Source organism: Anoxybacillus kestanbolensis (genome assembly GCF_001996285.1).
In the GTDB taxonomy this organism is placed as follows: Bacteria; Bacillota; Bacilli; order Bacillales; family Anoxybacillaceae; genus Anoxybacillus; species Anoxybacillus kestanbolensis_A.
Map to the genome: position 1 here is coordinate 4,167 of NZ_MQAD01000002.1, position 57,671 is coordinate 61,837.

The window sequence follows — 57,671 nt, forward strand, 5'->3', positions numbered from 1 at the left end:
GCTGCGGTCGAGTCAAGGAGTCTTTATCGCTTTCTGAACGGACATTCCGCTGTGAATGTGGATTCGAGAGCGACAGGGACGTCAATGCGGCCATCAATATCAAACATGAGGGCATGAAACGATTGGCGATCGTCTAATTTGTCCTCGAACCGTGGGGCACACGGGGATCGCTCGGTCAACTTCCCATCATGAGATGGGATTACCCGAGAAGCCCCACCTCTAAGCGAAGCGTAGGTGGTGGGAGTATGTCACAGCTCATTCTGTTTTTAATGCGCTGACATGGTGGACGTTCCAAAAACGCGACGTCACGGCTTAAACGATAAAAAGAAAAAGGCTGCCCAATTCGCTTGTTATGCGGTTACTGGCTGCCTTTTTATTGAAAAAATAATCGCTTCGCTTCGAGAGAAAAATCCGTAAATAGGAAAGATGTAATCGTGTCATTTTCTCCAAATGCTTCTCTTTTTTTAAAAAAACCATCCTCTAATCCAAATACTTCAACTGTTCTATACAAAGGATCAACAATCCAATACTCTTGCACATGAAACTGTTCGTATAGCTTAAATTTTTCGTTTCGATCTTTTAACGCTGTAGACGGAGAAAGAACCTCGACGATAAGTGTTGGTGCGCCTAAACAGCCGTTTGGTGTTAAATTGTTTCGATTGCAAATGACGGAAATATCGGGGTGTACGACATGTTTTGCATACGTGTAGTCGTCGCTTTCGGAAAGTCGAACATCAAACGGAGCTATCGCAACGTAGCAATTTTTATTTTGAAAATGCGAACGAAACGCAAACGATAGTTCCATGACAGCAAATTGATGCTCCCATGTTGGAGAAGGGCTCATGTTGTAAGCCTTTCCGTTAATGAGCTCCCAACGCCCGTCCCATTGAATATAATCGGCATACGTATACAGTTTGGATGATTCTGGCTTCATCGCGTATCCCTCACTTTTTTCACCATTATATCACACCTCACTTCATCATTGACCATTCCGTGTTTTATCGTTATATTATTAAATAGTTAAACAATTGAACTATTTCGATAGGAGGCATTGACCGATGGAGCGAAGCATACAACAATTTATTGAGCGCTATTTATCCGTTTCATTTCTTGTTCATAAACGAGGGGCTGCGTTGATGAAATGTGAATTGGACGATATTACGCACGATCAATATTATGTATTGCGCTACATACATAAGCGTGGGATGTGTACGTCAACGGAATTGGCGGACGTGTTTGCGGTAAATAAAAGTGCGATTACGGCGATGACAAACCGTCTTGTTGAAAAAGGAATGATTGCACGTGGCAAAGATGAAGATGATCGTCGTATTATTGCTCTTTCGCTCACAGAAAAAGGTGAACAATGGCTCGTTGAAACAGAACGAAAAGTATATGAACTTGTTGAAACAATTATGACAAAGCTTTCACATGAAGAAATTGAACAGTTTATTCAAACGTATGAGAAGCTAGCAATGATTTTACAAGAAATGGAGGAGAAAAAATGAAAACGATTATTCGCGGAAAATGGGTCGTTTTACTCGCGTGGGTTGTCGCCGCTGTCGTGCTCGTTATGACTGCTCCGAATATGGCACAACTTGTGCGTGAAAAAGGGCAAATTACCGTCCCAGACGGCTATTCGTCTTCGCTTGCTAGCGAGTTATTAAAAGAAGTACAAAAGCAAGAAAATAAGGAAGGGGAAATGAGCACCGTCCTCGTCTTCCATCGCAAAGAAAGATTGCAAGAAAAGGATTGGAACGAAATTGAGAAGGCTATTGAACAACTGCAAGCGAAAAAAGAATCGCTCGGTTTAATACAAATTGTTTCGCCACTTGATGACAGCTCACTCAAAGAAAAGCTCGTTTCAAAAGATGAAACAACGGCACTTATTTCGCTTCAATTAGAACGAAACAAACGCACCGCAAAAGAAATAAGCACAGCGCTTTATGATGTGATCGAGAATATTGATGTGCCGCACTATTACACAGGTAGTTGGATGATCGATGAAGATGTCATTCAAAGTTCACAAGAAGGGTTGAAAAAAACGGAAGGTATTACCGTCATTTTTATTTTAGTCGTTTTATTTCTTGTGTTCCGTTCGCTCGTTGCTCCGTTTGTACCGTTGTTAACGGTCGGATTGACGTATATCGTGTCGCAAGGGATTGTTGCTTTTCTTGTTGATCGTGTTGATTTTCCACTTTCTACGTTTACACAAACGTTTTTAGTTGCCGTTTTATTCGGAATTGGCACAGACTATTGCATTTTACTGCTTAGCCGTTTTAAAGAAGAACTAGCGAAGCGAGAAGATCGAACTGAAGCGATTATCGCGACATATCAAACTGCAGGAAAAACGGTTATTTTTAGCGGATTAGCGGTCATGATCGGATTTGCATCGATTGGATTATCGACATTTAAATTGTATCAATCCGCCTCCGCCGTTGCGGTTGGTGTCGTTGTGTTACTTGTTGCGCTCGTGACGCTTGTGCCGTTTTTTATGGCTACACTTGGTGAAAAGCTGTTTTGGCCGATGAAAGGTGCGCTTGAACATAAACCGAGTAAATTATGGGATGTGGCAGGGCGTTTTTCTTTCGCTCGTCCGCTATGGGCGCTTGCGATTGTCGCGGTCATTACATTGCCGATTTTATTGACGTATGACGGAAAACTTTCGTTTAACTCGATGGCGGAAATTGGCGATCGTTATCCTTCCGTCAAAGCGTTTAACATCATTTCTTCTCACTTTAGTGAAGGAGAAGCAATGCCGACGAAAATCGTCATGAAAAATGACGAAGCGATGGATGACGAGCAATATTACTATTTAATAGAAAAAATTAGTCGCGAAGTAGCAAACATTGATGGTGTGAACGCTGTTCGCTCGGTGACGCGTCCGCTCGGAGAGCCGATTGATCAATTGTTTGTGACAAAGCAAGCGGAACAGTTAAAAGATGGACTTGGAAAAGGAGCGGACGGTATCGGGCAAATTCGTTCTGGGTTAAGCGAAGCGAGCAACGAAATGGCAAAGTCCGCTCCAAAGTTAGCTCAGGCGACAGGTGGTATTCACGAGCTCGTCAACGGAACGTCAAAATTGAAAACGGGAATGACTGATTTACAACAAGCATTGAAGCAATTGGAAGAAGGAGTACGAAGCGGAGCGATTGGTGCGGCTGATCTTGAAAAAGGGTTACAGACGATACAAACGAATATGAAAAAGCTACATGATGGCGCGAACGAATTGCGAAAAGGATATGAACAAGCAACTGTTGGACTACGTCAGTTGGGCGAGCAATACGAACAAATCGAAGGGGGATTGCGCACTATTTCCCAACAGCTGCCGCTTCTTTCTCAGTCGCTCAATCGCATAGAAGAACGTCATACGAGTTTGCGCGAAGATGCGGAGTATGCACAGGTGAAGCAAGCGATTGAACAAATGAGTACGGAAATGAACACATTGTCTGGGGCTCTTGTTCAAGTGAACGACGCGTTACAAAATGTTCAATATGGTTTGCAACAAGCAAATGAATCATTTGCGACAGTAACAAACGGACAACAAGCGCTTATTACGGGAATGGATCAACTGATCGATGGACTTGGAAAACTTCGTCACGGATTAGAGCAAGCAGCGGATGGTCAAGGGCAAATTGTTCAACGATTGCCAGAAGTGACAAATGGGCTAGCGAAAGTAAACGACGGACAACAGCAATTGCTTACAGGTTTTTCGCAGCTTAATGATCAAATGGATCAACTTATTTCAGGATTAAATCAAAGTGTGGATGGATTGCGACAAGTGGAAAATGGATTACAGTCCGCAAAACAGTACGTTTCTGACTTAGCGAATGCGCCAGATGAAGAAATGGCAGGGTGGTATATGCCGCCACAATTGTTGATGAGTGAGGAATTTGCACAAGCGAAGGAAGCATATATGTCGAAAGACGGGAAAGTCGTGACGTTTGATGTTGTTTTCTCATCCAATCCGTACGAAACGAAAACGATGGAAAAGATCGCAGAAGTGAAAGATGCGATTGCTCGGGCGGTAAACGGTACGAAACTTGAGCATGCGAAAGTAGGCGTTGGCGGCGTGACAAGTATATATTCGGATTTAAATGACATTTCTGCTGCTGACTATGCACGCACGTCTGTATTTATGCTTGCAGGAATTGCGATCATTTTAATCGTTCTTCTTCGTTCGTTCATCATGCCGGCGTACTTAATGTTATCGCTTATTTTAACGTATTATACGTCGATGGCATTCACTGAACTTGTGTTTGTGAATATGTTCGGATATGAAGGCGTGAACTGGGCTGTTCCATTTTTTGCGTTCGTTATTTTAATGGCGCTTGGCATTGACTATAGCATTTTCCTTATGGATCGCTTTAATGAATATCGCGACAAAACCGTTCAAGAAGCGATGCTTGAAGCGATGCGTCATATGGGAACAGTCATCATTTCCGCAGCCATCATTTTAGGTGGAACGTTTGCGGCAATGTATCCATCAGGGGTATTATCCTTACTGCAAATTGCGACGATTATTTTGACAGGTCTTTTCTTATATGCGCTAATCGTTTTGCCGTTATTTATTCCGGTGATGGCGAAAACGTTTGGACGTGCAAACTGGTGGCCATTTATGAAATAAGAGCGGGTGTCGATGCCCGCTCTTTTGTGATATAATGTAAAAAAATAGTTGTTGGAGTGAAACGAAGTGAGAAAAATGAATATGTCTGAACTAAACGAGTGGATTTTTTCACGCAAAGGAAATGTGGAACGGGATATATTAAAATATGGAAGAGAGCAACATGTACGTTTACGTCCACGTGACAAAGAGGAAATGCGTGTATTAGATGAATTATGCATCAAAAGATGGAAAAAAGCTGAACAAGAAGGAAAAATTCGATATTTGAATGAACGAGTGTGGTATTATGAATTCGATTAAAGAAGCGAGAGAAAAACTTCAGTCGCTTCAAACGAAAACATCGTTTGAGAAAATGGTTCAAGTGACAGCCATTTTAACGAAGTTGTTGGAGCCACATCGTATACGTCCCATTATTGTTGGTGGGCTTGCGGTTGAAATATATACGCGTGGCGATTATACGACTGTAGATATCGATTTAATTGTTAGTGATCGTGAAAAAGCGGGACAATTGCTCACTAAACTGGGTTTCACTCCGTCAGGAAGACATTGGTATCACGATGAATTGTTTGTTAGTGTGGAAATTCCAAACGATGTACTAGAAGATGCTGATGATGATAAAGTAATTGAGTTGAAGTTAGAAGATGGGTTGCATGTATATGTCATCGGAATTGAAGACATTATATTAGATCGCCTGCGCGCATGTGTCCATTGGAAATCGAAATCCGATTGCGAATGGGCAAAAAGAATGGTTCTTCTTCATAAAGAGCGGCTGGATTGGGCATATATGAAACAAGTAGCGAAAAAAGACGGAACGAGAGAACAACTGGAGCAATGGTTTTAGATGAGAGCGGGTGTTGATGCCCGCTCTTCTTTTCGTATATCTTTTCATGTATCTACAAATCATGTTAAGATAAAAGGTAGAATTTTGCCGAAACGGGAGATCGGATGAATGGGGGAAATAATTTGGCGGAGCAGAGAAAAACGCGTATTACGGTAGATATATACGGACAACAATATTCGATCGTCGGAACGGAAAGCTCCAGTCATATTCGGCTTGTTGCTTCCATTGTCGATGACAAAATGCGTGAAATTAGTGCCAAAAATCCGACGCTTGATACGAGTAAACTCGCTGTATTAACGGCAGTCAATATCGTTCATGAATATATTAAACTAAAAGATGAATACGAACGCCTTTTGCGAAAAATGAATAAAGAAAAGGATGATGACAGCGATGATTGATTTGCTTATTTGTTTCATCCTTCTCATGGGACTGATGATTGGATTGAAACGAGGATTTATTTTGCAATTTATTCATATGACCGGTTTTTTGATCGCGTTTATTGTTGCATATAACTATTATGATCAACTAGCACCAAGACTAAAATTATGGGTGCCATATCCGAGTTTTGGCGATGGGGAAACGATAAAATTGCTCATTGAAAGCACAAATTTAGATGAAGCGTACTATCGTGCGATTGCGTTTGCTGTTTTATTTTTCGCTGCGAAAATTGTGATGCAAGTGATCGGCTCAATGCTAGACTTCGTCGCACAGTTACCCATTTTAAAAAGCGTAAACCGTTGGGCAGGTGGAGCGCTTGGTTTTATAGAAGTGTATTTGCTTTTATTTTTACTTTTATATGTGAGTGCACTTGTTCCTATGTCTATCATTCAACAGCCACTTCACGACTCATTCATCGCTAGTTTGATTGTTAAACACACACCCGTTTTATCAAATTTTGTAAAACATATGCTCGTGCAATATATGGCGTAAAAACTTCTCCGTCCGAGAGAAGTTTTTTCGTCGAAAGGAAGGGAATGGGATGGAAAAAAATAAAAAAGAGGCGATTCGCCTGCTTGAAACGATCGCTTTATATATGGAAATCAAAGGGGAAAATCCGTTTAAAGTATCCGCTTTTCGTAAAGCAGCTTCAGCGTTAGAGCGAGATGAACGTGCCTTAACAGATATTGATGATTTTACGTCCATTGCAGGAATCGGAAAAGGAACAGCTGCCGTTTTGCGACAATGGTTGCAGACGGGAACGAGCGATGTATTGGAACAGCTAAAACAAGAAATTCCTAAAGGATTGTTTCCACTTTTAAAATTGCCCGGACTTGGAGGGAAAAAAATCGCAAAACTGTATCATGAACTAGGTGTAACTGATGTGGAAACATTAAAAGAAGCGTGCTTAGCTCAACGTGTAAGACAATTAAGTGGCTTTGGTGCAAAGACAGAAGAAAACATTTTAACTGCGCTTGCCAATATGAATGCGCGCCCTGAACGGTTGCCAATTGCGTTTATGTTAGAAGTCGCTTTAGACATTGAACGGCAACTTGCAAATATAGATGATATCGTACGGTTTTCGCGAGCAGGCAGTTTGCGTCGGGTGTGCGAGACAGTAAAAGATTTGGATTTCATTATCGCAACAAACAATCCTTTGTATGTTCGGGAGCAGTTGTTGCAACTTGAACATATTTATGACGTTGTCGCAAACGGAGAAACGAAAGTATCATTGCAATTGCAATACGATTATGTTGTCAATGTCGATTTTCGTCTCGTTTCCCCTGAACATTTTGCCACAACGCTCCATCATTTTACCGGTTCAAAAGAACATAACGTGCGCATGCGTCAGCTCGCAAAAGAACGCGGTGAAAAAATTAGTGAATACGGTGTAGAAAACATTCAGACAGGCGAAGTGAAAACGTTCGCGACAGAAGAGCAATTTTTTGCTCATTTTCATTTGCCGTTCATCCCGCCAGAAATGCGTGAAAGTGGAATAGAAGTCGATGCATATGACGGCACGCCGCTCCTTTCTTTATCTGATATACGCGGCGATTTACATATGCATACGACGTGGAGCGACGGGGCGTTTTCAATTGAGCAAATGGTAGAAGCATGTCGCCAGAAAGGGTATCGGTATATTGCGATTACCGATCATTCACAGTTTTTAAAAGTAGCCAATGGACTAACGGTTGAACGGTTAAAACGGCAGCAAGAAGAAATTGCCCGCCTAAACGAAAAATACGACGATTTTTTTATTTTATCTGGCATTGAGATGGATATTTTACCAGATGGAACGTTAGATTTTCCAGATGATGTATTACAAACGGTCGATTTTGTCATTGCGTCGATTCATTCTGCTTTTTCACAACCAGAAGAAGCGATTATGAAACGTCTAAAAGAAGCACTTATGAATCCATACGTTCATATGATCGCTCATCCGACAGGAAGATTAATTGGGGAGCGAAGCGGATACGCTGTAAATATAGACGAATTGTTGCAGCTTGCGAAAGAAACAAATACGGTGCTAGAGCTAAATGCCAACCCACATCGTCTCGATTTAACGTACACTTATTTACAAAAAGCACAGCAGCTTGGTGTGAAAATAGCGATTAATACAGACGCACACAACGTTCGTATGCTTGATGATATGGAGCTTGGAGTGGCGTTTGCTCGAAAAGGTTGGATTCGAAAAGAAACGGTCATCAATACATGGGATATCGAACAACTTATCTCTTTTTTGCGAAAATAAACAGCTGGAGGGTTACTTAGTGCACGCAAAAACATTACACATTCTTGAGTTTGATAAAGTGAAAGCACAGCTTGCGGAATATGTATCTTCCTCGTTAGGAAAAGAAAAAGTCGTAGCGCTTATGCCATCATCACATGTAGAAGAAGTGGTGCGCTGGCAAGAAGAAACGGACGAAGCAGCAACGGTTCTTCGCTTACGTGGTCACGTCCCACTTGGTGGTATATTTGACGTACGGATGCAAACGAAACGTGCAAGCATCGGAGGAACGCTCAGTCCACATGAACTGCTTGATATCGCAAGTACGATGCGAGCAGCAAGACAACTGAAAAAATTTTTAGAAGCGACAGAGGCAGATCTTCCGCACATGATCGCATATGCGGCGCAAATCGTTCCTTTGCCTGAACTTGAACAACGTATATATCATTGTATTGATGAAAGCGGAGATGTGCTTGATGGAGCGAGCGATCGGCTTCGTTCGCTCCGCCATCAGCTGCGCACGATTGAAGGACGAGTGCGCGATAAGTTAGAGAGTATTATTCGTTCATCATCAGCGCAAAAAACATTGTCAGATGCAATCATTACGATTCGTAACGATCGGTACGTCATCCCAGTGAAACAGGAATATCGCCATACGTATGGTGGCATTGTACACGATCAGTCTTCATCTGGGGCTACGTTATTTATCGAGCCACAATCGGTAGTGGAATTGAACAACGAACTGCAGCAATTGCGTGTGAAAGAAAAACAAGAAATTGAACGTATTTTAAGCGAATTATCTGCCTCCGTGGGTGAGCAGGCGACAACAATTATTGAGAACGTCGAGTTGCTTGCTCAGCTTGACTTTTTGTTTGCAAAGGCGAAATACGCAAAAGCGATCAAAGCAACAAAACCAGCTATCAATGAACGTGGATATATCCGTCTCATACAAGCACGTCATCCGCTTATTCCATCGGACGAAGTCGTTCCAAACGATATTGAACTAGGGAGCAACTATACGACGATGGTAATTACGGGGCCGAATACAGGGGGAAAAACAGTCACGTTAAAGACAATCGGCTTGTTCACCGTTATGGCGCAAGCAGGATTGCAAGTACCGGCGTTAGATGGATCACAATTAGCTGTATTTCGCGCGGTGTATGCTGACATTGGCGATGAACAGTCAATTGAACAAAGTTTAAGTACGTTCTCGTCTCATATGGTAAATATTGTTGACATTTTAAAACAAGTGGACGAGCATAGCCTTGTTTTATTTGATGAGCTTGGAGCAGGAACGGATCCACAAGAAGGTGCAGCATTAGCTATTGCTATTTTAGATGAAGTGCATAACCGCGGGGCGCGGGTGGTCGCGACGACGCATTATCCTGAATTAAAAGCATATGGCTATAACCGACAAGGTGTCATGAATGCAAGTGTCGAATTTGACATCGAAACGTTAAGTCCAACGTATAAACTATTGATCGGTATTCCGGGGCGAAGCAATGCGCTTGATATTTCTCGTCGCCTCGGCTTAGACGAACATATTATTGCACGTGCTCGTACGTATATTAGTGCTGAAAGCAATGAAGTCGAAAATATGATTGCTTCATTAGAACAAAGTAAAAAGCGCGCGGAAGAAGAATGGGAGCAAGCCGAAAAACTTCGCGAAGAAGCAGAGCAGCTACGAAATGAATTACAACAGCAGTGGAACGAATTAAGTGAACAGCGCGAGCGGTTGTTAGAAAAAGCAAAAGAGGAAGCAGAACTCATTGTTAAAAAAGCGATGAAAACTGCCGAAGAAGTGATTCAAAACCTTCGTGAAATGCAAAAACAACAGGCTGCTGCTATGAAAGAACATGAGCTGATTGCCGCGCGGAAAAAGTTAGAAGAAGCGATTCCGCAAATCGATACAAAAAAGAAAAAACAAGCGCAAAAAGCAAAGCAATCCTTACACCCAGGCGATGAAGTGAAAGTCATTCATCTCAATCAAAAAGGGCAGTTGATTGAGAAAGTATCCGATAAAGAGTGGCTTGTGCAAATTGGGATTTTAAAAATGAAAGTGGATGAAGAAAATTTGCAGTATGTAAGCAGCCCAGCACCGATTGAAACAAAGCCAATTGCGACCGTAAAAGGACGCGACTATCACGTTCCACTAGAATTAGATTTGCGTGGTGAGCGATATGAAGATGCGTTGCTTCGCGTCGAAAAATATATTGACGATGCGGTGTTGGCAGGATATCCGCGCGTGTCTATCATTCATGGAAAAGGAACAGGGGCACTTCGAAAAGGCGTGCAACAATATTTACAAAATCATCGCTCGGTAAAAAGCATTCGATTTGGTGAGGCGGCTGAAGGGGGAACAGGCGTCACCATTGTCGAATTATAATAACGGGAGGAACTATGAACGCGTTCTGGGAAAATGAAACGATTCATATTGCTGCTAATTTTAGTGTCGTCATTTTATGTTTAGTTTTATTTTTAGCTATTTTTGAACTTGTGACAAAATACAAAAACTGGGAAGAGATTGAAAAAGGAAACATGGCGGTAGCGATGGCGACAGGAGGGAAAATATTTGGGATTGCGAATATTTTCCGATACTCGATCGATCATCACGATTCACTGTTAACGATGATCGGTTGGGGCGTTTATGGATTTGTTTTGTTGTTAATCGGTTATTTTATTTATGAATTTTTAACGCCAAAGTTCAACATTGACGACGAAATTGCCAACGATAATCGCGCGGTAGGATTTATTTCTATGGTCATTTCTATCGGCTTGTCGTTTGTCATCGGAGCAAGTATAAGGTGAGAGGAGAAACAGATGGAAACGTTAGCGAAAGTATTGCTCGTATTGTGCGGTGTATTTTTGCTTATTGGTGTCATATATCTCACGTTTTTTGCATAAAAGGGTGTCAGCAGGCACCTTTTTTATTTTTTAATACAAAAATTTCAGAAAATATTATAAAATATAAATAATCTTATCGAAAAGGGGGAAACGAAATGGAGAAGCCATGGCTAGCGTTATATCCTCAGCAAGTTCCTCATTCAATTGATTATCCGCGCAAGCCGTTGCAACAATTTTTGCAAGAAGCAGCGGAGCAGTTTCCGCACAAAACTGCGATTCATTTTTTAGGAAAGGAGCTGACATATAAGGAAGTATATGAGCAAGCGCTGAAGTTAGCATCGTATTTACAACAGCTTGGTTTAGAAAAAGGCGATCGCGTATCGATTATGTTGCCGAATTGTCCACAAGCGGTCATTAGCTACTACGCTGTTTTATTTGCAGGTGGTATTGTCGTACAAACAAACCCATTGTATACTGAACGAGAGTTAGAATATCAGTTAAATGATAGCGGTGCGAAAGTCATTATCGGCCTTGATTTACTTTATCCAAGAATTACAAAAGTGAAAGCGCATACAAAAATTGAACATGTGATCATTACAAGTATAAAAGATTATTTACCGTTTCCGAAAAATGTGTTATATCCATTTGTACAAAAGAAACAAACAGGGATGATTGTACGCGTCAAACATGAGGGAGATTGCCACTTATTCACAAAAGCCTTATCGCTTGCGAGTGGGAAAGTGAAAGAGACGGATGTGGATCCGATAGAAGACGTTGCGCTTCTTCAATATACAGGCGGAACAACTGGATTTCCGAAAGCCGCAATGTTGACACATCATAATTTAACAGCCAATACGCTCATGTGCACGAAATGGATGTATAAATGTGAACGCGGGAATGAATCGATTCTTGGTGTACTTCCGTTTTTCCATGTATACGGGATGACGGCTGTCATGAACTTATCCATTATGGAAGGATATAAAATGATTTTATTGCCGAAGTTTGATGTCGAAACGACGTTAAAAACAATTGAAAAACAACGACCAACGCTATTTCCAGGCGCTCCAACGATTTATATTGCGCTGCTCAACCACCCGAATTTGAAAAAATATGATTTATCGTCAATTAAAATATGTATTAGCGGTTCAGCTCCGCTTCCAGTTGAAGTGCAAGAACAATTTGAAACAGTAACAGGTGGGAAGATTATTGAAGGTTACGGCTTAACCGAAGCATCCCCTGTGACGCATTCCAACTTTATTTGGGACGGAAAACGAATCAAAGGAAGTATCGGTGTGCCTTGGCCAGACACAGAGGCGATGATCGTCTCGTTAGAAACGGGAGAGAAAGCAAACATAAATGAAATTGGTGAAATCGTTGTACGTGGTCCACAAGTAATGAAAGGATATTGGAACCGACCAGAAGAAACAGCAGCGACACTTCGTGACGGTTGGTTGTATACGGGCGATTTAGGGTATATGAATGAAGAAGGTTATTTCTTTGTCGTCGACCGAAAAAAAGATATGATTATCGCAAGCGGTTATAACGTATATCCACGCGAAGTAGAAGAAGTGTTGTATGAGCATCCGAAAGTGCAAGAAGCAGTCGTCATTGGTGTACCAGATGCTTATCGTGGTGAGACGGTGAAAGCGTTTATTGTGCTTAAAGAAGGAGAACAGTGTACAGAAGAAGAACTTGACCAATTTATGAGAAGTAAATTAGCTGCTTATAAAGTGCCGCGCATTTATGAATTTAGAAAAGAATTGCCAAAAACAGCAGTTGGTAAAATATTGCGCCGTGCGCTTGTGGAAGAAGAAAAAGAAAAACAAAAATGAGCGGCGATTGTTTTTTTCTTGACACGCTTTTGGCCTCTCTTTAAAATAAAAATATGAATGATTATTCATTCATATTTTTGAAAGGGAGAATGCAAAGTTGAAACGCGACAAACCGAAGTTTAAACAAATTATTGATGCAGCTGTGATTGTCATTGCTGAAAACGGCTACCATCAAGCGCAAGTATCGAAAATTGCGAAACAAGCCGGTGTAGCGGATGGGACGATCTATTTGTATTTTAAAAATAAAGAGGATATTTTAATTTCATTGTTTCAAGAAAAAATGGGCTACTTCATCGAAAAAATTGAAGAAGAAATAGAAGGAATTTCGAGTCCGTCGGAGAAGTTATTTTTGTTGATTCAAAAACATTTTCAAATGTTAGCGGCGGATCCGCATTTAGCGATCGTGACCCAATTGGAACTTCGCCAATCGAATAAATCGTTACGTCTGAAAATTAATGAAATTTTGAAAGGATACTTAAAAGTTGTCGATCGCATTGTGCAAGAAGGAATTGACAAAGGGGAATTTCGTTCAGATTTAGATGTGCGTCTCACTCGTCAAATGATTTTTGGAACGATTGACGAAATGGTGACAACATGGGTCATGAATGAGCAAAAATATGATCTCGTTGCATTAGCGAAACCGGTTCATCAATTGTTAACGAAAGGTTGTTGTGTGTAAACACGACAACCTTCCGATATACACGAAGGAGGGGGAACATGTTTTCCGTTCAACAAGAGGGGTATGTGGCGATTTTAGCACTTCACCGTCCACCAGCAAACGCTTTAGCATCTTCTGTTTTGAAAGAGCTTTCAGAACGACTTGATGCATTAAAAGAAGACGAACAAGTACGTGTCATCGTTCTTCACGGAGAAGGAAGATTTTTCTCAGCTGGTGCCGATATTAAAGAGTTTACAGCGATTGAGGCGAGCGAACAAGCAGCGGAGCTTGCTCGAGCTGGACAACAAGTGATGGAGAAAATTGAACAGTTTCCGAAACCGATTATTGCTGCGATTCACGGTGCTGCACTTGGCGGAGGGCTCGAGTTAGCTATGAGTTGCCATCTGCGCATCGTAGCGGAAAACGCCAAACTTGGCTTACCAGAATTGCAGCTCGGCATCATTCCGGGATTTGCAGGAACACAACGCTTATTGCGTCATGTCGGTATGGCAAAAGCGCTAGAAATGATGTGGACAAGCGAACCGATCACAGGTACAGAAGCTGTTCAATGGGGACTAGCAAACAAAGCCGTCCCAGAAGAACAATTGCTTGATACAGCGAAGCAACTTGCACAAAAAATTGCTCAAAAGAGCCCGATTTCTGTTCAAGCGGTATTGAAACTAGTTAATGAAGCTCGCACAAAAACGTTCCATGAATGTGTTGAAAAAGAGGCTCAACTGTTTGGACAAGTCTTTGTAACGGAAGATGCGAAAGAGGGCATTTCGGCATTTATCGAAAAACGGACACCACAGTTTCAAGGAAAATAAAAGGGGGAGAGAAGCATGAACATTTTCGTATTAATGAAGCGTACATTTGATACGGAAGAAAAAATTGTCATTCAAAACGGAAAAGTAAGCGAAGAAGGAGCCGAATTCATCATCAACCCATACGATGAATATGCGATTGAAGAAGCGATTCAAGTGCGCGATCAGCACGGTGGCGAAGTGACAGTTGTTACAATTGGGAACGAAGATGCAGAAAAAGAGCTTCGTACAGCGCTTGCCATGGGAGCAGATAAAGCCGTGCTCATTAACATTGAAGACGATGTAGAAAATCGTGACCAATATACAACGGCAAAAGTGCTTGCGGAATATTTAAAAGATAAAGAAGCTGATTTAATTTTAGCTGGAAATGTAGCGATTGACGGCGGGTCTGGACAAGTTGGGCCACGCGTTGCTGAATTGCTAGGTATTCCTTATGTCACGACAATTACGAAGTTAGAAATTGACGGAACAAACGTGAAAGTTGTGCGCGATGTTGAAGGTGACGAGGAAGTTATTGAAACATCTTTACCATTATTAGTAACAGCACAACAAGGGTTAAATGAGCCGCGTTATCCGTCATTGCCGGGCATTATGAAAGCGAAAAAGAAACCGTTAGAAGAACTAGAGCTTGATGATTTAGATTTGGAGGAAGAGGACGTAGAAGCGAAAACGAAAACGATTGAAATCTTTTTACCACCGAAAAAAGAAGCGGGAAAAATTTTGCAAGGAGATATTGCCGATCAAGTAAAAGAACTCGTTTCACTTCTTCATACAGAAGCAAAAGTCATTTAATAGGGGGATGGGGAGCATGGCAAGAAAAGTATTAACATTAGCAGAAGTGCGTGACGGTGCGTTGCGTAACGTATCATTTGAAGCAATTTCCGCTGCAAAAACGATCGCTGAAGGCGGAGAAGTTGTCGCTGTCGTTGTCGGAGCGAGCGTTCGCTCATTAGCTCCTGAGCTGATTGCTTACGGTGCGGATCGAGTGATTGTTGTTGAACACGAAAAATTGGCGACGTATACGCCAGACGGTTATGCCCAAGCATTGCAAGCTGTTGTTGAGCAAGAGAAACCAGAAGGAATCGTCTTTGGGCATACAGCGCTTGGAAAAGACTTATCGCCAAAACTTGCTGCGAAATGGCAGTCTGGTCTTGTGTCTGATGTTGTCGCTGTTGAAGCAACAGGTGGAAATATCGTCTTTACAAGACCGATTTATTCTGGTAAAGCGTTTGAAAAGAAAATCGTGACAGACGGTCTTATGTTTGTGACTGTTCGTCCGAACAATATCGCTCCACTTGAAAAAGATGAAAGTCGCACAGGTGCGGTTGTCGATGCGCAAGTAGACATTAAAGACTTACGCACAATCGTTCGTGATATTGTGAGAAAAACAGCGGAAGGCGTCGATTTATCTGAAGCGAAAGTGATCGTTGCCGGCGGTCGCGGCGTGAAAAGTGCGGAAGGATTTGAGCCGTTGAAAGAATTAGCGAACGTGCTTGGCGGTGCGGTTGGAGCATCGCGTGGGGCATGCGATGCAGGATATTGCGATTATTCGCTTCAAATTGGACAGACAGGAAAAGTTGTTACGCCAGATTTATACATTGCGTGCGGTATTTCAGGGGCGATTCAACATTTAGCAGGCATGTCTAACTCAAAAGTAATCGTGGCGATTAATAAAGACCCTGAAGCGAATATTTTTAAAGTGGCGGATTATGGGATTGTTGGTGACTTGTTTGAAGTCGTTCCACTTTTAATCGAAGAATTTAAAAAATTAAAAGTACATTCATAAGGCAGAGCATGATGCTTTGCCTTTTCTTTTCAGCATATTTTTTTGCGACAAGGAAATAGTAGAAGCGAAGCAAAAGATTGGCGCAATGAATACGTTCAATGGTATACTATGTGCATGGAACGGAAATATTTAAGGAGGAATGAAACATGGCTATTGTAAATGCAACAGATCAAACATTTGTTAACGAAGTAAAAGATGGTGTTGTGCTCGTTGATTTCTGGGCACCTTGGTGCGGACCTTGCAAAATGATTGCACCTGTATTGGAAGAAGTAGATCGCGAGCTTGACGGCAAAGTGAAAGTAGTAAAAGTCAATGTAGATGATAACCCAGAAACAGCTGGAAAATACGGTGTGATGAGCATCCCAACACTATTCGTGTTCAAAAATGGAGAAGTAGTCGACAAGACTGTTGGCTTCCAACCAAAAGAAGCGCTTGTTGGTCTTTTAAGCAAACATTTATAATCGACATGCCTCGGAGACATCCGAGGTATTTTTTTTGAAATTTTATATTGACACTGAAAATCGTTCTCTACTATAATGATAACGGTTAATGATAATCGTTATCAAAAAAGGGGGATACATACGAAATGAAAAAACGTCAATTAAAAGCTGTGTTTGCCATGTTTTTATTAGCAGGTGGCGTGCTGGCTGGTTGCGGAAATGCGGAGAAAACAGAAACGACAGAGAAGAAGGAAGAAACAAAAGTAGAAGAAAAACAGGAAGAGCAACAACCTGCTGAAACCGAACAAGCGGAAGAACAAGTAAATGTTCAAACGTTCATTGATGCTTATAAAGCAATCAAAGCGGAAACCGAGAAAGCAAAAGAAGGACAGCCAGTTGACTGGAATCTTGTAGAAAAAACATATGTCGAGCAGTTGCAAAAACCAATTAACGAACTAGATGGTACATTTGCGCAAACGATTGAAGCCGCGATTCAAGGTGGAAAAAGCGGAGAGTTAAACGTTCATCCAGCACGTCAAATTGTTGATAAAGTAACGCAATCGTATTTTTATCAATTGCAAAAGAAACTGCAAAAAGATGTTGTAGCAGCACTTGAAGCTGGCGATCAACAACAAGCGACAACATTGTTTGACCAAATTAAGTTGCTAGCAGCGGAAATTTTCGTTCCAACGGCAATGAAACGGGATGAGTATTATCAATTAACAGGAGAATCTAGCCTCGAGCAAAGCATTAACGCTGGTTTAGCAGCGCAAGAAGAAGCATTAAAAGCAAATAACGTAGATGATTTTAAAGTGTACATCCAATTGACAGATAAATCTATTTATCGTAGTTACTATTTAGCGTCTAAATCATATGCTGAAAAAATTGAAGCTGGTGTGAAAGAAGGTAAGGCAGAAGATGAACTCAAAGGTCAACAAGCTGAAGCATGGGGCTTTTTACAAGCGATCAAAGGCTCTTTAGCTGAAGGAGATGAAGCGGCGACAACTCGCTTAGATGAAATTTTATCATTAAATAACGATTATAAAAACATTAAAGCAGAAGAAGTGGGTGCATTATTCGCCAAAGCGTTGTTTGGTAAAATGAAAGGCTATCATGAAAAAGCACCGGCGCAGTTAGATGAGAATAACGTTGTTGAAGCGAAAGTAAAAGCGTTAGAAGGAAACATGTTCTTAAAGGCAATTGAATTAGATGTGAAAGCAAAATTGGGCGAGCAAAAAGCTGCAGACGTGTTTGCTACGGCAGAAAAATGGTATAACGCTATTGCAGAAAACAAAAAAGATGAAGCTGCTCAACATAGTAAAGCTGTGCTTGATGCTGTAAGTACGATTGTTCAATAAATAGAAGAGCCGCGCATAACACGCGGCTTTTTTGTTGTGATACAATAGTAAGGCGACGAACGATGAAGGAGTTACACAAATGGCAAAAGTATGTATTACAGGTGGAGCAGGTTTTATCGGCAGTCATTTAGGGAGAAAATTGCTTGAACTTGAGCATGAGCTTATCGTGATCGACAATTTTCATCCATATTATTCAACGTGTCGGAAACAACGTCAGCTTCAACAAATAGAGAATGTTGGCTTTTTTCATTTTTACAATGTAGACATTTTACAATTGGATTTGTTGAAACAAATTTTCTTCCATCATCGACCAGATATTGTATTCCATTTAGCCGCGCTACCAGGCGTGCAGCCATCGTTATCGGAGCCATTAGCATATATTGATTACGATGTGAAAGCAACCGTCAATGTATTACAAGCGGCAGGAGAAGCGGAAGTTCAACATGTGTTATTTGCTTCTTCTTCTTCCGTATACGGCAATCGAGCGTTTCAGCCATTAAAAGAAGAAATGGCAACCGGTCAAGTCATTTCTCCGTATGCAGCGGCGAAATATAGTGCCGAATCGTTTTGCCACGCATATGCGCACATATATGGCTATACGATGACAATTTTTCGATATTTTACAGTATATGGGCCGTGGGGACGTCCGGATATGGCGATTAGTAAATTTATTCGCAAATTGTTACGTGATGAACCGGTTACCGTTTACGGTGATCATACAGCACGCGATTATACGTACATTGATGACATTGTTGCTGGAATGATTCAAGCAATAGAACGAAAAGGCGAAAGTGATGTTTTTAACCTAGGGGCTGGTCAACCTGTGACGATGAAGCAATTGCTTGCGGAGTTGCGCAATCATTTTCCGCATATGCGCGTTCATTACGAACCGCCTCGCCTTGGCGATGTTGTCGCTACATGGGCTGATATTACAAAAGCGAAAGAAAAAATCGGGTACGAGCCGCGCGTATCGTTGCGGGAAGGATTGGCAAAGACGATTGAATGGGCGAAGCAATATGAAAAATAAACAAATAAAGATTTTGATGCGACTCATTAGCCTCATATGTATTGTAGCGTTTATATGGATGACGATTCACCACTTTGATGCCCAACTGTTGTTTGATCTGATGCACAAGCTTGTTTCACAACCGTGGCATACGGGTTATATGGTTGTCATGTATAGTTTTGCTTTTGTGTTACGTGCTATGGCGTGGAAATGGTATTTGCCGCAAGCCCGTTTTCAAACGTGCATCGATGGGTTATTTGCTAGTTTATTCATAAATCATATATTTCCAATTAAAATCGGCGATGTCGCTCGCGTTGGCATATGTGCAAAACAAAATCGCATTCCATTTTCGATTGTTGCCGAGTCGGTCATTGTATTGCGCCTTTTAGATTTGATCGTGTTATTTTTCTTTGCTTTTTTAGGAGCAATTGTTTATATGCATATGATTATTCGTTCCGCCATGATTTCCCCCCTCATTTTTGGTGGTATTGTTTTTTTGTTTTTCCTCCTTCGACGCATCGATTTGTCATGGTTACAAAAACATAAACAGCACTGGAACATGATATGGAAAAGCCATCGTTTTGTGTTGATTGTTGTTGCTATTGTTTTTAGTTGGATATGTGAAGCGGTCGTTTTGTTTGAAATGGCGAAAATGGTCGCTTTTCCTCTGTCGTTTTCCGAAGCGTTGTGGGTAAATAGTATGGCGGTTGGTGGACAAGTATTTCAAATGACGCCAGGAGGACTAGCGACATATGAGGCAGTTATGGCGTTCGCGTTAACTCGCATTCATTCATATTGGGAACAAGCATATGCTCTTGCATTGGCGACTCATTTATTTAAATTTTTATTTTCTTATGTCGTTGGGCTATACGTATGGTGGCGCATCCCGACGCTATGGACATTCGTTCGAAAGGAGGACGTAGCATGAAAAAAGCATCGAAGTTTGAAAAAGTAGCGGCAAGGTGTTGGAACTTATTAAATGAAGGAAAGCCGTTTACTCCGATTTTTGTTATGGGAACGATGGTTCTTTTTCATTTGTTTGATGGTATCACTTTTGAAGAAGGAAAGCAGTTATGGAATAGCTTACTGTTTACTATCCCGCTTTTTGTATTGTACTACGTATATGACTATCCGTTATTTTTACGTAACTATTTATGGGTTCCGTACGTTGTGTTCCTAATGATTTGGTCGTTTGTTCCGACAGGTTTACTTTTGCTTGCTGTTAGTCTTTATTTCTTTTTCACCGTTTTCTTTTGGGGAACACTATACTATCATTTACGTATTGGAACAACGTGGTTGAATTTTACTCGTTTTTGGAAACTTGTATTGAAAAATAGTGATTCAACAAGTGGGAATGCACAGGAACAATTGCCAAAAGTATTGCTTCTTCTTTCTGTATGGGAATATGGAGTACAACATGACATACATGTTCCGTCATTTATTGCTTTTTACGCCTTTGTTTTTGTATGGTCGTTTATTTTGCACCGTTATTTATTTGATTGGAAACCGAAAGTGATTGACCGTTATACGGACAACGTGCCTCCAAATGATCAACCGTTGAGCGATCGCGTCATTGTGCTCGTTGTTGATGGAATGAGGAAAGATCGTTTCGAGCAAGCGAACGCCCCATTTTTAAAGTCGCTTCGTGCGAATGGGACGGACTTTACGCAAATGGAAACGGTATATCCTGCACGTACGGTCGTCTGTTTTACATCGATGCTTACAGGAACATACCCATTTGAACACGGCATTCGTTCAAATATGGTATGGAAACTAGGTATTCGTGTCGAAAGTATTTTTGATTCGCTCCGAAAAGTAGGAAAAAAAGGAAAAGTGCTCGGCATCGCTCATCTTGTCGATTCCCTAGGAAATGATGTCGAAACGGTTACAGCTGTCATGCATAACGATGTCGCAGATCGTAACATTATGGAGCGTGCGAAACAAATCATGACCGAACAAGATTTACATTTATTTGTCGTTCAATTTATTGGAACGGACCAAACGGGTCATAGCCGCGGTGTACATTATGATGAGTATGTACAAAAAATTGAAGAAGTTGATCAATTGATCAAACAATTTTTCGAATGGTTGCATGAACAAGGGAAAGCAGAAAATACGACATTTATCGTTTGTGCGGACCATGGACAAGCAGACGGAATTGGGGGACATGGTCATTTAGATGAGGGGGAGCGATACGTTCCATTTTTCATGTACGGTCCAATGATTGAAAAAGGGAAACGCATTGACGAAAAACATAGTCTCGTTTCTCTTGCTCCAACGATTGCTTATTTGCTAGGGGCACCATATCCGAGCCATAGTCGTGGCCCTGTATTAGTTGAAGCGCTAAAGAAAGAGGGAAAATGATGAAAGTCGTTATATTTTTGCCTGCACATAATGAAGAAGAAGCGATTGGTGAGGTGATCCGCCGTATTCCAAGACAAATGCAACCGAATATAGAAGTGTCTGTCCTTGTTGTCGACGATGGATCAACGGATCGAACCGTTGATGTAGCAAAACAAGCAGGAGCCGATTTTGTTTATCGACACGAACGAAATCGCGGATTAGGGGCTGCTGTACGTACCGGCTTACAACAATGTGTCGAACTCGGTGCAGACATCGGTGTCATGATTGATGCCGATAATGAATATCCACCCGAACAAATTCCTGATCTCATTATGCCTATTTTACGTGGCGAAGCAGATTATACGATGGGATCCCGTTTTTTAGGGACGATTCACGGAATGAAGTGGCATCGCCGCATTGGAAATTATATATTCACGTTTATTCAATCGCTGTTATTAAAAACATGGATTTACGACGGTCAATCAGGCATGCGAGCTTTTTCGCGACAAGCGATGGAAGAAGCAGAAATTATTCATGACTACAACTATGCACAAGTATTGACGTTAAACCTAGTGCGGAAAGGATTTCGGTTAAAAGAAGTACCGATTGTATATCAAGTAAGAACGACAGGGCAATCGTTTATTAAATTTACAGCTTATCTTAAGCATGTCATCCCGGCTATTGTGAAAGAAATGTGCCGTTCGACGAAGCGAAAACAAATACGTTCTGTTCAGCAACGCTAGAGAGTGATTCTCTAGCATTTTTTCTTGACAATAATTATGATAATTATTATCATTATCATCGAAGGAGGAGATCGGAGTGAAACACTTTTTATTTTTTTGTTTGTCGATGATATTAATTTTCACTTCAGCCCCTATTTCTTCGTTCGCTTATTCATACGGTGATCCGAACGAAGAAGCAGTTGCTGAAGCTTATAAAGAAATGGTGGCAAAAGCACAAGAAAAAAAATTCGATGAAGTAAAGGCGATTTATGAAACGGTACAAAAAGAAATTGATATGCATATGGGGCCAGAACCTTCTGCCATTATTTTGGAGGCAATTGAAAATAAAGATGTAGATACGATCGTTTCAGCGATGCAAAAAGTGCTTGTGTTAAACGTTGCCCGCCGTTTAGAAAATGTAGAGAAAAACTTCGATAACTATGATACGAGCAAACGTTTGTTAGCAAAAGCATTTGCTACATATAAAGCACTTTCTCCAATCGTGCAACAAAAAGATGCGGAGCTTGATGAACAATTAAAACAACAGTTTGACATTGCTCTTCAATCGCTCGGAAATCCAGGATTGTTCGGAGTAGGAAAAAAAGAGTCAAACATCAATCAATTTAAGGAAAGCAAGAAAGTCATTTTGCAAGCATTGCAAGATCAATTTGAATTAGAAAATATTGAAACGGGTCATTTTACTGAAGAAGATTTAGAGCGACTAGCTGCTGCAAAAAAGAAAGAATGGACGGATTTGTCTGATGTGAAAAACTGGATACCGATTATTGCTATCGTTATGGTCATTGTGGCGGTTGTTGTGTATGCCGTAAGAAAACGGAAGTAAAGAAAGGGGCGTTTAGTTTGGAAGTTCAAGCACTGCTCATTACGTTTCGTGAAGCATTAGAAGCGCTGTTAATTGTTGGGATTATTACATCGTATTTAAAGCGCATTGATCAATCGCGCTATGTGAAATATGTTTGGCTCGGTGCAGGGTTAGCCGTGTTTGCAAGTGCGATTGTCGCCTTGTTATTTCAAGTCGTACTTACTGGCTTTTCAACGATGGCGAGCGAAATGTACTTAAAAGTGAGCATTATTTTTATTTCTTCCATCTTGTTGACGCAAATGGTTTTTTGGATGGCGGAACATAGTAAAGATATAAAAAGTAGTATGGAAGGAAAAATGAGCAAATATGTGTCCAAAGGCGACGTATTTGGTATGGTCATGCATTCGTTTTTAGTTGTTTTGCGTGAAGGAGTGGAGACGGTCTTCTTCTTCGCTGCTATTACAGGTGGAAACATCGGAGCGGCGGTGCAAGGATGGGGTGCGATTACAGGGTTAACGATTGCTGCTGTTGTAAGTTATATGTTCTTTAAAGGAACGATGCGTGTACCATTAAAAACGTTTTTTAAAGTGACAGGTGCATTTATTATTTTGATTGCGGCCGGATTGCTCGTACAAGGCATTTCGATGCTACAAGATTTAAAAATAATCGGCAGCGTCATGCCGCACGTTTATGATATTACTTGGTTTATGCCGGAACACCCGATTGATCACGAACATTTCGTGCGCGACACAGGTCAAGAGCCTATTCTATCTGGGGATGTTGGCATTTTCCTTAAGGCGTTATTCGGTTACTCATCGATGCCGTCACTTGAAGAAGTATTAGCGTACATCGGCTATTTTATCGTCATTTATTTACTTGTAAAAACACGTTATGGCAAAAAAGAAGAAAAAAACGAACAAAATGAGAAGGTGCTTGAACAACAAGTGATGTAAAGTACAAGGGGAACCTTGTACTTTTTTGCTTAGGAGGGTTTATTGTGCGAATCGTTTCAATTATTGCGCTAGTTGTTGTGTATATATCATGTTTCGTCTATGCTAGCCCGTTTGCTGCAACGTGGGATGAAGTGGACTTTGCTTTGGCGCTTGATCGGTATGATTTGCTTGCGATGCAGCCGCATTTCCCAGGGTATCCGTATTTTATTTTTGGGGGGATGCTTGTTCATTTATTTGTCGACAATCCTGCTAAAGCGCTGGCCATTTGGAACGGTTTGCTCATGATGAGTGCGACGATCCCTATTTATTTGCTTGCCAAAATATTTGTGGAAAAAAAGTACGCATGGGTCGTTACTGCACTCGTCCAATCGCTTAGTTACGTCATGTTAATCGCTTCACAACCGATGTCGGAAGGAAGCGCACTCGCTGTTTTATGGTGGTATGTATGGAGTTTACAACGTGCGCTTCACTCGGATCGTGTCGGTGTGCAATTGCTTCCGTTATGGCTATTTAGCGTTATGCTTGGTATTCGTTTATCGTACATTCCTTTTGGGATTGGTATTTTATATGTTTGGTGGAAGCGAGCATATCGCTTCAAGAAACTTCTGCTATACAGTCTCATTGCGGTTGCATTTCAATTTATTTGGATTATGGCAGTGGCTACGACGGAGGGAGAGGGGTTTTTGCAGTTAGCTTTTTCATTTACAACAGGGCATTTTACACAATGGGGTGGAGCGATTTCAACAGATGAAGCACCGTTTTGGAAACGAGCTATTATGCTTATTTTTTATAATATCATTTGGACAGGTATGGCTAAGCAGTCAATATGGTTGCTGAGTTGCTTTATTGTTTTGTTGGTTATGACTTGGAAACGAATAACGCTTCCACCTTTGTATCGTTTATTTTTATTGACATATTTTTTATGGGCGTTGTTTGCGCAAAACATTGAAAAGCCAAGACATATATTGCCGATTGTCGTCATTGTTTCATTCTTTTTGTTTGTCAGTGTCCTTCAATCGTCATCACGTTTTCGATTGACTGTTATGCTTATTTTACTTCTCTCACAAACGATTATCGGCATACAAGGGATTAAGCGTCAAGCGACACAGTTGCCAGCGACATATCAGTTGGCGTATGATTTTGAACAGAAAGAAAAGCCTTTTATTTTACTCACATGGGAGGAAACGCGCGTGCTTGAATATTTGCGTGTTTCTTTTCCGCATGAACGTGTATTCTCTTTTGATGTTTTTCAACGTGAAAAAGCGGCATTTCCACATGCGAAAGTGTATGTTACTGATCATGTCGTTAAAGGGTTTCAAGCGCAAGGCATAGACGTTCGTCCATATATTCATTTTGTTCGAACTTATGAATCGAGTTTATTATCTGACCCTGTGTATGGGCGCATCACCGTATATGAATGGAGAGAGGAGGAAAAACGTGAATGAACAATTAAAACAAAAGTTGGCCATTTTACCTGATCAACCGGGATGTTATTTAATGAAAGACGCTCATGGCACAGTCATTTATGTCGGAAAGGCGAAGGTGCTGAAAAATCGTGTTCGATCTTATTTTACCGGCACACATGATGGAAAAACGCTCAGGTTAGTGAATGAAATTGCTGATTTTGAATACATTGTGACGTCCTCGGATTTAGAAGCGCTTATTTTGGAAATGAATTTAATTAAAAAATACGATCCGAAATATAACGTCATGTTAAAAGACGACAAAAGCTATCCGTTTATTAAAATTACGGGGGAAACGCATCCGCGTCTCATCATTACGCGAACGGTAAAAAAAGATAAGGGGAAATACTTCGGTCCGTATCCAAATGCCCAAGCGGCCCATGAAACGAAAAAATTGCTTGATCGTTTATATCCATTAAGAAAATGTGAGAAAATGCCAAAAAAAGTTTGTTTATATTATCATATGGGACAATGTTTAGGACCGTGCGAATATAAAGTGTCAGAGGAAGAAAATAAACAAATTGTTGAACAAATTACGCGTTTTTTAAACGGTGGGTATAAAGAAGTAAAAGAGGCATTAACAGAAAAAATGATGGAAGCAGCCGAACAGTTACAGTTTGAGCGGGCGAAAGAATATCGTGACCAAATTGCGTACATTGAGGCATTGATGGAAAAACAAAAAATGATTTTACATGACTTTGTTGATCGAGACATTTTTGGGTATGCGTACGATAAAGGATGGATGTGCGTACAAGTTTTTTTCATCCGGCAAGGAAAGCTCATCGAACGAAATGTATCAATGTTTCCACTATATCAAGAACCAGAAGAAGAATTTTTAACATTTTTAGGCCAATTTTACAGTAAACATTACCATTTAAAGCCACGTGAAATCGTATTACCTCGAGAAATCGATGGTGAAATGGCGATGAAATTGCTTGAGGTGAGCGTCACGCAGCCGAAGAGCGGGAAAAAGAAAGAACTCGTTGATTTAGCATGTAAAAATGCACAAATTGCACTGCAAGAAAAGTTCTTTTTAATTGAACGTGATGAAGAACGAACCATTCGTGCCGTCGAACGACTAGGCGGAGCGCTCGGGATTTCAACGCCTCATCGTATCGAGGTGTTTGACAATTCCAACATTCAAGGAGCAGACGCTGTTGCTGCGATGGTTGTATTTATTGATGGAAGGCCGGAAAAAAAAGAATATCGTAAATATAAAATAAAAACGGTGCAAGGAGCGGACGATTATGAGTCGATGCGCGAAGTGATTCGGCGGCGATATACACGCGTGTTGCGCGAACGGTTACCGCTTCCCAATCTCATTGTTGTCGACGGAGGAAAGGGGCAAATACAAGCCGCAAAAGAAGTGTTAGAATGCGAGCTTGGATTATCGATTCCAATCGCTGGTTTAGTGAAAGATGATAAACATCGCACATCACATTTATTGTTCGGCGATCCGCCAAGCGTCATTTCGTTAGAAAAAAATAGTCAAGAGTTTTATTTGCTACAGCGCATGCAAGAAGAAGTGCATCGCTTTGCAATTACATTTCATCGTCAAGTTCGTTCAAAATCTGCATTCCATTCCATCCTCGATCAAATTCCAGGGGTTGGTACAAAAAGAAAACAAGCGTTATTACAACATTTCGGATCGATAAAAAAAATGAAAGAAGCGACCGTTGAACAAATACAAGAAGCAAATATTCCAAAACACATCGCCCAAAAAGTTTACGAAGCGCTTCAAACGTACGAAAGCTGACCATCATCGGTCAGCTTCATCTTTTCGATCCCATTTGACTGTGAACAAAACGGTTTTGGCGCGCCGCTTTTGCTGTTCAAACGCTTCTGTGACATATCCTTTTTGTTGCTCAAACTGTCGGGCTAGAAAGCCTGCTTCAAGTTGAAACGTGCACTCCCCACCATAATCGAACCGCATCGCAACAAGCGGCCCTTCTAATTGAAGTTCACATTCATCTTTTTTCTCTTCAAGTACCGATAAGTTTCCCCAACCAGCTTGTTCGAAAAAAGAAATGACATCGTCGATTGTAGCTAGTGGGTATTTTCTCGCTAAATCTTTTCCTGCCCAATATAAAATAAATGGAGTTTCTTTTCCAAATAAATTTGGTAGTAGTTCTTGCCGAAATAAAAAGTCGTTAAAAGCAGAAATGCTCGTTTGTTTCCATTGTTCGTATCCGCTCACGATCAAATCCCCTCTCTATTTTTCATTATAACGAACAACAATGTGAAAAATAGTATTGACTTTTCTCTCATTTCGGACTTCACTAGAAGTGTAGTTATTTTAAATTTTGAAATGATTGAACATTTCGTGAACACCTTTTCTTGACGCTCCTACATTCTGGGAGTACAATGAATGTGACAATGACCAATGGAAATGGAAGTGTTTACACTTCTGTTGGTCATAGTCTAGTAGATGTGGATGGGAGCACATAGAAAAGGAAGATGACAAATTTAAGGGGGGTTATGTATGGCACAAAATCGCGAGTTTTTTTATCGTCGACTCCATTCATTGCTTGGAGTTATTCCAGTCGGGCTGTTTTTAACGCAGCATCTAGTTGTTAACCATTTTGCAACAAGAGGAGCAGATGCATTTAACAAGGCGGCAGCTTTTATGGAGCAGCTACCGTTTCGGTATTTTTTAGAAATTTTCGTTATTTTTCTTCCGCTATTGTTCCATGCCATCTACGGACTGTACATTGCGTTTACAGCGCAAAATAATGTAAGTCGATACGGGTATTTCCGTAACTGGATGTTTATGTTACAACGCTTAACGGGGATTATTACGCTCATTTTCGTCGTCTGGCACGTATGGGAGACGCGCGTTCAAGCTGCGTTTGGTGCAGAAGTAAACTATGACATGATGGCGAACATCGTTGCAAACCCGTTTATGCTTGCATTTTATATTGTTGGAATCGTTTCGGCGGTGTTTCACTTTGCGAACGGGCTATGGTCGTTTTTTGTTAGCTGGGGAATTACAGTAACTCCTCGTTCACAACAAATTTCTACATACGTGACAATGGGGATTTTTGTCGCGCTTTCGATCGTTGGTATACGCGCGATTTTAGCATTCGTTTAATCCACAAGGAGGAGTGAGGAGACATGAGTAAAGGAAAAATTATTGTTGTTGGTGGAGGTCTTGCCGGCTTAATGGCAACGATTAAGATTGCCGAAGCAGGCGTAAAAGTAGATTTGTTTTCGTTAGTTCCGGTGAAGCGATCTCACTCTGTTTGTGCACAAGGTGGCATTAACGGTGCAGTTAACACAAAGGGAGAAGGAGATTCTCCGTGGGAGCATTTCGATGATACAGTGTACGGAGGAGACTTTTTAGCTGACCAACCTCCGGTAAAAGCGATGTGTGAAGCTGCTCCGGGAATTATTCATTTGCTTGATCGCATGGGCGTCATGTTCAACCGTACGCCGGAGGGATTGCTTGATTTCCGTCGCTTTGGTGGAACACAACATCACCGTACTGCATACGCAGGAGCGACAACAGGCCAACAGCTTCTTTACGCGCTTGATGAACAAGTGCGCCGTCACGAAGTCGCTGGACTTGTGACAAAATATGAAGGTTGGGAATTTTTAGGTGCTGTTTTAGATGACGAACAAGTATGTCGCGGAATTGTCGCGCAAAACTTAACAACAATGGAGATTAAAGCATTCCCGGCTGATGCTGTCATCATGGCCACAGGTGGTCCGGGGATCATTTTCGGAAAATCAACAAACTCTATCATTAACACAGGATCAGCAGCATCGATCGTCTATCAACAAGGTGCGTATTATGCAAACGGAGAATTTATTCAAATTCACCCGACAGCCATTCCAGGCGATGATAAACTCCGCTTAATGAGTGAATCAGCACGCGGAGAAGGTGGACGAGTTTGGACGTATAAAGACGGAAAGCCTTGGTATTTCTTAGAGGAAAAATATCCGGCTTACGGAAACCTTGTTCCGCGCGATATTGCAACGCGTGAAATTTTCCATGTTTGCGTAGACTTAAAGCTCGGCATTAACGGCGAAAACATGGTTTATTTAGATTTGTCGCACAAAGATCCGAAAGAGCTGGATATTAAGTTAGGCGGCATTATTGAAATTTATGAAAAGTTTATGGGTGAAGACCCAAGAAAAGTGCCGATGAAGATCTTCCCAGCTGTTCACTACTCAATGGGTGGATTATGGGTGGACTACGATCAAATGACAAACATTAAAGGGTTGTTTGCAGCGGGTGAGTGCGACTTCTCGATGCACGGTGCAAACCGTCTCGGTGCGAACTCGTTATTATCTGCGATTTACGGCGGAATGGTAGCAGGTCCAAAAGCTGTTGAATATATGAAAGGACTTGAGAAATCTGCCGATGCGATGCCTTCTTCCCTATACGACCGCTATTTAAAACAAGAAGAAGAAAAATGGGCGCAAATTATGGCGATGGATGGTACAGAAAACGCCTATGTTTTGCATAAAGAGCTTGGTGAATGGATGACGGATAACGTCACAGTCGTTCGTTATAACGATAAATTATTAAAGACGGATGAGAAAATTCAAGAATTACTTGAGCGTTATAAAAATATTAACATTAACGACACAGCGAAATGGAGCAACCAAGGTGCGTCGTTTACACGCCAACTTTACAACATGTTGCAACTTGCTCGCGTCATTACGCTTGGTGCTTACAACCGTAACGAAAGCCGTGGAGCGCATTATAAGCCAGAGTTTCCTGAGCGAAACGACGAAGAATGGTTAAAAACAACGATGGCAAGCTTTACACCGGATGGTCCATCGTTCCATTATCGTGAAGTGGATACATCGCTTATTAAGCCACGCAAACGCGATTACACGAAAAAGAAAGGGGAAGTGAAATCATGAGCGAAAATAAAACGATTCGGATTATCGTCACAAGACAAGACCGTCCGGATACAGCCCCTTATGAAGAAGAGTTTGTCATTCCGTATCGTCCGAATATGAACATCATTTCGGCGCTCATGGAAATTCGGCGCAATCCGGTCAATGCGAAAGGGGAAAAAACGACGCCTGTTGCTTGGGAAATGAACTGTTTGGAAGAAGTGTGTGGCGCTTGTTCAATGGTCATTAACGGCAAGCCACGCCAATCGTGTACCGCACTGATCGATCAGCTCGAGCAACCGATTCGTTTAGAGCCGATGCGCACATTCCCTGTCATTCGTGACTTACAAGTGGATCGTAGTCGCATGTTTGATTCGTTGAAAAAAGTGAAAGCATGGATCCCAATCGATGGAACGTACGATTTAGGTCCGGGACCGCGCATGCCAGAGCGTAAACGACAATGGGCATATGAGCTATCAAAATGTATGACGTGCGGGGTATGTTTAGAAGCTTGTCCAAACGTCAATAGTAAGTCAAACTTTATCGGTCCAGCGCCGCTATCGCAAGTACGTTTATTTAATGCACATCCAACAGGAGCGATGCATAAAGCAGAGCGTCTTGAAGCGATTATGGGTGATGGTGGATTAGCGAATTGCGGAAATTCACAAAACTGTGTGCAATCTTGTCCGAAAGGCATCCCGCTTACAACATCGATTGCGGCATTGAACCGCGCAGCAACGATTCAAATGTTCCGCAATTTCTTCGGTAGCGATGAAGTGTAACAAAAAGGTCGGCTCTTCAAGAGTCGGCCTTACGTTTCATCTATGATGCTAGATTGCTTTATAGAGGGGGAGAGGGAAATTGAAAGTATCTTATATTGATGACATAAAAGAATGGGAACAACGTTTTTCTTTTTTTCATCCGGTGCGCGTTCGTTTTTCAGAAACGGATATGTTTGGTCATTTGAACAACACGGTACCTTTTGTATATTTTGAAGAAGCGCGCATCGCATTTTTCGAACATCTCGGTTTTATGAATGACTGGTTAGGAAAAGAACACGATGCGATCCCAGTCGTTGCTAATCTACAATGCGATTTTTTACAACAAGTATATTTCGGTGAACAGTTACAAATCGGTGTAAAAGTTGCACATATCGGCAACTCTTCTGTTGATTTACATTATGTAGGAAAAAAACAAAATGGAGCGATTGCATTTACAGGTCGGGGAACGATGGTGCAAATGTCTAAAACGACAGGAAAAGGGGTCGCATGGGACGAAAACGCTCGTGCGCGATTAATAGAAAACATGTAACCGTTCACGCCCTTCTTGCATACGATATGTTGACTAAATATATACCCATCCGTTTCGGTCTGGTAAAAGCAAGGAGGGTTATTCACTTGAATCAGAAGCCGCTGCTCACAAAAAGAGAAAGGGAAGTATTCGAACTGTTGCTCCAAGACAAGACGACGAAAGAGATTGCTAGTGAGCTCTTCATTAGCGAAAAAACAGTTCGCAACCACATTTCGAATGCGATGCAAAAGCTTGGAGTAAAGGGGCGCTCACAAGCTGTTGTTGAATTGCTTCGAATGGGGGAACTTGAACTATAGAGAGAACCGGCTCGCCTTTTCGTTTTAGGCAGCCGGTTCTCTATTGATTTGATGTATGATATAATGAAAAATGTTTTGTCATACATCAACAAAGAATGAGGCGAATACATTGGAAAGACCTATTGGAGTAATTGATTCAGGTGTTGGTGGATTAACGGTCGCAAAGGAAATTATGCGCCAGCTACCAAAAGAACAAATCGTATATTTAGGAGATACAGCACGTTGTCCATACGGACCGAGGTCACGAAAAGAAATTCGGCAGTTTACGTGGGAAATGACGAACTATTTACTTGGATATGATATAAAAATGCTCGTCATTGCATGTAATACTGCCACAGCTGTCGCTTTAGAAGAAATTCGTGATACGCTCAACATTCCTGTGATCGGTGTCGTTCATCCTGGTGCACGCACCGCATTGAAAATTACAAAAAACTATCATATCGGTGTTATCGGCACGGTTGGAACGGTGAAAAGTGGTGCTTATGAGCAAGCATTAAAATCGATCAATAGCGATGTGAAAGTAGAAAGTTTAGCTTGTCCAAAGTTTGTTCCTTTAGTGGAAAGCGGACAATTTGAAGGAGAAGAAGCAAAGCAAATTGTTGCTGAATCTCTTGAACCATTAAAAGACCGACCAATTGATACGCTTATTTTAGGGTGTACGCACTATCCACTTTTAAGCCCACTCATTCAACAATATATGGGCGAGCACGTGAAGCTCATTTGTTCTGGCGATGAAACAGCGCGTGAAGTGAGTACAATTTTACATCATAGCGGTTTGCTTTATACGGGGAATAAGCGCCGCGAGCATATATTTTTCACGACTGGATCGAAAGAAACGTTCCAACAAATTGCTTCGAAATGGTTCGGTCACCCGATTGAACATGTCGAAACGATTCAATTATCTTAAAATCCTTCGCATTCGCCGAAGGATTTTTTTGTTCTATTTTTTTGGACGGCTCGTATACATAGTAGTACAAACCGTATGAGGAGGGGAGTCCATGCGTCGCGTATGGGTTATTGCCACAATGTTTATATTTATTCTTTCAGGATGTGGGCTGTTCGGAGGTGAAAAAGCCACGAAAGAAATTGATCCACCAAAAGATGTAACATATGTAGAAGATGAACAAGCATTGCAAGAAAAAGAAGTAGCAGAAAAGGAAACAGCGACAGAAACGGTGCAACGTGAATTGTATTTAATTGATAAAAATGGCTTCGTCGTCCCACAAACGTTTGCCTTACCAAAAACAAATGCAGCCGCAAAGCAAGTACTTGAATATTTAGTAGAAAACGGTCCGATTTCTGAACTATTGCCGAACGGATTTCGTGCGGTTCTCCCAGCTGACACACAAGTGTTAAGTGTCAATTTAAAACAAGATGGCACACTTGTCATTGATTTTTCTAAAGAGTTTGCGAACTATCGACCAGAAGACGAAAAACGTATTTTACAAGCAATTACATGGACGGTAACGCAATTTGATAATGTGAAACGTGTGAAAATTCGCATGAACGGACATGATCAAAATGTGATGCCGGTTAACGGAACACCAATTAGCAACGAGTTAAGCAGAGATGATGGAATTAACATTGAAACGAACGGTGTTGTGGATATTACGAACACACATCCTGTTATCGTTTACTTTTTAGCGCAAGATGGGAAACAAACATATTATGTCCCAGTAACACGCCGTGTACCGAATAGCGAACAAGATGAATTAGCTGCAGTCGTAAATGAACTAATTAAAGGACCGAGTTACGGTTCGGGCTTGTTAAGCGATTTTCAAGCAGAGGCGAAATTGTTAGAAGCACCAAAATATGAGAATGGAAAAGTAACGTTAAACTTTAACGAAGCGATTTATGGTAGTGTGGAGAAAAATGTTGTGTCGACACATGTGCTTAATTGTTTAGTTTTATCTTTAACAGAACAGCCAGGGGTAGAGAGCGTCGCGATTACAGTAAACGGAAAAGCAGAATTGGTAGATGAGAGCGGAAAACCGCTATCAGAACCTGTCACAAGACCGCAAAATGTGAACACGGGTAGTTTTTGAAACCAATTTTTTGCTATACTATATAAAGATTCATCGTCGAGAGGCAGCATCCCTGCCTCTTATTTCGTGAACATATATTGAGGAGGATTTTGTGTGAGAGTAGATGGTAGAACAAATGACGAACTTCGTCCTGTACATATTGAACCGAACTATTTAAAACATCCGGAAGGGTCTGTGCTTATTTCGATTGGTGATACGAAAGTGATTTGTACAGCAAGCATCGAAGATAAAGTCCCACCGTTTATGCGTGGAGGGGGGAAAGGATGGATTACTGCGGAGTATGCGATGATTCCACGTGCGACTGAACAACGAAATATTCGCGAAGCAAGTAAAGGAAAGTTATCAGGAAGAACGATGGAAATTCAACGATTAATCGGTCGTGCGCTTCGTTCTGTTGTTGATTTGCAAAAGTTAGGTGAGAAAACCATTTGGATCGATTGTGATGTCATTCAAGCGGACGGTGGAACGCGCACAGCGTCAATTACAGGGGCGTTCGTCGCTATGACATTGGCGCTCGGAAAAATGGTTGAAGATAAAAAAATACCGGCACTACCGATTACAGATTTTTTAGCCGCCACATCTGTCGGAATTGATGAAGAACATGGTATTATTTTGGATTTAAACTATATTGAAGATTCAAAAGCACAAGTCGATATGAATATTGTAATGACGGGATCGGGACGTTTTGTCGAAATTCAAGGAACAGGGGAAGAAGCGACGTTTTCATATGAGCAACTGCTCGATTTATTAACCGTTGCTGAAAAAGGTATTCACGAACTTATCGCTCGGCAAAAAGAGGCACTCGGTTCTCTTGCGGAACAAATTATGCAACATGGTTCGGAAGGGGAAGAAGCGAAATGAAACGAATAATCATTGCCACCAAAAACAAAGGGAAAGTAGCAGAATTTCAGCAATTGTTTTCAAAAAAAGGGATCGACGTGCTCTCCCTCCTTGCCTATGATGACATACCAGATGTTGAAGAAACGGGAACGACGTTTGCAGAAAACGCGATATTAAAAGCAACGACGATTGCGAATATGCTCCATGAAACGGTCATTGCAGATGACTCAGGATTAATCGTTGACGCGTTAAACGGCGAGCCGGGCGTATACTCGGCTCGCTACGCCGGCGAAGGAAAAAATGATCAAGCAAACATCGAAAAAGTGCTTACAAAGTTACAAGGTGTGCCTTTTGAACAACGAACCGCCCGTTTTCATTGTACGCTCGCTGTTGCCAAACCAAACGGAGATGTGACGACAGTAGATGGCGTATGTGAAGGATATATAACAGAAGAACCAGTTGGTGAAAACGGTTTTGGGTACGATCCGATTTTTTTTGTTCCTGAAAAACAACGAACAATGGCCCAATTAACGAAAGAAGAGAAAAATGAAATTAGCCATCGGGCAAAAGCGCTACAACATCTTTTACATATATGGGACAAGCTGTTTGAAAAGGAGAATGAGTCGTGAACGTATTAATTGTAAGCGATAGCCACGGATTAACCAAAGAATTACAGACGATCGTTTCACGCCACAAACAACATGTTGATGCAATCATTCATTGCGGTGATTCTGAGTTAACAAGCAACCACGAAGCGTTGCAAGGTATGCTTGTTGTGCGAGGAAATTGCGACAACGAACGTCGTTTTCCAACCGATCTTGTTGAAGAAGTAAACGGCGTTCGCTTTTTCATTACACATGGTCATTTGTACAACGTCAAAATGACGCTCATGAATTTATATTATAAAGCGAAAGAAGTCGGGGCACGCATCGTTTGCTTTGGTCACTCGCACATTGCAGGATGTGAACAAATCGATGATGTTCTTTTCATCAATCCAGGAAGCGTTTATTTACCGCGCCTGCGTCGCGAAAAAACATATGCCATACTTCATATAGACGAAGCAACTACAACCGTACATTTTTACAATATCGACGGCAAACCGCTCCATGATTTAACAACGACATATACAACAAAATAGGGGCAAGAAAATTCCATCGCCCCTATTGACTTTTTTCATAAACATCATTACAATAACAATTGTCCAAACCACGATGATATGTTTGTGATATGTCTATATATGTCCCAGTAGCTCAGCTGGATAGAGCAACGGCCTTCTAAGCCGTCGGTCGGGAGTTCGAATCTCTCCTGGGACGCTAAAGATCCTCTTGCATGGGCAAGGGGATTTTTATTTTACATGCTCAGCTGGATAGAGCACGTCTGATTGAGCTTCATCGAATAAACATCAGCGTACCGCACGAGCTGCATCATGAATAAGCAAGCTGAGTGCGGGACGACAAAGCCTTCTAAGCCGTCGGTCGGGAGTTCGAATCTCTCCTGGGACGCTAAAGATCCTCTTGCATAGGCAAGGGGATTTTTTTGTTTAGTCAAAAAATGTTCAAATTTTTTATATCCTTTCTTTTCCTTGATATATCAATTATGTAAGCGTATACATAACGTTTTAACTAATCTAAATAATCAAAAAATTCAATGAAATAGTATTGACTGTTCTCGTAAATGAGCGTATGATAATTTTCAAATAAATCTAACAAAAGTCGTAATCAACAGAAGAGGCAAGAGACGGCGAACAGGGGAAGAGGGGAAAAGCATTGAGTGAACAGTGGATTTTTCTAAACGATGAATTTGTGACAAAAGAAAATGCAAAAATCTCTGTATACGATCACGGTTTTCTTTATGGGGATGGGGTGTTTGAAGGAATTCGAGTATATAGCGGTAATGTGTTTCGTATGAAAGAGCATATTGACCGCTTATACAATTCAGCGAAATCCATTTTGTTAAACATTCCCTACACAAAAGAAGAATTAACAAATATTATCGTCGAGACTGTGCAAAAAAACGGCTTTGAAGATGCGTATATTCGTGTCATTGTGTCGCGTGGTGTTGGCGACCTTGGACTCGATCCGTACAAATGTCCGAAGCCACAAGTTGTCGTTATCGTTGAACCGTTAGCGATCTTCCCAAAACATTTGTATGAAACAGGCATTGAAGTAATTACCGTAGCAACAAGACGGAATCGTCCAGATGTATTAAGCCCAAAAGTAAAATCTTTAAACTACTTAAATAACGTATTAGTCCGAATTGAAGCACACTTAGCAAACGTCAGCGAAGCGCTCATGCTCAATGACCAAGGATATGTTGCTGAAGGGTCAGCTGACAACGTGTTCATCGTTAAAAATGGCGTGTTATATACACCACCAGGATATGTCGGGGCGCTTGAAGGCATTACGCGCGATGCGATTATCGACATCGCTAAAGATCTCGGCTATGTCGTCAAAGAAGAGCCGTTTACTCGTCATGATGTGTACACAGCAGATGAAGTGTTTTTAACGGGAACCGCAGCAGAAGTGATTGCGGTCGTTAAGGTCGATGGTCGTGTTATCGGTGACGGAGTGCCAGGCGAACATACGAAACGACTGTTAGAAGAATTTCGCAAACGTGTTGTTTCTGAAGGTGTAAAAGTATATGCTTCACAAAATGTCAATGCTGGGTAACAAATCAATAAAGAAAAAGCGTTGAAGAGGATAAGTAGCTGACGGGTTAGGCATCCACAGAGAGCCGGGGTAGCTGAAAACCGGTGATGTCTCCGTTTGTGAACTCCCCTCGGAGCGCCGTCCTGAACGATCGACTCTAGTAGGGACGGACGGGTGCACGTCACTCGTTATTAAAACGAGCGATGCGACGATCGTCGCGCGCTCCTGAGGTGGCTTTGCCACGAAGAAGGGTGGTACCGCGGGAAGGATGCAAGCCTTTTCGCCCCTTTGGTCCGCACGGACTGATGGAGGGGTGAGAAGGCTTTTCTTATTTCACATTTCTTTTAGGGGTGAAAAAATGGCAGCGAATATGAAAGTGAAAGAAAGAGTGGCAAAAAAACAAACGTTATGTGGAGCACTTATGTTGATCGAGGCGCTCAAGGCAGAGAATGTGAAGGTGATTTTCGGTTATCCAGGAGGAGCTGTATTACCAATTTACGACAAATTGTATGAGTCGGGTGTGTTTCACGTGCTCACGCGTCACGAACAAGGTGCGATTCATGCGGCGGAAGGATATGCGCGCATCTCTGGAAAACCAGGTGTCGTTATTGCGACATCGGGACCGGGTGCGACAAATATTGTGACAGGTTTAACGGATGCGATGATGGACTCCATTCCGCTCGTCGTTTTCACAGGGCAAGTCGCATCAAGCGTCATCGGTTCGGATGCCTTTCAAGAAGCGGATGTGCTCGGCATTACCATGCCAATTACAAAACATAGTTACCAAGTACGTGATGTACACGAGCTGCCAAAAATCATTAAAGAAGCGTTTCATATCGCAACGACTGGACGTCCGGGACCTGTATTAATCGATATTCCGAAAGATATGGCTGTCGCAGAAGCAGAGTTTGACTATGAACAAGATGTGCAGTTGCCAGGTTATCAGCCAACTACAAAACCGAATCATTTACAAATTCGCAAACTTGTCGAGGCGGTCAGTCAAGCGAAACGACCGGTCATTTTAGCCGGAGCAGGTGTTCTTCATGCGAATGCTCATGAACAGTTAAAACAATACGCTGAACAACAACATATTCCAGTAATTCACACGCTCTTAGGGCTTGGTGGATTTCCTGCTGATCATCCATTATTTCTTGGAATGGCTGGAATGCATGGGACGTACACAGCAAACATGGCGCTGTATGAATGTGATTTGCTCATTAATGTCGGCGCGCGATTTGATGATCGGGTCACTGGCAATTTAGCACATTTTGCACCGAAAGCGACAGTTGCCCATATTGACATTGATCCAGCAGAAATCGGAAAAAATGTACCGACAAAAATTCCAATTGTTGGCGATGCGAAAGAAGCGCTTATTCAGCTTATTGAACAAAATGGAAAACGACCAGATGTATCGGATTGGCTTAAACAGTTGAACGAATGGAAACGGGAATATCCGCTTATGTATAAACGTGAACCAGGTGTATTAAAACCGCAACGGCTCATTGAAATGATTCATGAATATACAAACGGTGAAGCCGTTGTCACAACGGATGTTGGTCAACATCAAATGTGGGTGGCTCAATATTATAAATTTAAACAGCCGCATCGCTGGGTGACATCCGGTGGGTTAGGAACGATGGGATTTGGATTGCCAGCGGCAATCGGAGCGCAATTGGCACAGCCAGAGGCAACGGTCGTATCGATCGTTGGTGACGGTGGGTTCCAAATGACGTTACAAGAGCTATCTGTCATTCAAGAGCTAAATTTGCCGATTAAAATTGTCATTGTCAACAATCAGGCGCTCGGTATGGTTCGTCAATGGCAAGAAATTTTTTACGAAAAACGATATTCTCATTCCCTCATTCCGAATCAACCAGATTTCGTTCGCTTAGCAGAAGCGTATGGGATGAAAGCGATGCGTGCAACGACCGAAGAAGAAGCGGAATACGTATTGAAAGAAGCGCTTGCAACAAATGCGCCAGTTTTACTTGATTTTCACGTTTGTCCAGGTGAAAACGTATATCCGATGGTTGCGCCTGGAAAAGGATTACATGAGATGGTGGGGGTGAAATGGTGAAGCGCATTATTACAATGACGGTAAATAATCGTCCGGGCGTGTTAAATCGTATTACAGGTTTATTTACAAAGCGACATTACAACATTGAAAGTATTACAGTTGGTCATACCGAATCAGAAGGCATTTCACGTATGACGTTTGTCGTCAATGTAGAGGATGAACGCATTGCCGAACAAATTACAAAACAACTGAACAAACAGATTGACGTATTAAAAGTGGTTGATATTACAGATCAAGCGATTATTGTTCGAGAGCTTGCTTTAATTAAAGTGGCGGTTACCCCAGCGACGCGCGGCGAAATTTATACGCTCATTGAACCGTTTCGTGCAGCGATTGTCGATGTAGCACGCGATAGTCTCGTCGTTCAAGTGACAGGTGAACCAGAAAAAATTGACGCGCTTATCGACTTATTAAAGCCATACGGATTAAAGGAAGTCGCAAGAACAGGAACAACAGCGTTTCCGCGCGGTTCACAACGCGCATCATCAACAAATAAATCACTATTTATTATTTAAAAGGAGAGGATTTTATTATGGTAAAAGTATATTACAATGGCGATGCAAACGAAGCTTACATTCAAGGGAAAAAAGTAGCAATTATCGGATACGGTTCTCAAGGCCATGCGCATGCACAAAACTTACGTGATAGCGGTGTTGAGGTGATTATCGGGCTGCGAAAAGGGAAGTCTTGGGAAAAAGCAGAGCAAGATGGCTTTGTCGTCTTGCCTGTCAGTGAAGCGACAAAACAAGCTGACGTTGTGATGATTTTACTTCCAGATGAACATCAACCGAAGGTATATAAAGAAGAAATTGCACCAAACTTACAGTCAGGCAATGCGCTCGTGTTTGCGCACGGATTTAATATTCACTTCAATCAAATCGTTCCGCCAAGCGACGTTGACGTCTTTTTAGTTGCACCAAAGGGTCCTGGGCATTTAGTGCGTCGCACATATACAGAAGGGGCTGGCGTGCCGGCATTAATTGCCATTTATCAAGATGTGACTGGTGAAGCAAAAGAAACAGCACTTGCGTATGCGAAAGCGATCGGTTCCGCTCGGGCAGGTGTGATTGAAACAACGTTTAAAGAAGAAACAGAAACGGATTTATTTGGTGAACAAGCGGTTCTTTGCGGTGGATTAACAGCCCTTGTCAAAGCAGGATTTGAAACGCTTGTTGAAGCAGGATATCAACCAGAAATTGCATATTTTGAATGTTTACACGAGCTAAAGTTGATCGTTGATTTAATGTATGAAGGTGGTTTGGCAGGCATGCGTTATTCAATCTCTGATACAGCACAATGGGGCGACTTTGTGACAGGGCCACGCATCATTAACGATGCAGTAAAAGCGGAAATGAAAAAAGTGCTTGAAGATATTCAAACGGGTAAGTTTGCGAAAGGGTGGATTTTAGAAAACGAAGCGAATCGTCCAGAGTTTAACGCGATCAACCGTCGGGAAAACGAACATTTAATTGAAGTTGTTGGTCGCGAATTACGAAAAATGATGCCGTTTGTCAACGCTAAACAGAAAGATGTGGTGACGGTCGGTGCGAAAAATTAACATTTTTGATACGACGTTGCGTGATGGTGAGCAGTCGGCTGGCGTCAATTTAAACTTGCATGAAAAGCTAGAAATTGCTCGGCAGCTAGAGCGCCTCGGTGTTGATATCATCGAGGCGGGATTTCCTGCCGCATCAAAAGGTGATTTTCAAGCTGTTCAAGCGATCGCACAAACGGTTCGTAACTGTTCAGTCACAGGTCTTTCACGCTCGGTTCAATCCGATATTGATGCGGCATGGGAAGCGTTAAAGGACGGAGCAGAGCCACGTTTACACGTATTTATTGCAACGTCACCTATTCATATGCAATATAAATTGCGAATGACACCTGAACAAGTCGTTGAAACAGCTGTCGAATCTGTTCGTTATGCGAAAAAATATTTTCCAATTGTACAATGGTCAGCAGAAGATGCATGTCGAAGCGATCTTCCGTTTCTAGCGACGATTGTTGAGAAAGTCATTGAAGCTGGGGCAAACGTCATTAACATCCCAGATACAGTCGGTTATATTACTCCAAAACAATATGGTGACATATTCTCTTTTTTAAAGAAAAATGTTCGGAATATTGAAAAAATTAGTTTATCTGCCCATTGCCATGATGATCTAGGTATGGCGGTCGCAAACTCGCTTGCGGCCATTGAAGCAGGAGCGACACAAATTGAAGGAACAATTAACGGCATTGGGGAACGAGCAGGCAATGCGGCCATTGAAGAGGTGGCGGTCGCGCTTTATATACGAAAAGATTACTATCAAGCAGAGACGCGCTTGAACTTGCAAGAAATTAAACGCACGAGCAGTTTAGTCAGCAAGTTAACAGGAATGATTGTTCCGCCAAATAAGGCGATCGTCGGAAAAAACGCTTTTGCTCATGAATCGGGCATTCATCAAGATGGTGTGTTAAAGGAGAAAACAACGTACGAAATTATTTCTCCACAGCTCGTTGGGGTGCAATCAAACTCAATGGTACTCGGAAAACATTCCGGACGCCATGCGTTTCGTACGCGCATTCAAGAACTTGGTTATTCGTTGACAGAAGAAGAAGTGAACCGTTTATTCGCTCGCTTTAAAGATTTAGCAGATAAAAAGAAAGACATTACCGATGATGATTTAATTGCACTCATTTTAGATGAAAAGCTAGACATGTATAAAAACTTTTATCAATTATGTTCGATTCAAGTGCAATACGGAACAAATCAAATCCCAACGGCAGTTGTTGTGTTGAAAGATGGAGAAGGAAACGACATCCAAGAAGCAGCGACAGGGGCTGGTAGCGTTGAAGCGCTGTATAACGCTTTAGAAAAAGCGTTGCAAATACCGGTGACGTTGCTCGATTATCGCATTGAATCGGTTGGGAGTGGACGTGATGCGTTAGCGCAAGTATATGTGAAAGTATCGCTCGATAGGAAAGAAGCGAGCGGTCGGGGAACGGCACAAGATGTGCTAGAAGCATCAGCAAAAGCATATATTCATGCGGTTAATCGCATGTTTGTTATTGAAAAGATGAAAGAAGAACAAGCGCTTGCCGCGCAATAACAAAGGGGGATATTTTTATGTATCGTATCGCTGTGTTACCAGGGGATGGCATTGGAAAAGAAGTGACAAGAGGAGCGGTAAAAGTATTGCAAGCAATTAGTGATCGTTTCGGTCATACGTTTCAGTTCTCATACGGTTTGATTGGTGGAGAAGCGATTGACCGTGAAGGAACGCCGCTTCCAGAACAAACGCTTCACATGTGCAAACAAAGCGATGCGGTATTGCTCGGTGCGGTCGGAGGACCGAAATGGGACAAAAATCCGCCGCACGTTCGTCCTGAAAAAGGATTATTGCAAATTCGGAAAGAAATGAATTTGTTTGCTAATGTTCGTCCTGTTACGTTTTATGAAAGTTTAGCAGCGTCTTCACCGCTTAAACCGCATGTCATTGAAGGAGCAGATTTTGTGATCGTACGTGAGTTAACCGGAGGCTTATATTTCGGGAAACCGAGTGAACGCCGCGTTGAAAAAGGCGAAGAAGCGGTTGTTGACACGTTGTTTTATAAACGCGCAGAAATCGAGCGGATTATTACGTTTGCTTTTACGCTTGCGCAAAAACGAAAGAAAAAAGTAACATCGGTGGATAAAGCGAACGTGTTAGAATCAAGCCGCATGTGGCGAGAAGTAGCCGAGCAAGTGGCTAAACGTTTTCCAGACGTTCAACTTGAACATATGCTCGTCGATAATGCTGCGATGCAGCTCGTCCGCTCGCCAAAACAGTTTGATGTCATCGTAACTGAAAATATGTTCGGTGATATTTTAAGCGATGAAGCATCGATGTTAACTGGTTCACTTGGCATGCTTCCATCGGCTAGCTTATCCGTTGACGGCCCAGCGTTGTATGAGCCGATTCACGGTTCGGCTCCAGATATTGCAGGAAAAAACAAAGCGAATCCACTTGCAACGATTTTGTCAGCAGCGATGATGCTTCGTCTATCATTCGGTCTGACAGAAGAGGCGGATGTCATCGAACGAGCGGTGAAACAAGTGTTAAATGCTGGGTATCGTACAGCAGACATCGCTCAACATGGAGATTTTGTATTATCAACGACAGAAATGGTCGAAAAAGTAAAAGATGCCATTTTAGATGATGTAGCTATTGAACGAATTATGCAAGTGTATGTGTAGGAGGGGTTGAATTGGCGCCAAAGACGATTATTGAAAAAATTTGGGATGAACACGTCGTTTATCGTGAAGATGGGAAACCCGATTTATTATATATTGATTTACATCTCGTTCATGAAGTGACATCGCCGCAAGCGTTTGAAGGATTGCGACAAAAAGGAAGAAAAGTGCGTCGCCCAGATTTAACATTTGCGACGATGGATCATAACGTTCCAACGATTAATCGGTCCGTTGTTGAAGATGAAGTGGCGAAAAATCAAATGACAGCATTGGAGCGGAACTGTCGTGAGTTCGGCGTTCCGCTTGCCGATTTAAACAGTCCAGAACAAGGGATTGTTCATGTCATCGGTCCAGAACTCGGGTTGACACAGCCTGGGAAAACCATTGTGTGTGGAGATAGCCATACGTCTACACATGGCGCTTTTGGGGCATTAGCGTTCGGGATCGGAACGAGCGAAGTCGAACACGTATTAGCGACGCAAACGTTATGGCAACATCGTCCAAAGACGATGCAAGTGAACGTTACGGGATCGTTAGCACCAGGTGTATCAGCAAAAGACGTCGTTTTAGCGATCATTGGCAAGTTTGGAGTTGATTTTGGCACAGGCTACGTGCTTGAGTTTACAGGCGATGTTATTCGTCGGATGTCGATGGAAGAGCGGATGACAATTTGCAATATGTCGATTGAAGCAGGGGCACGAGCTGGGTTAATTGCCCCAGATGATGTGACGTTTGCATATTTAAGAGAGAGAAAATATGCACCGAAAGGAGAAGCGTTTGAGCAGGCAGTTGAAAAGTGGAAGCAGTTATGCACAGATGAAGGAGCGGTATATGATCGTGTCGTTCATATTGATGGAAGTGAAATTGCTCCAACAGTGACATGGGGCACAACGCCAGCAATGAGCTCTCCGATCGATGGAACTGTTCCAGATCCGAACGAATTTGCGACAGAAACAGAGAGAAAAGCTGTACAGTTAGCGTTGCAATATATGGGATTAAAGCCAGGAACGAAAATGACGGATATTGCGGTGCAACATGTGTTTATCGGATCATGCACAAACTCGCGCATAAGCGATTTACGGGAAGCAGCGCAAATTGTAAAAGGAAAAAAAGTCGCACCGGGCGTCAGAGCGCTCGTCGTTCCGGGCTCACAACAAGTAAAAAAGCAGGCAGAAGAAGAAGGAATTGCTCAAACGTTTATTGACGCAGGCTTTGAATGGCGCGATTCCGGCTGTAGCATGTGTCTTGGAATGAATCCAGATACTGTTCCAGCAGGGGAACATTGCGCCTCAACGTCAAACCGCAATTTCGAAGGGAGACAAGGAAAAGGGGCGCGCACGCATCTCGTGAGTCCAGCAATGGCAGCCGCGGCTGCGATTTACGGGCATTTTGTCGATGTGCGTACATTGTATAAAGAAGTGGTAAGATAGGAGGGAAAAAGTTGGAACCATTCGTCGTTCATAAAGGAAAAGTGGCTGGCTTAGATCGAGCAAATATAGATACGGATCAAATTATTCCGAAACAATTTTTAAAACGAATTGAACGCACCGGATTTGGTCAATTTCTTTTTTACGATTGGCGTTATTTGTCGGACGGAACACCAAACCCACATTTTGAGTTAAACCGTCCTGAAAACGAAGGCGCGACCATTTTAGTCGCAAATGAAAATTTCGGATGTGGTTCATCGCGCGAACACGCTCCTTGGGCGCTTGCGGATTACGGATTTCGTGCCATTATTGCTCCTTCATTTGCTGATATTTTTTACAACAACTGTTTGAAAAATAGTTTACTTCCTATTAAACTTCCAAAAGAAGACGTCGCTTATTTGTTAAAACAAGCGGAACGGGCAGATTACGAACTAACGATTTCGCTTGAACAACAAGTCGTTTTTGACGATGAAGGGTTTACAAGCTCGTTCGACATCGATCCGTATCGAAAACAGCTCCTTTTAAAAGGTTGGGACGAAATTGATTTAACGTTCGTGTATGAACCATATATTATCGCCTACGAAAAAGCACGCTCTTGACATTTTGTCGAGGGCGTTTTTCGTTGAATTTATTCGCAAACATTGCTAAACTGAAAGGCAAATGTGAACGAAGGTGAGTATATGTGAAAAATCGAAAAATCGTTCCACATCCTTATTTAAAAGAGCGATTGTTGGCAGAAGGGATGGAAGCGTTAAAAGGAAAGCGATATAAAGAAGCGTATACGTATTTCGTGCAGTTAGAACAACTTCAATGGCATGATGATGATGTACAAATGGCGCTTGTTGTTTGTTTATTTGAAATGGGACAGATCGAAGAAGCGAAAGAAAGATGTGAACAACTGTTAGAGCGCGGCAGCGGGGATTGGGCCGTATACATCTCGATGCTCGTCCATTTACAACAATACGACGAGGTGGTTGCAGTTATTCACAAAATTCAACGAAAAGGAATCGATTGCACTTCATTTTTACCGCTTTTACAGTTTAGTGAAAAAATGATTCGTTCACAGTACGAACAACAAGCAAAACAATATGAAGCCATTTTTGAAAGCGAACAATGGTCAAAACAATTGTGCATTCTTCACCAATTAGATTCGCCCATCGTTTTGCGCATTGTTCCGATATTTGCTCGCTATTTGTGTGATGAAACAAAACACCCGATTGTAAAGACGACCATGTTGCACATATTAAAGAAAGAACAAGTGACAGAGCTGATAACCGTAAAAAAATTTGGTCAAACGATGACCGTTGTTCCAGCCGAGCTTGATGAGCAAAAACAAAACGATTGGATTGAACAAGTGCTTGATATTGTCGAGCAAACGTGGGCGAAACAAAATCCGACAATGTATGAATGGGGCAAACAAATATGGCTTCGTTACATGTTTGTGATGTATCCATTTCTCCCAACAGAATCGGTACAACAATGGGCGAATGCGCTATACACATATATCGAGCAATGTGAAACGGGACAGACGATATCGACAAGTCCGCTCGTTTCCAAACTTTATGAAGTAGAAAAATTATGGCTCTCTGTTGAAAGTATATGATTGTATGGTATAATATAGTGGTTGTATTACACATAAAACCGTGTATGCCTACATATATGTAGTTCATTTACATGAATTTTTATTTTTGAAGTTGGAGGGAAAGAAGCATGTCGGCGAAATGGGAAAAACTCGAAGGCAACCAAGGCGTTCTTACAGTAGAAGTAGACGCTGAAAAAGTGAATGAAGGATTAGATGAAGCGTTTAAAAAAGTAGTGAAAAAAGTACAAATTCCAGGATTTCGTAAAGGGAAAATTCCTCGCTCTCTATTTGAAAAACGTTTCGGCGTTGAGTCATTATACGCAGATGCGTTAGATATTTTATTGCCAGAGGCATACGCAAAAGCTGTCGAAGAAACAGGTATTGAGCCAGTTGATCGTCCAGAAATCGACGTCGAGCAAATGGAAAAAGGAAAAAGCTTAATTTTCACTGCAAAAGTAACTGTGAAGCCAGAGGTTACACTTGGCCAATATAAAGGTCTTGAAGTTGAAAAATTGGACGATACTGTAACAGATGAAGATGTGGAGCAAGAATTAAAACGCCTGCAAGAACGTCATGCTGAGCTTGTTGTGAAAGAAGAAGGAACGGTAGAAAACGGTGATACAGTCGTCATCGATTTTGAAGGATTTGTTGATGGTGAAGCGTTTGAAGGCGGTAAAGCGGAAAACTATTCACTTGTCATCGGTTCAGGCACATTTATCCCAGGATTTGAAGAACAATTAATTGGCATGGCTGCTGGAGAAGAAAAAGATATTGAAGTAACATTCCCAGAAGAATATCATGCAGAGCAATTAGCTGGTAAACCAGCGGTGTTCAAAATTAAATTGCATGAAATTAAAACAAAACAACTTCCAGCACTTGACGACGAATTTGCCAAAGACGTAGATGAAGAAGTCGAAACATTAGATGCATTGAAAGAAAAAATTAAAGAGCGCTTAACAAACGAGAAAAAAGAAGAAGCAGAAGCAGCACTTCGCGATGCGGTTGTTCAAAAGGCGACAGAAAATGCACAAATGGACATTCCAGAAGTGATGGTGAAAAATGAAACAGATCGCATGATTCGCGAGTTTGAACAACGTTTACAAATGCAAGGATTAAACCTTGACTTATACTATCAATTCTCTGGACAAGATGAAGCAGCACTTCGCGAACAAATGAAAGAAGAAGCAGAAAAACGCGTTCGTGTAACGTTGACGCTTGAAGCGATTGTGAAAGCAGAAAACATCGATGTTACAGAAGAAGAAGTAGAAAAAGAATTGCAAGAAATGGCAAGTCTTTACAACTTATCTGTTGATAAGTTAAAAGAGCTTCTAGGCACATTAGATGGCTTAAAAGAAGACTTAAAAATGCGCAAAGCAATCGATTTCCTTGTTGAAAACAGCAAAGTTGTTGCATAATGAAAAGAGAAAGAACAAGGTGCCTCACGTGCCTTGTTCTTTCCACATATAGTAACATACAAAAGTTTTCTAACTTTTCACACACATTTGTATTTTTGTTGGCATACTTTCAAAGATTTATGATAAAATGACGAATACATAACGTTTTTCATTTTTATGTACATATGATCGTAGAGGAATAAGGGGTGAAAACATGTTTAAATTTAATGATGAAAAAGGGCAGTTGAAATGTTCGTTTTGCGGTAAAACGCAAGAGCAAGTGCGCAAGCTTGTTGCTGGCCCAGGTGTATACATATGCGATGAATGTATTGAGTTGTGTACAGAAATTGTGCAAGAGGAGCTTGGATCGGAAGAAGAAGTAGAATTTAAAGATGTACCGAAACCAAAGGAAATTCGCGACATTTTAGATGAATACGTCATCGGACAAGACGAGGCGAAAAAAGCGCTTTCTGTGGCAGTATACAATCACTACAAGCGCATTAATTCAAACAGTAAAATTGACGATGTCGAATTAGCGAAAAGTAATATTTTAATGATCGGGCCGACAGGAAGCGGAAAAACGTTGCTCGCTCAAACGCTTGCGCGCATTTTAAACGTACCGTTTGCGATTGCGGACGCAACATCGTTGACCGAAGCAGGGTATGTCGGTGAAGACGTAGAAAATATTTTATTAAAGCTCATTCAAGCGGCCGATTACGATATTGAACGGGCAGAAAAAGGAATTATTTATATCGATGAAATCGATAAAATTGCACGTAAATCAGAAAACCCTTCCATTACGCGTGACGTATCGGGTGAAGGTGTGCAACAAGCGTTATTAAAAATTTTAGAAGGTACGATTGCGAGTGTACCACCGCAAGGCGGACGGAAGCATCCGCACCAAGAATTCATTCAAATTGACACGACAAACATTTTATTCATTTGTGGTGGGGCGTTTGACGGTTTAGAACCAATTATTAAACGCCGTCTCGGTAAAAAAGTGATCGGATTTAGTTCGGATGCACAAGCGGAAGTTGAAGAAAAGGACTTGTTGTCGAAAGTGTTGCCAGAAGACTTATTAAAATTCGGATTAATTCCAGAATTTGTTGGACGTCTTCCGGTCATTACGAGCTTGCAACCGCTCGATGAAGATGCGCTTGTTGATATTTTAGTCAAGCCGAAAAATGCCCTTGTGAAGCAATATGAAAAAATGCTTGAGCTTGACGATGTTGAGCTTGAATTTGAAGAAGGGGCACTTCGTGAGATTGCTAAACGTGCGATTGAACGAAAAACAGGAGCGCGCGGTTTACGCTCGATTATTGAAGGCATTATGCTTGATGTTATGTTTGAATTGCCATCACGTGAAGATGTGCAAAAGTGTATCATCACAGCAGAGACCGTACGTGGGGAAAAAGCACCACTCCTCATTTTACACGATGGAACGATTATCGAATACGAAAGAAAAACATCAGCGTAGATGGAAAAAGATCGATTTTCCGAATCGGAAAGTCGATCTTTTTTTTGTTTATTTCTTTCTTCGCTCGGAGATACTATGCATACAGTACATATGCAGGAGGAACGGCCATGAATTGGACAAATATTGCGCTGCTTATTCAGTTGTTTTTCGGGATCATTATCGGTCTATATTTTTTAAACTTATTAAAAAGTCAACGGACGCAAAAAATTTCGATTGACAAAGAAGCACGAAAAGAGATGGAACAACTTCGGAAAATGCGTTCGATTTCGCTCACGGAGCCGCTTGCTGAAAAAGTGCGTCCAAAGACGTTTGATGATATAGTTGGTCAAGAAGATGGCATAAAAGCATTAAAAGCTGCATTATGTGGACCGAATCCGCAACACGTCATCATTTACGGGCCACCAGGTGTTGGAAAAACAGCGGCCGCTCGTCTCGTATTAGAAGAAGCGAAAAAAAATCCTCTGTCCCCCTTTCGAAAAGATGCGGTATTCGTTGAGTTAGATGCGACGACTGCCCGCTTTGATGAACGCGGCATTGCGGATCCGCTCATCGGTTCTGTACATGATCCAATTTATCAAGGAGCGGGGGCGATGGGACAAGCAGGGATCCCGCAGCCGAAACAAGGGGCAGTAACGAATGCCCACGGTGGCGTATTGTTTATTGATGAAATTGGTGAATTACATCCGATTCAAATGAACAAGTTGTTGAAAGTGTTAGAAGACCGAAAAGTGTTTTTTGAGAGCGCATATTATAGCGAAGAAAACCCAAATATTCCAAACCATATTCATGACATTTTCCAAAATGGGTTGCCAGCTGATTTCCGACTTGTTGGTGCCACGACGCGAACACCGAACGAAATCCCGCCAGCTATTCGCTCACGCTGTATGGAAGTGTTTTTTAGGGAGTTAGAACAAGAAGAAATTGCTCAAATTGTGAAAAAAGCAGCGGAAAAAGTAAACCTCCCGATTGAAGAACAGGCGGTTCATGAGCTTGCGATGTATGCTCGCAACGGACGCGAAGCGGTCAATACGTTACAAATCGCGGCGGGAATCGTCATTTCTGAGAAACGTTCTAAAATTTTACGCCAAGATATTGAATGGGTTATTCAATCAAGTCAATTATCGCCACGCTATGAGAAAAAAGTGGGACAAGAAGCGAAAGTTGGATTAGTGAATGGATTAGCAGTTTATGGCCCAAATAGCGGAGCGTTGCTAGAGATCGAAGTAGCGGTGTTGCCGACAAAAGAAAAAGGGACGATCAATATGACGGGCATTGTCGAAGAAGAACAAATTGGTGGCCAGGGCAAGTCGATTCGTCGCAAAAGTATGGCGCGCGGCTCAATTGAAAATGTCATTACTGTTTTACGTTCACTTGGTGTTCCGGCAGATCAATATGATATTCATGTAAACTTTCCAGGTGGTGTCCCGATAGACGGCCCTTCTGCTGGTGTGGCAATGGCGGTTGGGATTTACTCTGCGATTTATCATTTACCAATTGATCCAACAATGGCGATGACAGGGGAAATTGGGGTGCATGGGAATGTGAAACCGGTCGGCGGTATTTTCCCGAAAGTAAAAGCAGCAAAACAAGCTGGTGCCAAAACGGTTATCATTCCACGTGAGAATATGCAGTCAATTTTAAGGCAAGTAACAGGCATTGAAATTGTTCCAGTTGACCATATTGGCGATGTTCTTTCTTTCTTATTTCACGAACATGTTCGTTCTGTTCCGATGCGTCATCATTTACCAAAAACAGAGCGGATGTGAAAGCGATCGGCTTCAACGGAGCGTTGAAGTCGATTTTTTACGATGAAAGATTTTACAAACGCTATAATGTACTATACAATAGGGCAATAGAAGTATGATGGAGGTGCGGGGTTGTGGCGAGAAAGAAAAATAAAGTCATTCCACTCTTGCCGTTAAGAGGGCTACTTGTGTTTCCGACGACCGTATTGCATTTAGACGTTGGACGGGAAAAATCGGTACAAGCGTTAGAAAAAGCGATGGTTGAAGAAAATCTCGTGTTATTAACGTCGCAAAAAGACGTACAAATTGATGATCCGGAGCTTGAGGATTTATATGAAATGGGCACGATCGCACGTGTGAAGCAATTGTTAAAGTTACCGAACGGAACGTTTCGCGTGCTCGTTGAAGGGATTTCGCGCGGAAAAGTAGTGAAGTGGGTAAGTGAAGAGCCGTGCTACGTCGTTCAAGTAGAACCGTTCGCTGATCAAGAAAACGAAGACATTGAATTTGAGGCGTTACGTCGCACGATGCTTGAATATTTTGAGCAATACATAAAACTATCGAAAAAATTGTCTGCAGATATTTATACATCTGTGATGGACATTCAGCAAGCGGGACGAATGGCAGATATTATCGCTTCCCATTTGCCGTTAAAGCTTGAAGAAAAACAACGATTGCTTGAAGCGGTCGATGTGAAAGAGCGTGTGCATCAAATCATTCAAATTCTTCATAATGAAAAAGAAATTTTACATTTAGAGAAACGAATTAGCCAGCGCGTGAAACAGTCGATGGAGCGAACACAAAAAGAATATTATTTACGTGAACAAATGAAGGCCATTCAAAAAGAGCTCGGCGAAAAAGAAGGAAAAACTGGCGAGATTGAGTTGTTGCGTGAAAAAATTGAACAAGCAGGAATGCCCGAGCATGTTAAAGCTACGGCGTTAAAAGAATTAGATCGCTATGAAAAAGTACCTGCTGCTTCAGCAGAAAGCGGGGTCATTCGCAACTATTTGGATTGGTTGCTTGCCTTGCCATGGACGAAACAAACAGAAGATATTCACGATATTCATCGGGCAGAAAAAATTTTAAACGAAGAACATTACGGTCTCGAAACAGTGAAAGAGCGCGTTCTTGAATATTTAGCTGTGCAACAACTGACGAACTCGTTGCGAGGTCCAATTCTTTGTTTAGTTGGTCCGCCGGGAGTTGGAAAAACATCGCTCGCTCGTTCGATTGCAAAAACGTTAAATCGACATTTCGTTCGTATTTCGCTCGGTGGGGTGCGAGATGAATCGGAAATTCGTGGACATCGCCGCACGTACGTCGGGGCTTTACCGGGACGCATTATTCAAGGAATGAAAAAAGCCGGAACGATTAACCCTGTATTTTTGCTCGATGAAATTGATAAAATGTCAAGCGATTTTCGCGGTGATCCGTCTGCTGCACTATTGGAAGTGTTAGATCCAGAACAAAACCATTCCTTTAGCGATCATTATATTGAGGAGCCATATGACTTATCTAAAGTGATGTTTATTGCGACAGCGAATACGCTCGCGACAATTCCGCGTCCGCTGCTCGATCGAATGGAAGTTATCACGATTCCGAGTTATACAGAAATTGAAAAATTGCACATTGCAAAAGAACATTTATTACCGAAACAAATGGAAGCACACGGTTTGCAAAAGCGCATGCTTCATATGCGCGATGATGCGATCATGCAAGTGATTCGCTATTATACACGCGAAGCAGGTGTGCGCAACTTAGAGCGCCAACTTGCATCGATTTGTCGCAAAGCCGCAAAAACGATCGTGTCAGAAGGACGAAAGCGCATCGTAGTCACAGAAAAAAATGTAAGTGAATTTTTAGGAAAACCGAAATATCATTACGGGCAGGCAGAGAATGAAGATCAAGTCGGCGTAGCAACAGGTCTTGCATATACGACAGCTGGTGGAGATACGCTAGCGATTGAAGTGTCCATTGCTCCTGGAAAAGGAAAACTGACGTTGACGGGTCAATTAGGCGATGTGATGAAAGAATCTGCTCAGGCAGCATTTACATACATTCGCTCGAAAGCAAAAGAACTTGGCATTGATCCGGAGTTTCATGAAAAACTGGATATTCATATTCATGTGCCAGAAGGAGCGGTACCAAAAGACGGTCCATCAGCAGGGATTACGATGGCGACAGCACTTATTTCTGCATTGACGGGAAAACCAGTCAGTCGCTTTGTCGGCATGACAGGGGAAATTACGTTGCGCGGTCGTGTGCTTGCGATTGGTGGTGTGAAAGAAAAAGTGTTAAGCGCCCATCGCGCCGGATTAAAGAAAGTCATTTTACCGAAAGAAAACGAAAAAGATTTAGAAGATATTCCAGAGGTCGTCAAAAAACAATTGCAGTTTGTTCTCGTTTCACATATTGATGATGTACTTGAACATGCTTTGGTAGGTGGAGAAAAATGAAAATTACAAACGTAGAAATGGTCATTAGCGCTGTGAAGCAAGAACAATATCCAGCAGGCCAGCTCCCAGAGTTTGCGCTTGCTGGGCGCTCAAACGTCGGAAAATCGTCGTTTATTAATAAAATGATTAACCGAAAAAATTTTGCGCGCACTTCGTCAAAACCTGGAAAGACACAAACATTGAACTTTTATCGCATTAACGATGCGTTTTATTTTGTTGACGTGCCGGGATATGGATTTGCGAAAGTATCAAAAACAGAACGCGAAGCATGGGGGAAAATGATTGAAACGTATTTTACGACACGTGAACAGCTGAAGGCAGCGTTGTTGATCGTTGATTTGCGTCATCCTCCAACGAAAGATGATGTGATGATGTATGAGTTTTTAAAACATTACAACATTCCGACGCTCGTCATTGCAACGAAAGCGGATAAAATTCCACGCGGGAAATGGCAACAACATGCGAAAGTCGCCAAAGAAACATTGCGTCTTATTTCAGATGACGAACTTATTATTTTTTCGGCTGAAACAGGACAAGGGAAAGATGAAGCGTGGGGAGCATTGCAAAAATGGATGTAAAAAATGTGGGTGATTGACCCACATTTTTTGTATAGTTATCCTTTTTTTATAAATAATAAGTACAATCCGATCAAAATGAACGACAATGGCCAGATGTGAATGAGTGAATCAAACGTTACGGATGTAAACACTTGTTGAAGCCGATGTGAAAATAAAAAGATGATCGACAAAACAAAAAGTAAAACGGTAGGAAGCAATGCTTGTTTCGTTTTTATGTACTGTAGCAACAATCCGAGCGCGATAATAAAGGTGACCATGCTTATATGATTCGGCCATGATGAAAGGCGAGAAGCGAGATGAAAATGAACGCCAATTCCTGTGAACACAACACCGGATAAAATAGCGGAGTAGTCTTTTCCGATATACGCTTGACCTAAAAAAGCGATCCCAGTAATGAACAACAACGTTGGCCACGTATGGAAAGATGGAAAAAGTGAAAATCGCTCAAGTAAAAAATACATCCCAAAACCGATTAAAATGATGCCAGAAAAAATACCACGTTTTTTCATTGAAAATCCCCCAATTCCATGCGACACTTAAAACAGCATCTGTTCACTAGTTTACTAAATGTGCGCCATTTAAGAAAGATCGAAAGTTGTCAAATTGTATTCACAGTTTATAAGGAAAAAACAATGTAGACGTGCTATAATGAAATGAGATGACTTTAAACTTCGGGGTGATGAGAAATGTATGTCGTCGTTGTCAGCGTGAACTATCGTACAGCCCCTGTCGAAATTCGTGAGAAATTGACGTTTAATCAAACGGAACTTGCTGAAGCGATGAAAGCGCTACAAAAGCAAAAAAGTATGTTAGAAAACGTCATCGTATCGACGTGTAATCGTACGGAAATTTATGCGGTCGTCGATCAATTAAACACAGGGCGTTATTATATAAAAACATTTTTAGCGGATTGGTTTGGCCTTGATAAAGAACAAATCGCTCCGTATTTACGCATTTATGAAGAACGTGAGGCGATTGAACATTTGTTCCGCGTTGCTTGCGGTCTTGATTCGATGATTTTAGGTGAAACGCAAATTCTTGGGCAAGTGCGCACAAGTTTTCTTTTAGCGCAACAAGAAAACACAATAGGCACGGTGTTTAAACAACTATTTAAACAAGCGATTACGCTTGCTAAACGCGCCCATGCCGAAACAGAAATCGGCGCCAATGCCGTATCTGTCAGCTATGCAGCGGTGGAATTGGCGAAAAAAATTTTTGGCGATCTAAAAAATAAACATGTGCTTATATTAGGTGCTGGAAAAATGGGAGAATTGGCCCTGCAAAACTTGTACGGAAGCGGCGTCAAACGCGTGACGGTCGTGAATCGTACGTTTGAAAAGGCGCAGCAACTTGCCGAACGATTCCAAGGGGACGCCAAGCCGTTATCACAATTGCAATGTGCGTTGTTGGAAGCAGACATTTTAATTAGTTCGACAGGCGCAAAGCAATACGTCATCACAAAAGAAACGATGGCTGTCATTGAAAAAATGCGCAAAGGTCGTCCGTTTTTTATGATTGATATTGCCGTGCCACGCGATTTAGATCCTGCGCTTGCTGAGTTAGATAGCATCTTTTTATATGATATTGATGACTTGCAAGATATTGTTGAAGCGAATTTAGCCGAACGGAAAAAAGCGGCCGAGCAAATTGAACGTATGATTGCTGAGGAAATGGACGAGTTTCAACAATGGTTGCATATGCTTGGAGTTGTGCCGATTATTGCAGCTTTGCGTGAAAAAGCGATGCTTATTCAAGAAGAAACGATGAAAAGTTTAGAGCGAAAATTACCGCATTTATCAGAACGCGATAAAAAAGTGTTAAACAAACATACAAAAAGTATCGTCAATCAATTGTTGCGCGATCCGATTTTGCGCGCAAAAGAATTGGCTGCAGAGGACAATGCAGAAGAAGCGCTTCGGTTGTTTATGAAAATTTTCAATATTGAACAACAAGTGAAGCAGCAACAAAAAGAGATAAGCTGTGTTCACGAGCGAGCGACAGAACCATCTTTTCAATCGTAAGGAAGATCACATATGTTTGATATGACGAGATGGTATGAACTCTCGCTTCTTTTACATGCATCGTCCGTTTTATTTTATTTTATCGATTTTCTTCATCACAACCGGAAGGCAAACCGCATTGCTTTCGGGTTGCTTTCTATTGTTTGGGGGATGCAAACATTTTTCTTTTTTGCGAGAATGGTCGGGACGGGGAAATTCCCTGTTTTAACGCTTGCGGAGGGGCTGTCGTTTTACGCGTGGTTACTTATTACGTTATCGCTTGCGATTAACAGATGGCTGCGCGTTGATTTTCTCGTTTTTTTCACAAATGTATTAGCGTTTTTTATTCTTTCATTGCATACGTTCGCACCGACGCCCTACACTGTTGGCATCGCAGAGCAACTAATGTCTGAACTGTTGTTTATTCATATTACGATGGCTATTTTATCGTACGGGGCATTTTCGATTTCGTTTATGTTTTCGCTTTTATATTTGCTCCAATACGAGTTATTGAAGAAGAAGAAATGGGGAAAGCGGTTATGGCGGCTTGGTGATTTAGCCAAGTTTGATGATCTTGCGTACGTGCTTAATGGTGTCGGTGTTCCGGTTTTGTTATTGAGTTTAATTTTAGGTGTTGTTTGGGCATATATGAAAGTAGATCATTTTGTTTTATACGATGCAAAAGTGCTCGGCTCGTTTACTGTATTGGCAACATACAGTTTTTATTTATATAAGCGAACTGTCAAAGGGATACAAGGGAAAGAAATGGCAGTTTGGAATGTCGGCTCGTTTCTTATTTTGCTTATTAATTTCTTTTTATTTGGTACGTTATCGCAATTTCATTTTTAGCGATTGTTGGAGGAAAGAAAAATGAGAAAAATTATTGTTGGTTCGCGCCGTAGCAAGTTAGCGCTAACTCAAACAAATTGGGTCATTGAACAACTGAAACAACTCGGGGCCCCGTTTGAATTTGAAGTAAAAGAAATCGTCACAAAAGGCGATCAAATTTTACATGTGACGTTATCGAAAGTCGGAGGCAAAGGGTTGTTTGTAAAAGAAATTGAACAAGCGATGCTAGATCGTGAAATTGATTTTGCCGTTCATAGTATGAAAGATATGCCTGCTGTTTTGCCAGACGGATTAATGATCGGATGCGTACCGAAGCGTGAAGACCATCGCGATGTGCTTATTTCCAAAGGGCATATTCCGTTTGAACAACTACCAAGCGGAGCGATTGTCGGAACGAGCAGCTTACGACGCTCCGCGCAACTGTTAGCCGTTCGTCCAGATTTACAAATTCAATGGATTCGCGGTAACATTGACACTCGTTTGGCGAAATTACAAACAGATGCGTACGATGCCATTATACTGGCAGCTGCTGGATTGCATCGCATGGGATGGGCAAAAGAAGTGATTACACAATATTTGCCGACTGACGTATGCGTTCCAGCGGTTGGACAAGGGGCGTTGGCTATTGAATGTCGGGAAGATGATGAAGAGCTATTGTATTGGTTAAACCAACTGACTGATAAACAAACGGAACGTGCGG

55 protein-coding genes, 1 tRNA gene and 1 other annotated feature (1 of these 57 only partly in view) are annotated in these 57,671 nt (G+C 41.8%); of the genes, 53 read left to right on the forward strand and 3 right to left on the reverse strand.

Annotated elements, in window-relative coordinates:
* The coding region (locus tag BO219_RS14720) for a zinc ribbon domain-containing protein (protein ID WP_226373737.1) at nt 1-137 on the forward strand (137 nt) is incomplete at its 5' end.
* 236 nt (nt 138-373) lie between these two features.
* Here BO219_RS14720 and BO219_RS01260 read toward each other — a convergent pair.
* Nucleotides 374-934, reverse strand: a complete 561-nt coding sequence (locus BO219_RS01260; RefSeq protein ID WP_077427909.1) for a Uma2 family endonuclease — start codon at nt 932-934, stop codon at nt 374-376.
* 124 nt (nt 935-1,058) lie between these two features.
* On the opposite strand from BO219_RS01260, the gene BO219_RS01265 reads away from it, so the two are divergent.
* The 24 genes from BO219_RS01265 to uvrC all read left to right on the forward strand — a co-directional run bounded on the left by BO219_RS01265 (nt 1,059) and on the right by uvrC (nt 26,935).
* A complete protein-coding gene (locus tag BO219_RS01265) occupies nt 1,059-1,505 on the forward strand; it encodes a MarR family winged helix-turn-helix transcriptional regulator (RefSeq protein WP_043967909.1) in 447 nt (148 codons plus the stop codon).
* Nucleotides 1,502-4,624: an efflux RND transporter permease subunit gene (locus BO219_RS01270; protein ID WP_077427911.1), complete on the forward strand. Its 3,123-nt coding sequence runs from the start codon at nt 1,502-1,504 to the stop codon at nt 4,622-4,624. The genes BO219_RS01265 and BO219_RS01270 overlap by 4 nt, the downstream gene beginning before the upstream one ends.
* Before the next feature lie 75 nt (nt 4,625-4,699).
* The gene (locus BO219_RS01275) at nt 4,700-4,921 is read left to right on the forward strand and encodes a hypothetical protein (protein WP_226373738.1); all 222 of its coding nucleotides are present in this window, start codon (nt 4,700-4,702) and stop codon (nt 4,919-4,921) included.
* Complete coding sequence (locus BO219_RS01280; protein ID WP_077427915.1) at nt 4,908-5,462, forward strand: DUF6036 family nucleotidyltransferase; 555 nt, start codon at nt 4,908-4,910, stop codon at nt 5,460-5,462. The genes BO219_RS01275 and BO219_RS01280 overlap by 14 nt, the downstream gene beginning before the upstream one ends.
* A 122-nt stretch (nt 5,463-5,584) precedes the next feature.
* The gene (gene zapA, locus BO219_RS01285; protein WP_077427917.1) at nt 5,585-5,860 is read left to right on the forward strand and encodes a cell division protein ZapA; all 276 of its coding nucleotides are present in this window, start codon (nt 5,585-5,587) and stop codon (nt 5,858-5,860) included.
* Entirely contained in the window at nt 5,853-6,392 is a 540-nt protein-coding gene (locus tag BO219_RS01290; RefSeq protein ID WP_041637972.1) for a CvpA family protein, read from the forward strand. The genes zapA and BO219_RS01290 overlap by 8 nt, the downstream gene beginning before the upstream one ends.
* A gap of 49 nt (nt 6,393-6,441) precedes the next feature.
* On the forward strand, nt 6,442-8,151 hold the full coding sequence (gene polX / locus BO219_RS01295; RefSeq protein WP_043967894.1) for a DNA polymerase/3'-5' exonuclease PolX: 1,710 nt from the start codon (nt 6,442-6,444) through the stop codon (nt 8,149-8,151).
* Nucleotides 8,152-8,170: 19 nt separating this feature from the next.
* Nucleotides 8,171-10,513, forward strand: a complete 2,343-nt coding sequence (locus tag BO219_RS01300; protein ID WP_077427919.1) for an endonuclease MutS2 — start codon at nt 8,171-8,173, stop codon at nt 10,511-10,513.
* A 14-nt stretch (nt 10,514-10,527) separates the two neighbouring features.
* Complete coding sequence (locus BO219_RS01305; RefSeq protein ID WP_077427921.1) at nt 10,528-10,935, forward strand: DUF350 domain-containing protein; 408 nt, start codon at nt 10,528-10,530, stop codon at nt 10,933-10,935.
* A 191-nt stretch (nt 10,936-11,126) separates the two neighbouring features.
* A complete protein-coding gene (locus BO219_RS01310) occupies nt 11,127-12,803 on the forward strand; it encodes a long-chain-fatty-acid--CoA ligase (RefSeq protein ID WP_077427923.1) in 1,677 nt (558 codons plus the stop codon).
* Nucleotides 12,804-12,900: 97 nt separating this feature from the next.
* The gene (locus BO219_RS01315; RefSeq protein WP_004889140.1) at nt 12,901-13,482 is read left to right on the forward strand and encodes a TetR/AcrR family transcriptional regulator; all 582 of its coding nucleotides are present in this window, start codon (nt 12,901-12,903) and stop codon (nt 13,480-13,482) included.
* A 38-nt stretch (nt 13,483-13,520) separates the two neighbouring features.
* Complete coding sequence (locus BO219_RS01320; RefSeq protein ID WP_006320299.1) at nt 13,521-14,288, forward strand: enoyl-CoA hydratase; 768 nt, start codon at nt 13,521-13,523, stop codon at nt 14,286-14,288.
* A gap of 15 nt (nt 14,289-14,303) precedes the next feature.
* Nucleotides 14,304-15,077, forward strand: a complete 774-nt coding sequence (locus BO219_RS01325) for an electron transfer flavoprotein subunit beta/FixA family protein (protein ID WP_004889143.1) — start codon at nt 14,304-14,306, stop codon at nt 15,075-15,077.
* A 16-nt stretch (nt 15,078-15,093) separates the two neighbouring features.
* Nucleotides 15,094-16,071, forward strand: coding sequence for an electron transfer flavoprotein subunit alpha/FixB family protein (locus BO219_RS01330; protein WP_077427925.1), 978 nt, complete (start codon nt 15,094-15,096; stop codon nt 16,069-16,071).
* 146 nt (nt 16,072-16,217) lie between these two features.
* The gene (gene trxA, locus BO219_RS01335) at nt 16,218-16,532 is read left to right on the forward strand and encodes a thioredoxin (RefSeq protein WP_077427927.1); all 315 of its coding nucleotides are present in this window, start codon (nt 16,218-16,220) and stop codon (nt 16,530-16,532) included.
* A 125-nt stretch (nt 16,533-16,657) separates the two neighbouring features.
* Nucleotides 16,658-17,869 (forward strand): hypothetical protein, encoded by a 1,212-nt coding sequence (locus BO219_RS01340; protein WP_077427929.1) that lies wholly within the window; start codon nt 16,658-16,660, stop codon nt 17,867-17,869.
* Nucleotides 17,870-17,948: 79 nt separating this feature from the next.
* Nucleotides 17,949-18,896 (forward strand): NAD-dependent epimerase/dehydratase family protein, encoded by a 948-nt coding sequence (locus BO219_RS01345; RefSeq protein WP_077427931.1) that lies wholly within the window; start codon nt 17,949-17,951, stop codon nt 18,894-18,896.
* Nucleotides 18,886-19,803, forward strand: coding sequence for a lysylphosphatidylglycerol synthase transmembrane domain-containing protein (locus tag BO219_RS01350; protein WP_198936612.1), 918 nt, complete (start codon nt 18,886-18,888; stop codon nt 19,801-19,803). The genes BO219_RS01345 and BO219_RS01350 overlap by 11 nt, the downstream gene beginning before the upstream one ends.
* Nucleotides 19,800-21,239: an alkaline phosphatase family protein gene (locus BO219_RS01355; RefSeq protein ID WP_077427933.1), complete on the forward strand. Its 1,440-nt coding sequence runs from the start codon at nt 19,800-19,802 to the stop codon at nt 21,237-21,239. The genes BO219_RS01350 and BO219_RS01355 overlap by 4 nt, the downstream gene beginning before the upstream one ends.
* On the forward strand, nt 21,239-21,961 hold the full coding sequence (locus BO219_RS01360; RefSeq protein ID WP_077427935.1) for a glycosyltransferase family 2 protein: 723 nt from the start codon (nt 21,239-21,241) through the stop codon (nt 21,959-21,961). Before BO219_RS01355 ends, BO219_RS01360 begins: the two co-directional genes overlap by 1 nt.
* Nucleotides 21,962-22,037: 76 nt before the next feature.
* Nucleotides 22,038-22,784, forward strand: a complete 747-nt coding sequence (locus BO219_RS01365; protein WP_077427937.1) for a hypothetical protein — start codon at nt 22,038-22,040, stop codon at nt 22,782-22,784.
* Between the two features lie 17 nt (nt 22,785-22,801).
* The gene (locus tag BO219_RS01370; RefSeq protein WP_077427939.1) at nt 22,802-23,716 is read left to right on the forward strand and encodes an FTR1 family iron permease; all 915 of its coding nucleotides are present in this window, start codon (nt 22,802-22,804) and stop codon (nt 23,714-23,716) included.
* Between the two features lie 44 nt (nt 23,717-23,760).
* Nucleotides 23,761-25,161 (forward strand): nucleoporin-interacting protein, encoded by a 1,401-nt coding sequence (locus BO219_RS01375; protein WP_077427941.1) that lies wholly within the window; start codon nt 23,761-23,763, stop codon nt 25,159-25,161.
* Nucleotides 25,154-26,935, forward strand: coding sequence for an excinuclease ABC subunit UvrC (gene uvrC, locus BO219_RS01380; protein WP_077427943.1), 1,782 nt, complete (start codon nt 25,154-25,156; stop codon nt 26,933-26,935). Before BO219_RS01375 ends, uvrC begins: the two co-directional genes overlap by 8 nt.
* A 3-nt stretch (nt 26,936-26,938) precedes the next feature.
* Here uvrC and BO219_RS01385 read toward each other — a convergent pair whose 3' ends face one another.
* A complete protein-coding gene (locus tag BO219_RS01385; RefSeq protein WP_077427945.1) occupies nt 26,939-27,376 on the reverse strand; it encodes a YslB family protein in 438 nt (145 codons plus the stop codon).
* Nucleotides 27,377-27,661: 285 nt separating this feature from the next.
* On the opposite strand from BO219_RS01385, the gene BO219_RS01390 reads away from it, so the two are divergent.
* From BO219_RS01390 to yihA, 25 genes are all read left to right on the forward strand, one after another.
* The gene (locus BO219_RS01390; protein ID WP_006320322.1) at nt 27,662-28,270 is read left to right on the forward strand and encodes a succinate dehydrogenase cytochrome b558 subunit; all 609 of its coding nucleotides are present in this window, start codon (nt 27,662-27,664) and stop codon (nt 28,268-28,270) included.
* Between the two features lie 23 nt (nt 28,271-28,293).
* Nucleotides 28,294-30,054: a succinate dehydrogenase flavoprotein subunit gene (gene sdhA / locus BO219_RS01395; protein ID WP_004889163.1), complete on the forward strand. Its 1,761-nt coding sequence runs from the start codon at nt 28,294-28,296 to the stop codon at nt 30,052-30,054.
* Entirely contained in the window at nt 30,051-30,812 is a 762-nt protein-coding gene (sdhB, locus tag BO219_RS01400; protein WP_003396476.1) for a succinate dehydrogenase iron-sulfur subunit, read from the forward strand. The genes sdhA and sdhB overlap by 4 nt, the downstream gene beginning before the upstream one ends.
* Nucleotides 30,813-30,891: 79 nt before the next feature.
* Nucleotides 30,892-31,341, forward strand: a complete 450-nt coding sequence (locus BO219_RS01405) for an acyl-CoA thioesterase (protein ID WP_004889165.1) — start codon at nt 30,892-30,894, stop codon at nt 31,339-31,341.
* 80 nt (nt 31,342-31,421) lie between these two features.
* The gene (locus tag BO219_RS01410; RefSeq protein ID WP_032100525.1) at nt 31,422-31,637 is read left to right on the forward strand and encodes a helix-turn-helix domain-containing protein; all 216 of its coding nucleotides are present in this window, start codon (nt 31,422-31,424) and stop codon (nt 31,635-31,637) included.
* Nucleotides 31,638-31,746: 109 nt separating this feature from the next.
* Nucleotides 31,747-32,544 carry a glutamate racemase gene (racE, locus tag BO219_RS01415; protein WP_077427947.1) on the forward strand — a complete coding sequence of 266 codons (798 nt, stop codon included), beginning with the start codon at nt 31,747-31,749 and terminating at the stop codon, nt 32,542-32,544.
* A 91-nt stretch (nt 32,545-32,635) separates the two neighbouring features.
* Complete coding sequence (locus BO219_RS01420; RefSeq protein ID WP_077427949.1) at nt 32,636-33,682, forward strand: GerMN domain-containing protein; 1,047 nt, start codon at nt 32,636-32,638, stop codon at nt 33,680-33,682.
* A 93-nt stretch (nt 33,683-33,775) separates the two neighbouring features.
* Nucleotides 33,776-34,543, forward strand: a complete 768-nt coding sequence (rph, locus tag BO219_RS01425; protein WP_006320344.1) for a ribonuclease PH — start codon at nt 33,776-33,778, stop codon at nt 34,541-34,543.
* Entirely contained in the window at nt 34,540-35,151 is a 612-nt protein-coding gene (locus BO219_RS01430; protein WP_006320345.1) for an XTP/dITP diphosphatase, read from the forward strand. The genes rph and BO219_RS01430 overlap by 4 nt, the downstream gene beginning before the upstream one ends.
* The gene (locus BO219_RS01435; RefSeq protein WP_077427951.1) at nt 35,148-35,660 is read left to right on the forward strand and encodes a metallophosphoesterase family protein; all 513 of its coding nucleotides are present in this window, start codon (nt 35,148-35,150) and stop codon (nt 35,658-35,660) included. The genes BO219_RS01430 and BO219_RS01435 overlap by 4 nt, the downstream gene beginning before the upstream one ends.
* Nucleotides 35,661-35,761: 101 nt before the next feature.
* A tRNA-Arg gene (locus tag BO219_RS01440) sits at nt 35,762-35,835 on the forward strand.
* Between the two features lie 453 nt (nt 35,836-36,288).
* Complete coding sequence (gene ilvE / locus BO219_RS01445) at nt 36,289-37,191, forward strand: branched-chain-amino-acid transaminase (RefSeq protein ID WP_004889176.1); 903 nt, start codon at nt 36,289-36,291, stop codon at nt 37,189-37,191.
* Nucleotides 37,192-37,203: 12 nt separating this feature from the next.
* Nucleotides 37,204-37,461 (forward strand) — a binding site (T-box leader).
* A 67-nt stretch (nt 37,462-37,528) separates the two neighbouring features.
* Nucleotides 37,529-39,247, forward strand: a complete 1,719-nt coding sequence (gene ilvB / locus BO219_RS01450; protein ID WP_077427953.1) for an acetolactate synthase large subunit — start codon at nt 37,529-37,531, stop codon at nt 39,245-39,247.
* A complete protein-coding gene (gene ilvN, locus BO219_RS01455; protein ID WP_041639265.1) occupies nt 39,244-39,762 on the forward strand; it encodes an acetolactate synthase small subunit in 519 nt (172 codons plus the stop codon). Before ilvB ends, ilvN begins: the two co-directional genes overlap by 4 nt.
* A gap of 17 nt (nt 39,763-39,779) precedes the next feature.
* Complete coding sequence (gene ilvC, locus BO219_RS01460; protein WP_077427955.1) at nt 39,780-40,805, forward strand: ketol-acid reductoisomerase; 1,026 nt, start codon at nt 39,780-39,782, stop codon at nt 40,803-40,805.
* Nucleotides 40,792-42,336, forward strand: coding sequence for a 2-isopropylmalate synthase (locus BO219_RS01465; protein WP_077427957.1), 1,545 nt, complete (start codon nt 40,792-40,794; stop codon nt 42,334-42,336). The genes ilvC and BO219_RS01465 overlap by 14 nt, the downstream gene beginning before the upstream one ends.
* A gap of 17 nt (nt 42,337-42,353) precedes the next feature.
* Nucleotides 42,354-43,463, forward strand: coding sequence for a 3-isopropylmalate dehydrogenase (gene leuB / locus BO219_RS01470; protein WP_006320361.1), 1,110 nt, complete (start codon nt 42,354-42,356; stop codon nt 43,461-43,463).
* 11 nt (nt 43,464-43,474) lie between these two features.
* The gene (leuC, locus tag BO219_RS01475) at nt 43,475-44,890 is read left to right on the forward strand and encodes a 3-isopropylmalate dehydratase large subunit (RefSeq protein ID WP_077427959.1); all 1,416 of its coding nucleotides are present in this window, start codon (nt 43,475-43,477) and stop codon (nt 44,888-44,890) included.
* Between the two features lie 11 nt (nt 44,891-44,901).
* Complete coding sequence (gene leuD / locus BO219_RS01480) at nt 44,902-45,486, forward strand: 3-isopropylmalate dehydratase small subunit (RefSeq protein WP_006320363.1); 585 nt, start codon at nt 44,902-44,904, stop codon at nt 45,484-45,486.
* An 83-nt stretch (nt 45,487-45,569) separates the two neighbouring features.
* Complete coding sequence (locus BO219_RS01485) at nt 45,570-46,490, forward strand: DUF3196 family protein (protein ID WP_077427961.1); 921 nt, start codon at nt 45,570-45,572, stop codon at nt 46,488-46,490.
* A 107-nt stretch (nt 46,491-46,597) separates the two neighbouring features.
* Nucleotides 46,598-47,884: a trigger factor gene (tig, locus tag BO219_RS01490; RefSeq protein WP_077427962.1), complete on the forward strand. Its 1,287-nt coding sequence runs from the start codon at nt 46,598-46,600 to the stop codon at nt 47,882-47,884.
* A 193-nt stretch (nt 47,885-48,077) separates the two neighbouring features.
* Nucleotides 48,078-49,340, forward strand: a complete 1,263-nt coding sequence (gene clpX, locus BO219_RS01495; protein WP_077427964.1) for an ATP-dependent protease ATP-binding subunit ClpX — start codon at nt 48,078-48,080, stop codon at nt 49,338-49,340.
* Between the two features lie 107 nt (nt 49,341-49,447).
* Nucleotides 49,448-51,106 (forward strand): ATP-dependent protease LonB, encoded by a 1,659-nt coding sequence (gene lonB / locus BO219_RS01500; RefSeq protein WP_077427966.1) that lies wholly within the window; start codon nt 49,448-49,450, stop codon nt 51,104-51,106.
* 113 nt (nt 51,107-51,219) lie between these two features.
* Nucleotides 51,220-53,544, forward strand: coding sequence for an endopeptidase La (gene lon, locus BO219_RS01505; protein WP_077427968.1), 2,325 nt, complete (start codon nt 51,220-51,222; stop codon nt 53,542-53,544).
* A complete protein-coding gene (gene yihA, locus BO219_RS01510) occupies nt 53,541-54,122 on the forward strand; it encodes a ribosome biogenesis GTP-binding protein YihA/YsxC (RefSeq protein WP_012574290.1) in 582 nt (193 codons plus the stop codon). Before lon ends, yihA begins: the two co-directional genes overlap by 4 nt.
* 35 nt (nt 54,123-54,157) lie before the next feature.
* On the opposite strand, the gene BO219_RS01515 is transcribed toward yihA, so the two are convergent.
* The gene (locus BO219_RS01515) at nt 54,158-54,631 is read right to left on the reverse strand and encodes a LiaI-LiaF-like domain-containing protein (protein ID WP_216366143.1); all 474 of its coding nucleotides are present in this window, start codon (nt 54,629-54,631) and stop codon (nt 54,158-54,160) included.
* Between the two features lie 177 nt (nt 54,632-54,808).
* On the opposite strand from BO219_RS01515, the gene hemA reads away from it, so the two are divergent.
* The 3 genes in view from hemA to hemC are tightly spaced (at most 21 nt apart) and all read left to right on the forward strand, a layout consistent with a single transcriptional unit that may run on beyond the window.
* Nucleotides 54,809-56,143 (forward strand): glutamyl-tRNA reductase, encoded by a 1,335-nt coding sequence (hemA, locus tag BO219_RS01520; protein WP_077427972.1) that lies wholly within the window; start codon nt 54,809-54,811, stop codon nt 56,141-56,143.
* A 12-nt stretch (nt 56,144-56,155) separates the two neighbouring features.
* Nucleotides 56,156-56,971, forward strand: a complete 816-nt coding sequence (locus BO219_RS01525; protein ID WP_077427974.1) for a cytochrome C assembly family protein — start codon at nt 56,156-56,158, stop codon at nt 56,969-56,971.
* Between the two features lie 21 nt (nt 56,972-56,992).
* Nucleotides 56,993-57,671 carry the 5' portion of a hydroxymethylbilane synthase gene (gene hemC / locus BO219_RS01530; RefSeq protein ID WP_077427976.1) on the forward strand. The gene runs 248 nt beyond the window's last position, so the window shows 679 of its 927 coding nt (coding positions 1-679); the start codon lies at nt 56,993-56,995; its stop codon lies off the right edge, out of view.

Coding starts and splice junctions, on each gene's coding strand:
- BO219_RS01345 (WP_077427931.1), top strand. CDS start 17,949: ATGGCAAAAGTATGTATTACAGGTGGAGCAGGTTTTATCGGCAGTCAT.
- clpX (WP_077427964.1), top strand. CDS start 48,078: ATGTTTAAATTTAATGATGAAAAAGGGCAGTTGAAATGTTCGTTTTGC.
- ilvC (WP_077427955.1), top strand. CDS start 39,780: ATGGTAAAAGTATATTACAATGGCGATGCAAACGAAGCTTACATTCAA.
- yihA (WP_012574290.1), top strand. CDS start 53,541: ATGAAAATTACAAACGTAGAAATGGTCATTAGCGCTGTGAAGCAAGAA.
- BO219_RS01290 (WP_041637972.1), top strand. CDS start 5,853: ATGATTGATTTGCTTATTTGTTTCATCCTTCTCATGGGACTGATGATT.
- BO219_RS01430 (WP_006320345.1), top strand. CDS start 34,540: ATGAAACGAATAATCATTGCCACCAAAAACAAAGGGAAAGTAGCAGAA.
- leuB (WP_006320361.1), top strand. CDS start 42,354: ATGTATCGTATCGCTGTGTTACCAGGGGATGGCATTGGAAAAGAAGTG.
- BO219_RS01280 (WP_077427915.1), top strand. CDS start 4,908: ATGAATTCGATTAAAGAAGCGAGAGAAAAACTTCAGTCGCTTCAAACG.
- BO219_RS01340 (WP_077427929.1), top strand. CDS start 16,658: ATGAAAAAACGTCAATTAAAAGCTGTGTTTGCCATGTTTTTATTAGCA.
- sdhB (WP_003396476.1), top strand. CDS start 30,051: ATGAGCGAAAATAAAACGATTCGGATTATCGTCACAAGACAAGACCGT.
- BO219_RS01305 (WP_077427921.1), top strand. CDS start 10,528: ATGAACGCGTTCTGGGAAAATGAAACGATTCATATTGCTGCTAATTTT.
- ilvB (WP_077427953.1), top strand. CDS start 37,529: ATGGCAGCGAATATGAAAGTGAAAGAAAGAGTGGCAAAAAAACAAACG.
- trxA (WP_077427927.1), top strand. CDS start 16,218: ATGGCTATTGTAAATGCAACAGATCAAACATTTGTTAACGAAGTAAAA.
- BO219_RS01260 (WP_077427909.1), bottom strand. CDS start 934: ATGAAGCCAGAATCATCCAAACTGTATACGTATGCCGATTATATTCAA.
- BO219_RS01320 (WP_006320299.1), top strand. CDS start 13,521: ATGTTTTCCGTTCAACAAGAGGGGTATGTGGCGATTTTAGCACTTCAC.
- BO219_RS01360 (WP_077427935.1), top strand. CDS start 21,239: ATGAAAGTCGTTATATTTTTGCCTGCACATAATGAAGAAGAAGCGATT.
- BO219_RS01325 (WP_004889143.1), top strand. CDS start 14,304: ATGAACATTTTCGTATTAATGAAGCGTACATTTGATACGGAAGAAAAA.
- BO219_RS01270 (WP_077427911.1), top strand. CDS start 1,502: ATGAAAACGATTATTCGCGGAAAATGGGTCGTTTTACTCGCGTGGGTT.
- tig (WP_077427962.1), top strand. CDS start 46,598: ATGTCGGCGAAATGGGAAAAACTCGAAGGCAACCAAGGCGTTCTTACA.
- lonB (WP_077427966.1), top strand. CDS start 49,448: ATGAATTGGACAAATATTGCGCTGCTTATTCAGTTGTTTTTCGGGATC.
- BO219_RS01310 (WP_077427923.1), top strand. CDS start 11,127: ATGGAGAAGCCATGGCTAGCGTTATATCCTCAGCAAGTTCCTCATTCA.
- BO219_RS01265 (WP_043967909.1), top strand. CDS start 1,059: ATGGAGCGAAGCATACAACAATTTATTGAGCGCTATTTATCCGTTTCA.
- sdhA (WP_004889163.1), top strand. CDS start 28,294: ATGAGTAAAGGAAAAATTATTGTTGTTGGTGGAGGTCTTGCCGGCTTA.
- BO219_RS01330 (WP_077427925.1), top strand. CDS start 15,094: ATGGCAAGAAAAGTATTAACATTAGCAGAAGTGCGTGACGGTGCGTTG.
- BO219_RS01515 (WP_216366143.1), bottom strand. CDS start 54,631: ATGAAAAAACGTGGTATTTTTTCTGGCATCATTTTAATCGGTTTTGGG.
- polX (WP_043967894.1), top strand. CDS start 6,442: ATGGAAAAAAATAAAAAAGAGGCGATTCGCCTGCTTGAAACGATCGCT.
- BO219_RS01350 (WP_198936612.1), top strand. CDS start 18,886: ATGAAAAATAAACAAATAAAGATTTTGATGCGACTCATTAGCCTCATA.
- BO219_RS01275 (WP_226373738.1), top strand. CDS start 4,700: ATGAATATGTCTGAACTAAACGAGTGGATTTTTTCACGCAAAGGAAAT.
- hemA (WP_077427972.1), top strand. CDS start 54,809: ATGTATGTCGTCGTTGTCAGCGTGAACTATCGTACAGCCCCTGTCGAA.
- BO219_RS01525 (WP_077427974.1), top strand. CDS start 56,156: ATGTTTGATATGACGAGATGGTATGAACTCTCGCTTCTTTTACATGCA.
- BO219_RS01390 (WP_006320322.1), top strand. CDS start 27,662: ATGGCACAAAATCGCGAGTTTTTTTATCGTCGACTCCATTCATTGCTT.
- BO219_RS01355 (WP_077427933.1), top strand. CDS start 19,800: ATGAAAAAAGCATCGAAGTTTGAAAAAGTAGCGGCAAGGTGTTGGAAC.
- BO219_RS01420 (WP_077427949.1), top strand. CDS start 32,636: ATGCGTCGCGTATGGGTTATTGCCACAATGTTTATATTTATTCTTTCA.